Source organism: Paenilisteria riparia FSL S10-1204, from assembly GCF_000525995.1.
GTDB classification, from domain to species: domain Bacteria; phylum Bacillota; class Bacilli; order Lactobacillales; family Listeriaceae; genus Listeria_A; species Listeria_A riparia.
The window spans coordinates 57,672-115,342 of the sequence record NZ_AODL01000007.1; the positions used below are offsets into that span (position 1 = coordinate 57,672).

56 protein-coding genes, 5 pseudogenes and 1 riboswitch (2 of these 62 cut by a window edge) are annotated in these 57,671 nt (G+C 41.0%); of the genes and pseudogenes, 16 read left to right on the plus strand and 45 right to left on the minus strand.

Going from position 1 to position 57,671, the window contains the following annotated elements; all coding sequences use genetic code 11:
* The 13 genes and pseudogenes from tsaD to PRIP_RS17335 all read right to left on the minus strand — a co-directional run.
* On the minus strand, positions 1 to 675 hold the 5' portion of the coding sequence (gene tsaD, locus PRIP_RS05035) for a tRNA (adenosine(37)-N6)-threonylcarbamoyltransferase complex transferase subunit TsaD (RefSeq protein ID WP_036099904.1). Its footprint begins 357 nt before the window's first position; only the first 675 of its 1,032 coding nucleotides appear in the window; its start codon is at positions 673 to 675; its stop codon lies off the left edge, out of view.
* Positions 672 to 1,118 carry a ribosomal protein S18-alanine N-acetyltransferase gene (rimI, locus tag PRIP_RS05040; RefSeq protein ID WP_036099906.1) on the minus strand — a complete coding sequence of 149 codons (447 nt, stop codon included), beginning with the start codon at positions 1,116 to 1,118 and terminating at the stop codon, positions 672 to 674. Before rimI ends, tsaD begins: the two co-directional genes overlap by 4 nt.
* Positions 1,111 to 1,803, minus strand: coding sequence for a tRNA (adenosine(37)-N6)-threonylcarbamoyltransferase complex dimerization subunit type 1 TsaB (tsaB, locus tag PRIP_RS05045; protein ID WP_036100477.1), 693 nt, complete (start codon positions 1,801 to 1,803; stop codon positions 1,111 to 1,113). The genes rimI and tsaB overlap by 8 nt, the downstream gene beginning before the upstream one ends.
* Positions 1,803 to 2,261, minus strand: a complete 459-nt coding sequence (gene tsaE / locus PRIP_RS05050) for a tRNA (adenosine(37)-N6)-threonylcarbamoyltransferase complex ATPase subunit type 1 TsaE (RefSeq protein WP_036099907.1) — start codon at positions 2,259 to 2,261, stop codon at positions 1,803 to 1,805. Before tsaE ends, tsaB begins: the two co-directional genes overlap by 1 nt.
* Before the next feature lie 88 nt (positions 2,262 to 2,349).
* Positions 2,350 to 2,856 carry a VanZ family protein gene (locus tag PRIP_RS05055; protein ID WP_149023761.1) on the minus strand — a complete coding sequence of 169 codons (507 nt, stop codon included), beginning with the start codon at positions 2,854 to 2,856 and terminating at the stop codon, positions 2,350 to 2,352.
* A gap of 64 nt (positions 2,857 to 2,920) precedes the next feature.
* A complete protein-coding gene (locus PRIP_RS05060) occupies positions 2,921 to 3,433 on the minus strand; it encodes an SMI1/KNR4 family protein (protein ID WP_052008725.1) in 513 nt (170 codons plus the stop codon).
* Between the two features lie 359 nt (positions 3,434 to 3,792).
* Positions 3,793 to 3,876, minus strand: a pseudogene (locus PRIP_RS18200) (hypothetical protein); the annotation flags it as partial.
* Between the two features lie 440 nt (positions 3,877 to 4,316).
* A complete protein-coding gene (locus tag PRIP_RS05065; protein WP_149023762.1) occupies positions 4,317 to 4,637 on the minus strand; it encodes a hypothetical protein in 321 nt (106 codons plus the stop codon).
* 56 nt (positions 4,638 to 4,693) lie between these two features.
* Positions 4,694 to 5,635, minus strand: a complete 942-nt coding sequence (locus PRIP_RS05070) for a trypsin-like serine peptidase (RefSeq protein ID WP_052008726.1) — start codon at positions 5,633 to 5,635, stop codon at positions 4,694 to 4,696.
* A 373-nt stretch (positions 5,636 to 6,008) separates the two neighbouring features.
* Positions 6,009 to 6,332, minus strand: coding sequence for a hypothetical protein (locus tag PRIP_RS16150; RefSeq protein WP_052008727.1), 324 nt, complete (start codon positions 6,330 to 6,332; stop codon positions 6,009 to 6,011).
* Between the two features lie 76 nt (positions 6,333 to 6,408).
* Entirely contained in the window at positions 6,409 to 6,567 is a 159-nt protein-coding gene (locus PRIP_RS17115) for a hypothetical protein (RefSeq protein ID WP_159101516.1), read from the minus strand.
* A 19-nt stretch (positions 6,568 to 6,586) separates the two neighbouring features.
* Positions 6,587 to 7,318, minus strand: a complete 732-nt coding sequence (locus PRIP_RS17550; RefSeq protein WP_241434088.1) for an N-acetylmuramoyl-L-alanine amidase — start codon at positions 7,316 to 7,318, stop codon at positions 6,587 to 6,589.
* A gap of 93 nt (positions 7,319 to 7,411) precedes the next feature.
* Positions 7,412 to 8,272, minus strand: coding sequence for a hypothetical protein (locus PRIP_RS17335; RefSeq protein ID WP_036099911.1), 861 nt, complete (start codon positions 8,270 to 8,272; stop codon positions 7,412 to 7,414).
* 376 nt (positions 8,273 to 8,648) lie between these two features.
* Between PRIP_RS17335 and PRIP_RS05095 the strand changes: the two genes are divergently transcribed.
* From PRIP_RS05095 to PRIP_RS05105, 3 genes are read left to right on the plus strand one after another with little or no spacing between them, the layout of a single operon-like run.
* Positions 8,649 to 9,050, plus strand: a complete 402-nt coding sequence (locus PRIP_RS05095) for a hypothetical protein (RefSeq protein ID WP_036099912.1) — start codon at positions 8,649 to 8,651, stop codon at positions 9,048 to 9,050.
* Between the two features lie 49 nt (positions 9,051 to 9,099).
* Positions 9,100 to 9,810 carry a hypothetical protein gene (locus PRIP_RS05100; RefSeq protein WP_052008728.1) on the plus strand — a complete coding sequence of 237 codons (711 nt, stop codon included), beginning with the start codon at positions 9,100 to 9,102 and terminating at the stop codon, positions 9,808 to 9,810.
* A 57-nt stretch (positions 9,811 to 9,867) separates the two neighbouring features.
* Complete coding sequence (locus PRIP_RS05105; protein ID WP_036099913.1) at positions 9,868 to 11,091, plus strand: site-specific integrase; 1,224 nt, start codon at positions 9,868 to 9,870, stop codon at positions 11,089 to 11,091.
* Positions 11,092 to 11,194: 103 nt separating this feature from the next.
* Here the strand turns inward: PRIP_RS05105 and PRIP_RS05110 are convergent, their stop codons facing one another.
* The 3 genes from PRIP_RS05110 to PRIP_RS05120 all read right to left on the minus strand — a co-directional run bounded on the left by PRIP_RS05110 (position 11,195) and on the right by PRIP_RS05120 (position 14,325).
* Complete coding sequence (locus PRIP_RS05110) at positions 11,195 to 12,532, minus strand: TrkH family potassium uptake protein (protein WP_149023782.1); 1,338 nt, start codon at positions 12,530 to 12,532, stop codon at positions 11,195 to 11,197.
* A gap of 32 nt (positions 12,533 to 12,564) precedes the next feature.
* Positions 12,565 to 13,344, minus strand: coding sequence for a TerC family protein (locus PRIP_RS05115; RefSeq protein WP_036099915.1), 780 nt, complete (start codon positions 13,342 to 13,344; stop codon positions 12,565 to 12,567).
* A 210-nt stretch (positions 13,345 to 13,554) separates the two neighbouring features.
* Entirely contained in the window at positions 13,555 to 14,325 is a 771-nt protein-coding gene (locus PRIP_RS05120; protein ID WP_036099917.1) for a TerC family protein, read from the minus strand.
* Positions 14,326 to 14,352: 27 nt separating this feature from the next.
* A riboswitch (yybP-ykoY riboswitch) is annotated at positions 14,353 to 14,520 on the minus strand.
* A 167-nt stretch (positions 14,521 to 14,687) separates the two neighbouring features.
* On the opposite strand from PRIP_RS05120, the gene PRIP_RS05125 reads away from it, so the two are divergent.
* Complete coding sequence (locus PRIP_RS05125) at positions 14,688 to 15,659, plus strand: membrane lipoprotein lipid attachment site-containing protein (protein WP_036099919.1); 972 nt, start codon at positions 14,688 to 14,690, stop codon at positions 15,657 to 15,659.
* A 42-nt stretch (positions 15,660 to 15,701) separates the two neighbouring features.
* Here the strand turns inward: PRIP_RS05125 and PRIP_RS05130 are convergent.
* Together PRIP_RS05130 and pulA are read right to left on the minus strand one after the other, a co-directional pair.
* Positions 15,702 to 17,269, minus strand: a pseudogene (locus PRIP_RS05130) (peptide chain release factor 3).
* A 90-nt stretch (positions 17,270 to 17,359) separates the two neighbouring features.
* Positions 17,360 to 21,202 carry a type I pullulanase gene (pulA, locus tag PRIP_RS05135; protein WP_241434109.1) on the minus strand — a complete coding sequence of 1,281 codons (3,843 nt, stop codon included), beginning with the start codon at positions 21,200 to 21,202 and terminating at the stop codon, positions 17,360 to 17,362.
* Positions 21,203 to 21,466: 264 nt separating this feature from the next.
* Here pulA and PRIP_RS16155 point away from each other — a divergent pair, with 264 nt between their 5' ends.
* On the plus strand, positions 21,467 to 21,937 hold the full coding sequence (locus tag PRIP_RS16155; protein ID WP_052008730.1) for an ATP-binding cassette domain-containing protein: 471 nt from the start codon (positions 21,467 to 21,469) through the stop codon (positions 21,935 to 21,937).
* Between the two features lie 105 nt (positions 21,938 to 22,042).
* Here PRIP_RS16155 and PRIP_RS16160 read toward each other — a convergent pair whose 3' ends face one another.
* The 6 genes from PRIP_RS16160 to PRIP_RS05170 form a co-directional block, all read right to left on the minus strand.
* Positions 22,043 to 23,128, minus strand: a complete 1,086-nt coding sequence (locus tag PRIP_RS16160; RefSeq protein ID WP_052008731.1) for a S8 family serine peptidase — start codon at positions 23,126 to 23,128, stop codon at positions 22,043 to 22,045.
* A gap of 39 nt (positions 23,129 to 23,167) precedes the next feature.
* The gene (locus PRIP_RS05150) at positions 23,168 to 23,782 is read right to left on the minus strand and encodes a hypothetical protein (protein ID WP_036099920.1); all 615 of its coding nucleotides are present in this window, start codon (positions 23,780 to 23,782) and stop codon (positions 23,168 to 23,170) included.
* A gap of 287 nt (positions 23,783 to 24,069) precedes the next feature.
* The gene (locus PRIP_RS05155; RefSeq protein WP_036099923.1) at positions 24,070 to 25,644 is read right to left on the minus strand and encodes a flotillin family protein; all 1,575 of its coding nucleotides are present in this window, start codon (positions 25,642 to 25,644) and stop codon (positions 24,070 to 24,072) included.
* A gap of 47 nt (positions 25,645 to 25,691) precedes the next feature.
* Complete coding sequence (locus PRIP_RS05160) at positions 25,692 to 26,234, minus strand: NfeD family membrane protein (RefSeq protein WP_036083282.1); 543 nt, start codon at positions 26,232 to 26,234, stop codon at positions 25,692 to 25,694.
* A 132-nt stretch (positions 26,235 to 26,366) separates the two neighbouring features.
* Entirely contained in the window at positions 26,367 to 26,840 is a 474-nt protein-coding gene (locus tag PRIP_RS05165) for a glutathione peroxidase (RefSeq protein WP_036099925.1), read from the minus strand.
* A 16-nt stretch (positions 26,841 to 26,856) separates the two neighbouring features.
* On the minus strand, positions 26,857 to 27,909 hold the full coding sequence (locus PRIP_RS05170; protein WP_036099926.1) for a M42 family metallopeptidase: 1,053 nt from the start codon (positions 27,907 to 27,909) through the stop codon (positions 26,857 to 26,859).
* Between the two features lie 220 nt (positions 27,910 to 28,129).
* Here PRIP_RS05170 and PRIP_RS05175 point away from each other — a divergent pair.
* Positions 28,130 to 29,510, plus strand: a pseudogene (locus PRIP_RS05175) (LM6179_1298 family efflux MFS transporter).
* 297 nt (positions 29,511 to 29,807) lie between these two features.
* Here PRIP_RS05175 and PRIP_RS05180 read toward each other — a convergent pair.
* Positions 29,808 to 30,830 (minus strand): branched-chain amino acid aminotransferase, encoded by a 1,023-nt coding sequence (locus PRIP_RS05180; protein ID WP_036099929.1) that lies wholly within the window; start codon positions 30,828 to 30,830, stop codon positions 29,808 to 29,810.
* Between the two features lie 258 nt (positions 30,831 to 31,088).
* Between PRIP_RS05180 and PRIP_RS05185 the strand changes: the two genes are divergently transcribed.
* Both PRIP_RS05185 and PRIP_RS05190 read left to right on the plus strand, forming a co-directional pair.
* Positions 31,089 to 31,823, plus strand: coding sequence for an alpha/beta hydrolase (locus tag PRIP_RS05185; RefSeq protein WP_036099931.1), 735 nt, complete (start codon positions 31,089 to 31,091; stop codon positions 31,821 to 31,823).
* 16 nt (positions 31,824 to 31,839) lie between these two features.
* Complete coding sequence (locus tag PRIP_RS05190) at positions 31,840 to 32,274, plus strand: GNAT family N-acetyltransferase (protein WP_036099933.1); 435 nt, start codon at positions 31,840 to 31,842, stop codon at positions 32,272 to 32,274.
* 43 nt (positions 32,275 to 32,317) lie between these two features.
* On the opposite strand, the gene rpiA is transcribed toward PRIP_RS05190, so the two are convergent.
* A complete protein-coding gene (rpiA, locus tag PRIP_RS05195; protein ID WP_036099935.1) occupies positions 32,318 to 32,989 on the minus strand; it encodes a ribose-5-phosphate isomerase RpiA in 672 nt (223 codons plus the stop codon).
* Positions 32,990 to 33,414: 425 nt separating this feature from the next.
* Here rpiA and PRIP_RS05200 point away from each other — a divergent pair, with 425 nt between their 5' ends.
* From PRIP_RS05200 to dltD, 5 genes and pseudogenes are all read left to right on the plus strand, one after another.
* Positions 33,415 to 33,561, plus strand: coding sequence for a teichoic acid D-Ala incorporation-associated protein DltX (locus tag PRIP_RS05200; protein WP_036099937.1), 147 nt, complete (start codon positions 33,415 to 33,417; stop codon positions 33,559 to 33,561).
* Between the two features lie 21 nt (positions 33,562 to 33,582).
* A complete protein-coding gene (gene dltA / locus PRIP_RS05205) occupies positions 33,583 to 35,121 on the plus strand; it encodes a D-alanine--poly(phosphoribitol) ligase subunit DltA (protein WP_036099938.1) in 1,539 nt (512 codons plus the stop codon).
* Positions 35,118 to 36,295, plus strand: a pseudogene (dltB, locus tag PRIP_RS05210) (D-alanyl-lipoteichoic acid biosynthesis protein DltB). Before dltA ends, dltB begins: the two are co-directional and overlap by 4 nt.
* Before the next feature lie 26 nt (positions 36,296 to 36,321).
* Entirely contained in the window at positions 36,322 to 36,558 is a 237-nt protein-coding gene (gene dltC / locus PRIP_RS05215) for a D-alanine--poly(phosphoribitol) ligase subunit DltC (protein ID WP_036083260.1), read from the plus strand.
* Positions 36,555 to 37,826, plus strand: coding sequence for a D-alanyl-lipoteichoic acid biosynthesis protein DltD (gene dltD / locus PRIP_RS05220; RefSeq protein ID WP_036099939.1), 1,272 nt, complete (start codon positions 36,555 to 36,557; stop codon positions 37,824 to 37,826). Before dltC ends, dltD begins: the two co-directional genes overlap by 4 nt.
* A gap of 51 nt (positions 37,827 to 37,877) precedes the next feature.
* Here dltD and glmS read toward each other — a convergent pair.
* Positions 37,878 to 39,687, minus strand: a pseudogene (gene glmS / locus PRIP_RS05225) (glutamine--fructose-6-phosphate transaminase (isomerizing)).
* A gap of 494 nt (positions 39,688 to 40,181) precedes the next feature.
* Here glmS and PRIP_RS05230 point away from each other — a divergent pair.
* Positions 40,182 to 40,391, plus strand: a complete 210-nt coding sequence (locus tag PRIP_RS05230; protein ID WP_036099940.1) for an LPXTG cell wall anchor domain-containing protein — start codon at positions 40,182 to 40,184, stop codon at positions 40,389 to 40,391.
* Between the two features lie 21 nt (positions 40,392 to 40,412).
* Here the strand turns inward: PRIP_RS05230 and PRIP_RS05235 are convergent, their stop codons facing one another.
* The 3 genes from PRIP_RS05235 to PRIP_RS05245 are packed head-to-tail and all read right to left on the minus strand — an operon-like array spanning position 40,413 to position 42,201.
* Positions 40,413 to 41,219 (minus strand): hypothetical protein, encoded by an 807-nt coding sequence (locus PRIP_RS05235; RefSeq protein WP_036099942.1) that lies wholly within the window; start codon positions 41,217 to 41,219, stop codon positions 40,413 to 40,415.
* A gap of 46 nt (positions 41,220 to 41,265) precedes the next feature.
* On the minus strand, positions 41,266 to 41,754 hold the full coding sequence (locus PRIP_RS05240; protein ID WP_036099944.1) for a hypothetical protein: 489 nt from the start codon (positions 41,752 to 41,754) through the stop codon (positions 41,266 to 41,268).
* 48 nt (positions 41,755 to 41,802) lie between these two features.
* Positions 41,803 to 42,201 carry a hypothetical protein gene (locus PRIP_RS05245; protein WP_036099946.1) on the minus strand — a complete coding sequence of 133 codons (399 nt, stop codon included), beginning with the start codon at positions 42,199 to 42,201 and terminating at the stop codon, positions 41,803 to 41,805.
* Positions 42,202 to 42,401: 200 nt separating this feature from the next.
* Between PRIP_RS05245 and PRIP_RS05250 the strand changes: the two genes are divergently transcribed.
* Positions 42,402 to 42,857 (plus strand): GNAT family N-acetyltransferase, encoded by a 456-nt coding sequence (locus PRIP_RS05250; RefSeq protein WP_036099948.1) that lies wholly within the window; start codon positions 42,402 to 42,404, stop codon positions 42,855 to 42,857.
* 200 nt (positions 42,858 to 43,057) lie between these two features.
* Positions 43,058 to 43,750, plus strand: coding sequence for a Crp/Fnr family transcriptional regulator (locus tag PRIP_RS05255; RefSeq protein ID WP_036099950.1), 693 nt, complete (start codon positions 43,058 to 43,060; stop codon positions 43,748 to 43,750).
* A gap of 51 nt (positions 43,751 to 43,801) precedes the next feature.
* On the opposite strand, the gene PRIP_RS05260 is transcribed toward PRIP_RS05255, so the two are convergent.
* The 15 genes from PRIP_RS05260 to PRIP_RS05325 all read right to left on the minus strand — a co-directional run.
* Complete coding sequence (locus PRIP_RS05260; protein WP_149023763.1) at positions 43,802 to 44,089, minus strand: thioredoxin family protein; 288 nt, start codon at positions 44,087 to 44,089, stop codon at positions 43,802 to 43,804.
* 241 nt (positions 44,090 to 44,330) lie between these two features.
* On the minus strand, positions 44,331 to 45,677 hold the full coding sequence (gene glmM, locus PRIP_RS05265; RefSeq protein ID WP_036099954.1) for a phosphoglucosamine mutase: 1,347 nt from the start codon (positions 45,675 to 45,677) through the stop codon (positions 44,331 to 44,333).
* Between the two features lie 199 nt (positions 45,678 to 45,876).
* Complete coding sequence (locus PRIP_RS05270) at positions 45,877 to 46,989, minus strand: CdaR family protein (RefSeq protein ID WP_077912907.1); 1,113 nt, start codon at positions 46,987 to 46,989, stop codon at positions 45,877 to 45,879.
* The gene (locus PRIP_RS16165; protein WP_052008733.1) at positions 46,922 to 47,302 is read right to left on the minus strand and encodes a CdaR family protein; all 381 of its coding nucleotides are present in this window, start codon (positions 47,300 to 47,302) and stop codon (positions 46,922 to 46,924) included. Before PRIP_RS16165 ends, PRIP_RS05270 begins: the two co-directional genes overlap by 68 nt.
* The gene (gene cdaA, locus PRIP_RS05275) at positions 47,299 to 48,120 is read right to left on the minus strand and encodes a diadenylate cyclase CdaA (RefSeq protein ID WP_036099956.1); all 822 of its coding nucleotides are present in this window, start codon (positions 48,118 to 48,120) and stop codon (positions 47,299 to 47,301) included. Before cdaA ends, PRIP_RS16165 begins: the two co-directional genes overlap by 4 nt.
* A 207-nt stretch (positions 48,121 to 48,327) precedes the next feature.
* Complete coding sequence (locus tag PRIP_RS05280; RefSeq protein ID WP_036099958.1) at positions 48,328 to 48,531, minus strand: hypothetical protein; 204 nt, start codon at positions 48,529 to 48,531, stop codon at positions 48,328 to 48,330.
* Between the two features lie 6 nt (positions 48,532 to 48,537).
* Complete coding sequence (locus PRIP_RS05285) at positions 48,538 to 49,188, minus strand: class II aldolase/adducin family protein (RefSeq protein ID WP_036099960.1); 651 nt, start codon at positions 49,186 to 49,188, stop codon at positions 48,538 to 48,540.
* 4 nt (positions 49,189 to 49,192) lie between these two features.
* Entirely contained in the window at positions 49,193 to 50,116 is a 924-nt protein-coding gene (locus tag PRIP_RS05290) for a 1-phosphofructokinase family hexose kinase (RefSeq protein ID WP_036099962.1), read from the minus strand.
* A complete protein-coding gene (locus tag PRIP_RS05295; RefSeq protein ID WP_036099963.1) occupies positions 50,113 to 51,459 on the minus strand; it encodes a PTS galactitol transporter subunit IIC in 1,347 nt (448 codons plus the stop codon). Before PRIP_RS05295 ends, PRIP_RS05290 begins: the two co-directional genes overlap by 4 nt.
* 29 nt (positions 51,460 to 51,488) lie before the next feature.
* Complete coding sequence (locus PRIP_RS05300) at positions 51,489 to 51,764, minus strand: PTS sugar transporter subunit IIB (RefSeq protein ID WP_036100485.1); 276 nt, start codon at positions 51,762 to 51,764, stop codon at positions 51,489 to 51,491.
* A complete protein-coding gene (locus PRIP_RS05305; RefSeq protein ID WP_241434089.1) occupies positions 51,764 to 52,204 on the minus strand; it encodes a PTS sugar transporter subunit IIA in 441 nt (146 codons plus the stop codon). Before PRIP_RS05305 ends, PRIP_RS05300 begins: the two co-directional genes overlap by 1 nt.
* Before the next feature lie 41 nt (positions 52,205 to 52,245).
* Positions 52,246 to 54,264, minus strand: a complete 2,019-nt coding sequence (locus PRIP_RS05310; RefSeq protein WP_036099965.1) for a BglG family transcription antiterminator — start codon at positions 54,262 to 54,264, stop codon at positions 52,246 to 52,248.
* 176 nt (positions 54,265 to 54,440) lie between these two features.
* The gene (locus tag PRIP_RS05315; RefSeq protein ID WP_036099966.1) at positions 54,441 to 56,723 is read right to left on the minus strand and encodes a glycoside hydrolase family 65 protein; all 2,283 of its coding nucleotides are present in this window, start codon (positions 56,721 to 56,723) and stop codon (positions 54,441 to 54,443) included.
* A complete protein-coding gene (locus tag PRIP_RS05320; RefSeq protein ID WP_241434090.1) occupies positions 56,720 to 57,538 on the minus strand; it encodes a DUF1189 family protein in 819 nt (272 codons plus the stop codon). Before PRIP_RS05320 ends, PRIP_RS05315 begins: the two co-directional genes overlap by 4 nt.
* Positions 57,539 to 57,597: 59 nt before the next feature.
* A protein-coding gene (locus PRIP_RS05325; RefSeq protein ID WP_036100487.1) for a sugar ABC transporter permease crosses the window boundary here: on the minus strand, positions 57,598 to 57,671 show its 3' portion. The gene runs 736 nt beyond the window's last position; 74 of the gene's 810 nt are visible here — the last part of the coding sequence; its start codon lies beyond the right edge, outside the window; its stop codon occupies positions 57,598 to 57,600.

Genomic DNA, 57,671 nt, shown 5'->3' on the forward strand with positions numbered 1-57,671 from the left:
GTGTACAGTGTTGATAAACGAGGACTTCAATCCGCTAAAACTAAAATCGTAACTCGCATCATCCAGCATTGCGCGCGGGAAATGGAAACTGTCTTCGCCTGTTGCCGCCAATTTGTCGATTTGAACGCCGCCTGGATACGTGAGGCCAAGTGTTCGCGCTACTTTATCGTAAGCCTCGCCGGCTGCGTCATCACGCGTTTCGCCAATAATGTCAAAACGGCCATGTTCTCGCATGACGACAAGTTCGGTATGACCGCCGCTCACGACGAGGGACAATAACGGAAACTGCATTTCTGTTTCAAAGCGATTCGCATAAATGTGACCCGCAATATGATGCACACCGATTAATGGCTTATTATGAATGAATGCTAATGTTTTCGCTGCATTGACGCCGATTAATAATGCGCCTACGAGCCCTGGTCCTTCTGTTACTGCGATAGCATCGATATCTGCCATCGTGACGCCAGCTTGTTCGAGTGCTTCTTCTAATACGATTGTGATTTGTTCGACGTGATGACGCGACGCGATTTCTGGCACGACACCGCCAAACCGTTTATGACTCTCGATTTGTGATGCTACCACATTGGATAACATCTCTTTGCCACTTCGTACGACAGAAACCGCCGTTTCATCACAGCTCGACTCGATGCCGAGTATTAATGTTTCTTTTTTCATAGCTCCACCCACATCACCAGCGCGTCCTCGCCATTATCCGGATAATATTTTTTCCGAATCGCGCCGTCCTTAAATCCAAATTTTTTGTACATTTGTTGTGCCCGATTGTTCGTCACTCGGACTTCTAACGTTAACCGCCGCACTGCCTTTTCTTCGGCGATGCGCAGTAATTCTTGCATCATTGCTTTGCCGTAACCATGCCCTTGCTCGTCTGGGTAAATCGCGATGTTTGTAATATGTCCTTCATCAAGAATCATCCAAACACCCGCATAGCCAATGACTTCGCCAGCTTTTTCAGCCACAATATAATACGCGTAGGCATTCGTGTAAAATTCACTGCGAAACGCCTCTTCACTCCACGGGGATGTGAAAACAGCGGTCTCGATTCGCAACAATTGCTTAATATCCGCACCATTCGCTTGTCTAAACGTGATGTCACACATCTCGATTCGCCTCAAGCCACTTGCTTTCTGCTTCCGCCAATTTCAAATACTTCGGTACAAAACTATGTGCCTCAACACCATGCGCCTCACTGGCTAGCTCACCAAGAAAAGCTGGTCGTGGATAACGCAACGCTTCTTTCGCAAAAATAGCCCGATCCCCAAGAATCCCCTTCGCTTCTGTTGCAAAAGCTGTGACAGCGTCTCCGATGAATAAAATTCGTTCATTTAGCGGCGCCAATGTTTGAAGCAAATCGGCAAAAGCATGATGCCCATCCGCCTTTTTCGCGACCATCGTCTCGCCCTGCGCCTCATACACACCCGCATATACATTTCCACGACGCGCATCCATTATCGGCACCACAAGCCCGTCAAAAAAGCGCCCGTTCTGCGCCATCAGCTCTAAACTCGATACGCCGACTAACGGAATTTTTAAATCCCACGCCATTGTTTTAGCGACAGTAACACCGATTCGCAAGCCCGTGTACGACCCTGGACCTTCTGCCACAGCGATTTTCGCCAAATCTTGCGGTGTGATATCACACGTTTTCATCAGGTCCGCAATCGCCGGCAAGAGTCGTATGCTATGATTTTTTTTCAAGTTCGTGATGAATTCACCAACGACCACCTGATCGCGCCACAAACTAACGCCCAACGTGTCATTAGACGTATCAATACCAAGAATTATCATTTCCCAAAAACCTCCGAACACATTGTTTCATAACGCTTGCCAACAGGCTCCACTTCCATTTCCCGAACATGTTCCGATACATGTTTCAACGTCACACGTATGTATTCTTTCGGCAAATCCGCAGCAATAAAATGCGCCCATTCCACAACTGATACACCACTGCCTTGAAAATATTCCTCCAAGCCCAAATCATCGTCCGCATCTTCCAACCGGTACACATCCATATGATACAGCGGCAAACGGCCTTTCGTATACTCACGAACAATCGTAAACGTCGGACTTTTCACCATCTGCGGAATTTCAAGCCCTTCTGCCAGCCCTTTTGTAAAAGTTGTTTTTCCTGCGCCTAAATCGCCTTCTAAAAGAATCACATCGCGAGCCACCAAACGCTTCCCAATCTGCCGAGCAATCGCGCGCGTCTGTTCTTCACTATCCGTTTTTATCTTATAATTCATAACGTCACCTTTATCATTTTTATGTACATATCATACCATAAAAAAACGAGTAAAGTTAGTGTCTTGTTTAGCAAAAAAAGAAGATGCCTCAGATGACATCTCGTTTTCGTATGTTGTTCATAATAAAATAGGCAATTCCTAAACCGACTAACGCGCCTGTAAAATCAAGCATCACATCTTGCACAAGTGGCGTTCTACCACCCGTTAACATTTGGTGAAACTCGTCAAACGAAGCATAAAATAACGGAATCCCCGCACTAAGCGCCAAAGTAAGCCATTTTCTTTTTAACCAAGCACTTAAACCTACGAATAAACTAAATCCGAGCACCGCGTAAGAAAAGAAATGCGCGCCTTTTCGAATAAAGAACTCCACAAAAGAGCTATAACCCTTCGCTGCAATACTTATTTCAGAACCCGCATAGTAAAAGGAAATCGCGGATAACTGCTTTTCAAATGGCTTTCCGGCCAATATTTTATCTAAATTCGATACTAACGATTGCTGTTCATATGTCTGCGATGAGGAAAAAAATAGCACAATAATGATGATCAATGAAATGCCAATAAAAACCCACGATAATTCCCTTCGCAAAAACACCACTTCCCTACATTTTTTCGCAATTTTAACATAAGAAGATTAAAATTAAATGAAAAAACACAGTTTAATTGTTCGCATCTATGATTTCCGTCCAAAATGGAATAGCCTTTATATTCTCGAAATCCATACGTTCATAAGGCTTCCAATCCAATTCTATTTGAAAATATTCCAAAAGCGTTGTCCCATAAAAAATAATATCCGTTTGATACACTGACAGCACTTGCTCGCTTCCTTCTGGCATGTAGCGATGCGAATAAATAGGCACAAGCTTTGGCGCAACGTCATACTTCTCTTTCGCAATACGAATCCGCTCCGCCACTAAATCAGGCTTCACACCCCAGTTTTGCACCCAGAAATCATTTTCTTCTATATCAAAAATAATACCTTTCCATGGCCAATCTAGGCGTTTCTTGATTTGCAAAACGTTTCTTTTACTGTGATCCCGCCAATTAATGAATTCTTTGGAAATAGGCAATACTTCTTTTAGCAAATTTTTGAGTGTTGGTGGGAATTTGATATCAAAAACCTCCTCACATTTCCGTATTTCATCCTCCGTCAGCCCTGGCGCAAGCTTCACTTTTTTTCTTTTTTTAAAATCGCAATGATTGATTCAATAGAAAACACATCCTTAGCTTTAAGAACTCGGTTATTATAAATAACTTCTTTAAATACAACTAACATATGCAATAAAATCCTCAGCTCTGTCATCCAAAGGATATGATACTTAGATTGCTTCAATAATTTTATACAGCAAGCAATAAAAAAGCCTTAATTGCTCTTCTCCACACCAAATAAAAACACCTACCACAACGGATAGGTGTAAAAAGCGGAGGCTTGTTATCCATGTAAACAAAAAACTTTATGAAAAAGAAGCATTCGAAACCTCTTAAAAATATATGCATTTTTGTATTACTGATATACTCACTATAAAATTTGTCACCCCGTAATAATCTTCTCTTTTGGCAATCTAATAGCATTCTTCGGCTCATTTTTACGTCGGAGAGATAACATCATGTACATGTTAGTTTGAAAAATAAATAGGAGTAAATAGCATAAAATAATGATTTGTATCCATATTTTCATTACTTTACTTATAGAAGGAACACGATATAGATGTAAATAGGAGTAACTTTGTGTAAGTCACGGGCGAGGTCGCAGAAAATGTAAGTCATATGTATCAAAAACACCGATCAGCACACAATCGGTGTTTTTTGTCTCATTGTCAGCAGATGCTTTTGGGATGAGAACAGTCGTATTACATCAAAATTTGACAAAATAAAAAAGCCCTCGAAATTAATCGAAGGCTTTGATCACTAATTTTTCTTTACTGCTTTTCTGATTATCACTGCAAGTATGGCAATTGCAACCACAGCTACAGCAACCATCGTAATCGGAATATATTGTCCCATAAGCACCTTTCCTTGCATCATTTATATGGTTGTGAAGTTTTAAAATATAAATCATTGTTTAACCACTTTACTGATGCATTTAGATTCAATTTTACCCGGATAAGTTTCCAGGACAGCGATATCAGAAGTAAAGTAGATTTTCACCTTATCTCCAATTTTCAAATCTCCCACTTCTATTTTATTGCCTTTCAGATTAAATATTTTCTCTTCGGTTTGTAATTCGTATTTTGAATCACCAAAATTATACTTTTCGCCACTTATCCAGGTCATTTGATTTACTCTAAGGTTCTTGTCATAAATGACAGCACTATATACCGGATTTTTTTGTATCGGTGCCCTTCTTTGGTGTGGATGAGGCATTATTGCAAGCACTTAACAAAACCAACAACAATATTAGACTACATAAAACCTTTTTCATCAAATCCTCCTTACTTTATGCCAGTAATCCAGTTATAGAATGTAGGCGTGATTCGAACACCATCATTCGCCTGCCCTTGCAATCCGCGAGTGTGAACTCCTGCTATAGAGTTGCCATTTAAAATTGGGGCCCCACTTTGACCACCTGTGGTATCAACTGAATATGAAATTTTTTCGTTTCCAACAATGGCCTTGCCTGAATGATACCATTGCGATCCCGGTTTATCAACAGGATATCCAGATATCAAAACGTCATATGATGCATTTAGCGGCGGAACTTTATAAGGCAGAAATCCTGTACTTCCCGCAGAAGAAGCCAATTTCACAATCCCTATATCAAAATTTATATCAGCTTTAGCTGTATAACCAAGCATAGAGTATAATTTTTTAGAAGCTATGGCTTTAGGTGCGGCGTAATTATTCATTCCTGGTTGAAAAATTACAACCTCTGCCCAGCGCTTAACCCCGTGATCATACACATTATGACCCGCAGTAAGTACTGTATCTCCACTTACAAGCGTACCAGTACCACCGTACCAGACCATTTTTCCTTTCTCAATGAACCCCATTTCCAAATAACCTATTTGTTTAAATGGCGACAAGCTAGTATTAGCTTTTATCCTGTTATCAGCGCCCACAATCTTTCTTGGTTGTATCAAGGGGTTCGCAGTTTTTGGTTCCACATTAACCACTTGCTCCTCAGGGTGTTCTTCGTTGTAAGCTTGGACAGCTGCTTCTCGCGCCTCTTTAGCACTATCGTACTCTGAATCCATTGGTGATTCTACAGTATCAGATGAAATCTCTGTTTCACTAGAGTCACTCTGACTAGATATTTCTACAACTGAATCCTGTCCATACTCCTGAGCACTTACCAATGGTGCGTTTACTCCTAATAAACCAACGCTAAGCAGACTTACTACTAAAACAGATAACCCTTTTCCCTTCATTTTCATACCTCAAAACCCTCTTTTCTTTATATTTTTAACCAAGCTTAAAGGTACCATAAAATTGCGTGCAAAAACCAAATTCGTCGTAAACGTAGTCATTTTGGTCGTGAACGCTAAAAAAGAGGTTGTTTTTGTTTATGTATGTAACAATAAAATGGATTATAGACAAATAAAAAGCCCACGCTCGATTAAGAACGTGGGTCTTATCTTACTTATAAAGTTGTCAACCATGCTGTAGAATTAACTGCAAACCCATCTACTCGGATGACATTCGCTTTCTTAACCCAAAAAGTCCATTCCCAACCGTCATTTAAAACGGCCATCTTGATCCAGCCGCTCTTTTCCGAAGATGGACATACACGCACAACCTCATTTTGCGCTACGCTAATAGCGCCATGCTTTCTGGCGCTCTAAAATTATACTTTGATACCGCTGCGTACCAACCACTTGAGGCAGTAGATGCAAAATCATAGGTTAAAGCGGAGTAGCCAGTAATCCCTTTCCAAGTGAGCTTGCCTGCACCATGATAGGTGAATATTGCATTTTTAGGCAACCATCCCAGCGTCCTACTCCCTGACTTGTTCATTATCGGTAGATTTCGACCTCCTGCGTTAATTTCTTTCTGTGCTGCCTGAGCTTGCGTTGTAGCTGGCACTGCAAAAAATAGTACACTTGCTAATAGAACTAACATGATTTTTTTCATTTTATAAACTCCCTTTTAATGTTTTTATTTTTGAATGAACACTATTTGGCCCTCTTCAAGAACCATTGTTGACAGCTCATTTAAAGCTATTAAGTGACCAATTTGTGACGTTATTATCCGTCGCAATCTTACTTAACTTCTCCCCTAATCTAACCGTGTGCTTAATTTCTGTTGACGTTGCCATTACTTGTTCCGCTTCTTTAAACTCTTCTTTTTTCTTCGCTTTTTCTGCCATGCTCTAGCACCTCCATCGTTTATTTTTTCTTTAAATACAAATTATTAACCGGAATATAACCAACAACACCATTTGATAACACGACTTTGTACCACTTATTCACTTGACCGATGACACGCACCACATCACCCTTCTTGCGCGATTGAACTACTTTTGTATTCCAATCCTGTCCAGCTCTAAAGTTAAGGCCGGTTTGGCAAATGTATTCCGTGCAGGGGTCTTTGTCGAACCAATATGCATCAAATGCGGCAGAGAACCAACCTTCTTTATCGCCCCAAATAACCTTAACGAATCCGTTTTTAGTTTGGTCGTAGTCGATAATAGCTGTATAAGTGTAAGGCAAATTAAAAGCGACCTTGGTATCCCAACTGCCGCCTGTTCGAATATTTAACCCCTTAGGCTCTTTCACCCACACACGCTTTTTGCCTTTTGCAGCTGGCTCAGGTTTCTTTGTGATACGTGCATATTCGGCGATGATTGCTTGTTGTACTGCTGGCCAACGTTTCTCATCAAGAATCCGGTGAGGACAATGTTTTCCGCTCCAGTCTTCGTGTTTTTTGATTGTATCTTTTGTTGCTACGATACCTAACTCTACACATAATCCCGCCGCGTATTTAATAGCATTTTGCTCCGATTTAAGATACTGGCTAGCATTACCTGTGCTGTAACAAATCTCAAGCCCTACTGTATTTCGGTTACCGTACCCGTTGCCACCATCTCCACAATGCCACGCATTTCGGTTAAACGGCACAACTTGAATCGCTCCATTATCATCGATTGCAACATGGAACTAACTTCATTATCGTTGTTTTTACAGTAATCCGTTTCGTTTTTCGCTTTCGTTTTATTGTAAGTGTTGTGTATAGTTAGTGTATGATTTTGAATTCGATTCTGCCACATTTGCTTTTGTCTGCGCATTGGCTGGAGTCTCTTTTGCGTTCCAACTGTTTCTTTCTGATGCAGTAATGTGCTTTACTACATCATTTGCGTGATTTGCTAAGCTGGTATCCGTATATGATTGACTACTAGAAAGTGTCGTATTAGCTTTTGTTTGCGCTCCTTTTGTTGTTTCCGCTTCTTCGTCAAAAATAAATACTTTCTTCGTTGCATTTTCAACCACCAAGCCATTTGTCCTACTCCAAGGTACTGCCCCAAACCCTAGGTAAATACTATTTGCAGTTTTTCCAGTACCAGACATACCAATTTCCGCAGTTCTTGTTGTCCCATTTCTACTACTTATACCGCGGTTCCAGCTTTGATCGGAGGCAGTATTGCTTAAATCAAAAAACGGTGTAGCTGAAGTATTGGCTACATCAAATGTCAGGGCACCATCAAAATTAGCATTTCCTCTAATATAAGGAGCCTCTCCATTGCGTCCAAACTCAAGTAGATTTTTCAAATTGACGGTATTTGACGCCAGTTTTTCAACGCCATTTATTACTGACTTGGTCCAAGTCGTACCTATTGGTGCAATCCCTGTAGCATACGTAGTGGTTGGTGAAATCGGATAAATCCGTAAATCGCCATCTACTACTACCTCTGTCCCGCCGGCTGTAACATCAACGTATCTACCCCAATTATTGTTCGCTGTACCAATCTGGATTCTAACTACTGTACCTGCAGGTTGTGCCCCAATATAGTGTTTTAAATACCCACAGGAAATGTTGTAAGCCGATTCGGCTGTATTGTTGATTGTCCCTATCATTGTTCCCACCTGCCAAAAGCAGAACCTCATCCTTAATCGCAACCTCTTGACCGTTGAAGCGTAGATATGCTTGAACAAAATTAATGCCAGCGCCAATCGTCCCACCTATTCCTGAAAAATCTAGAGGAGCCCCGAATCGCAGATAATTCTTGCTACCATCATCACTTCTCCCAATCAGGCACTCATTCACTGGTGGTGCGGGTATCGTATCCTTAGTAACTGGTTTTGGCGATACACCTCTTTTAGACATGTGGTAAGTGATGTCTATTCGAAAATATCATCTAATGGAACCTATGACATTGAAAGTCCTGAATCCATATACATCTGGAAAAAGTTAGAAAAAAGAAAACAGTGGACCTATCAAGAAGTTTTCATAATGTCGAAGCTGTTTTTCGTTTTTCCTCTCGATGACGGTTTGGAAATCGTAGAACGTATTGAACGAGAGATGAAGAAATACCTTAACTTTCATAAAGACATTCACTTTGACCTCACTTTTTACGCAAATACGGGAAAATTCTATACGCATAAGAACAAGTTAAAACTAGCTAGGAAGTTTTTCATCCGAGCACTCCCTTTATGTAAAAAATATGATAAGGTACCCGTAGAAAATGATGTGTATGCTCACTTAGCTATAATTGATTACCTTGAGGGGAATTTAGATGCCGAAGCAGAAGTTTTAGACTGTGTTAATAGATTTCATGCCATGCGAAAGCCTGCCCTCGCTGAGGACTTAGAAAACGACTGGAACACTTTCTTTAAAGAGAAAGTATTAAGCTAGTATTTACGCATTGCGTTTATATAAAAAACATAATAAGGGAGAAGATGAAATGAAGAAACTATTTTTATTGTTGCTAATTGGGATAATGGCAACATTGGTTGCGTGCGGTAATAAAGATAACAGCGGAGCTGAAAAAGAGAAAAAAACGGTCGCTCAGGACACTGAGACTAAGAAAGCTCCTACTGAATCGTCAAATGAAGTAAAAGAATCTACAACAGATGAAGAATTCGTTAAGGATGGAACACCGCTTTCCAAAGCGGGCCAGTATAATATAGACAAAACTTACGGCACAAAGATAATTCTTAAAAAAATTACCTCTCCAAATTTAAGCATGGATTTAGGTAGCCTTAATTTAGTAATTAACGACGTGAAAATTTTCGAAAGAAAAGGAGCTCCTCAAGAAGAGCTGGACACAGTTTTCAGTAATTCTAGTATTCCACCATCTGATCCTTATTACACGATTCAAGTACGATATAGCTTAGAAAACAAAGGCAGCGAATCCTTATCCTATAACGGCTTTGAATATCTAGTAACGGACCAAAAGCAACAAATCAACGTACTTAATGAGCTTCAAGGTGGTAATGGGGTTCATGAAATCCAAAGTGGTGCCCTTCTGGAGAACGAGTATATCATCTGTGTCCTAAAACCTGAAAATGTCGAGAATATTAATAAAATAACACTCAAAACATCAATTGTATATGATACTGCTTCATACGACTCTGTAGCTGATTCGAAAAATATAGATATCCAATTTAAATAATTAGAATCGCCCTATGGGGCTTTTCTTTATACCAAAAAACAGAAGGGGGTACAATACATGGCATCTATTCAGCAATACACCACTAAGGACGGTCAAAAACTTTGGCTTTTCAAATTATATCTTGGAATTGATCCAGGAACAGGAAAAAGAAAAGGAACTACAAAACGCGGCTTTAGAACGGAGAAGGAGGCTAATGAAGCGGCTGCAGATTTAGAATATAAGCTTAGAAATAACGAAGTCACCTATTCTAAAACAATGCTGTTTAAAGACCTTGCGGACGAATGGCTCGAATACTATAGCACTATGAATAAAAAAGCAAGTTCCGTGCGTGTGAGACGGCATTGTATAAACAATTTAAACAAGTATTTTGGTTATCTCCAGACTCGTGCGATTACAAAAAAGAAATATCAAGACATGCTTGAGGATCTTCATACTCAAGAATACAAATACAATTCAATTAACAGCATACATTCAACTGGTAAGATGATATTTCAATACGCAAAAAATCATGGAATCGCGTTAGAAGATGTATCTTTAGGAACAATTATCCCACGTTCATCCCTAACCGTTGAAGAAATAGAAAATAAAATGCGTGAGGCTGATTTATCAGGTGAATTTTATGAGAAAGCCGAGCTTGCTACATTCTTAAACGCAGCGAAGAAATTCGGAGAATGGCAAGACTTCACCATTTTTACTTTGCTAGTGTACTCTGGAATGCGTCCAGGAGAATTGTGCGCATTGAATAAAGATAAGGACCTCGATTTTGAAAAAAATCAGATTACAATCACAAAAACAATTTATCAGGATGGGCCAATATCTACTATTATGGTAACACCACCAAAAACGGAAGAATCTATACGTGTCATTGACATGGACCCTGCGATAATGACACTTCTAAAACAACACATTGAGTGGCATCAAAGCTACCATATCAAAGCTCCACATCAAACATATAACGAGCAAGGATTTTTATTCGCGAGAACGAACAGTAAGACATACCGTGGCTATCCTTTTGCTGTTGGCGACATAGATAACAAAATGGAGCGTATACTAAAAAAAGTGCCAGACCTGAAGAGCCTGACACCTCATAAATTAAGGCACACCCATACTTCCCTGCTTGCTGAAAGTGAAGGCGCTAATATTGAAGCCATTATGTCGAGACTTGGTCACAAAGACGATAGGACAACTCGACTCATTTATATGCATGTAACAAATCACCGAAAAGAGCGACTATCGAAAAACTTCTCGGAAGTCATGAAGGATTTTCTAACAATATCTTAAGCAATAATTTAGTGTAAGTCACGAAAAATATTGAAAGTGATTTTACACCATATTATTGCTTAGATAGCTCTTTTTAGACATCGTGTAAGTCATGACAGTTTTTTTACCCCGTAATAATCTTCTCTTTTGGCAATCTAATAGCATTCTTCGGCTCATTTTTACGTCGGAGAGATAACATCATGTACATAATACCCACACGGCCTATAAACATCAACAAGATAATAATAATCTTCCCGATACTACTCAAATCGCCCGTCAATCCCATAGACAATCCCGACGTTCCAAACGCTGAAAATACTTCAAAAATAACCGCCATGAGACTAGCGTTTTCCGTATAGCCAAGCGTCACAATCGCGCCGACACACAGTACCGAAGCAAAAATTCCCACGGCTAGTGCTTTACGCACATCTTCCTGATGCAACTCACGTCCAAAAATATAAATGTGATTACGACCGCGAACGACCGAATACAGAAACAACATCATAATCGCAAATGTTGTCGTTCGAATACCGCCACCAACCGAACTTGGTGATGCTCCGATGAACATAAGCAACGAAACAACTAATAAGGTTGGGTCTGTCAAAGAAGATATATCAATCGTTGACAAGCCCGCACTTCTTGAAGTTGCCGACAAGAACATCGAGTTAAAGAAGCCCTCACTTAGCGACGCCCCTTTGAAATAATAATTGTTCTCCATCGCCCAAATCAACAATCCCCCAACAACTAGCAACGCAAAATAAGTGAGTGTCGTTACTTTTACAAAAAGAGAAAAGCGAAATGGAATCAATGTATTTTTTTCAAACAAGAAGCGGCGTACTTCGATTAGCACGGGAAAACCAATTCCGCCTGCAATAATAAGCAAAATTGTAATGAACTGGACAAAATAATCGTTTACAAATGGTGTCAACGAATAGCCAGTAATATCAACCCCCGCATTCGTCACAGCAGAAACCGAGTTATACAAGCCTTGAAACATCGCCTCACCAATATCTCCATTATAAAATGGGATAAAATAAATACCTAGAATTAATCCCCCAACAATTTGAATACTGAAAATAAGCAGCAAAATTTCGCGGAGCATTCGAACCATCCCACTCATTGTAAACTGATTCGTATCCGTCATAATTAACTGCCGTTGTTTAAGGCCGATACGCCGTTTCAATACTAAATAAAAGAACGTACTCAGCATCATAACACCCAGTCCACCGACTTGAAAAATCCCCATCAATACCCAAATACCTGCACGACTATATGATTCGCCGATATCCACAGAAGCTAGACCGGTAACACTCACAGAACTCGCCGCAGTGAACAGCGTATCAATAAACGGTATTTTCACACCTGGTTTTTGTGTAAATGGCATGCTAAGTAACGCTGTAGCAAGAGTAACCGATAAAAAATAAAAGGCAATAATAACTTGAATTGCCGTCATTCGCGATATCCTTGTACGCATTCTGCCACGCCAAGTTGCTCCTACAGCCTTGTAATTATCCCTTTTGTTGCTTCTTCTTTTTTTCTAGCAATAATATAACCACCTAAACCAATTGTAATCATGACCGCCCAAAAGGTAATCTCCCAGCCTGGCGAATCAGGAAAACTTTCTGGTAAAATGCCTACTTGTGGGTGCGCAAGCGTTATAACTGCCATTTTCACACCAACCCAGCCGACAATTAAGAAAGCCGCTGTTTCTAAAGTAGGGTAACGCTCTAATAATTTAACAACTTGTGTCGCTGCAAAACGAATCACGATAAGCCCTGCTAAACCACCGAGGAACATCACGATAAACTGACCAGCACTCATACCACCAATTTCATATGTTCCAAGCTTTGGCAACGTCACAACAAGTGCTGCTGCAGCCAACATCGAATCCAACGCAAAAGCAATATCTGTTAATTCGACACGGGCGACCGTACCCCAAAACGATGTTGTTTTCGGTTCTTTGCCTGGTTTGGTCTCTTTCCCTATGCCTTTTTTCTTATCCCAAATATGTTTGACTGCTAAGTATAATAAGTAAATTGCTCCAATTGCTTGTATTTCCCAAAAATTAACTAAGTACGAGATGATTAACATCGCAATAAGTCTGAAAACAAAGGCACCAACTAAACCATAAAATAGGGCTTTGCGCTGTTGCTCATGTGGTAACTTCTTGACAATAACGGCCATAACAACAGCATTATCCGCAGATAACACCCCTTCTAGTACGACCAAAATCAAGAAGACCCATATATACTCTCCCCATACAGAAATATCCATATTCACCCCACCATTTCTTTACACTCCACTTTACCACATTTGGCGAGCATTTGGTACTATCTATAACGCAAACAAGTTTGGATTATAACCCAAACAAGCTTTCGATTTGTGTAAAGCAGAAATCACGTCCTATCCGAAGAGAAGAGGATTCGTGATTCCTACTTGTTTTGCGTAAAATTAATTTCATTCCATGGTCTTTTATTATATTTGCTAAGCCTTACTTTCAGGGTTCTTCTTGGCCGCGCGAACGGATACTAACCAGCCCCAAATGATAATGCCAATCATGACTGCCCAGAATGTTAATTTCCAAACGGTTGAATGTGGGAAATGTTCTGGGATGATGCCTAGTTCAGGGTGCGCTAATGTGTAGACAACTAGCTTCACGCCTACCCAGCCAACAATCAAGAAAGCTGCAGTTTCCAATGATGGGTATTTTTTTAGTAGTTTGACGAATTGAGTTGCGGCAAAACGGATACAAATCAGTCCGATTAAACCACCGATGAACATGACCGCGAATTGTCCTGCATCAAGTCCACCAATTGTACCCCAACCTGTTGCTGGTAATGTGATTGCCAATGCTACGGCTGCTAACATCGAATCAATAGCAAATGCAATGTCCGCAATTTCCACTTTTAGAACGGTCATCCAGAAGCTTGAACCTTTGCCTTCTTTGACTTTGTGACCGTCATCCTTGCCTTTCGCGTGTTTCCACATGTGGCTAATACAGATATACAGTAGGTAGGCTGCGCCTAGTGCTTGCACTTGCCAAACCTCTGCCAAAAATGAAATTAAGAACAGCGCTGCAAATCGGAATACAAAAGCCCCAATCAAGCCGTAAAATAATGCTTTTTTCTGTTGTTGGTCTGGTAGATGTTTCACCATAACCGCCATAACAACCGCGTTATCTGCTGCTAAAATCCCTTCCAATCCAATGAGTACGAGTAGCACCCATCCATATTCTAAAATCATCGCTGTATCCAATAGAATTCCTCCTTCTTTCTTTCAATCGTCACAAGCGCCTAGTTTCAAACAACAAAAAACGAGACCCCAGCCCAAATTGGCAAAGGTCTCGCTGACATTGTATAAAATGTTAATAAAGCCGATGAACGAATTCATGTAATGACGACTTTATCTTAGCCTCCAAAAAGGCTAACGCTACTCCCCCTTGACGAATGTCAAAAGTGATATTTAATTGATAGAGAAATCATAGCATATATTTTAATACGATGTCAATACGTGTCGCTCTATTTTTTCCAGTAAATCACGAATTTATCTTTTTTTCATCTTTCGTTTATGGTGGGTTTATTTTTATTTGCGATACTGAGAAGTGAGGGGGAATTGCCATGAAAAGACTAATTTTAGGACTGCTTGCAGCGCTTGTGCTTATTGGTTGTTCGAATGAAAATAGTAAAGCGGAACCTACCAATGAACCAAAAGCCAAGAAAGCGATTGTTCAGAAGGATGGCCATGATTACCAATATGATGTGGTGACTTCTGCGACGACATCGACATTTGGGACGAATCCTGATGCAAAATTAACACCGGAGCAAAAAGAAAAGCAGATGTATTGGTCTGTCCAGCCGCCGATTGGTATTGTGAAGGGGCATTATTATAAAAATGAAGGCTTGTTTGACGGTGGGAATAAAGGGATTTTGGAGTTAGTGACGAATGATAACGGAAAACTGATTCATGTCGAATTTAACGAATTTGCTTCGGAAAATTACTATGAACCAAAATACGTCAATGCTTCTAAACGTTTGTCGGATTACGCGTTTTTTCAAGCAACAAATACACGAACGGATAATACGCTTGTGACTTGGGTGAACGGAATTACGTTTTTGGAAGATCAGATGTTGCAGGAGAACCGTTTGGACGGAAATTTTGAGACGGTGAAAGGATCTTCGAATAGCGCTAGAAACGGAATGATGCCACTTGCTGCTGCGATGAAAGACTGGGTGAAGAAGCCGTTAGGATTTTATTATTACGGAATCGCTGAACCGCTTGGAAATGGTATTACCGCGCGATTGCAAGTCGTGACGAAGGATGGCAAAATGACGCAAGTCGCGTATGACGAGATTTTTGCCGATACAAAAGCGGATATTGCGGATGCTTCGTTGCAGAATTTTTACCGCCAGTCGAAGTATTATTCACTGGATTATGAACGTGAAACTGGGGATCATTTTGTAGAAACAGTAGATAAAATAACACATAACGCTTTAAAATCACAGGATTTACTTCATATTGAAAAACAAGATAGCGAGGCTTACAAGAACTATATACACCTAGCGGAGAAGTTACAAACTGAAATGAAATAAGATACAAAAAACACGAGCCCAATCACGGACTCGTGTTTCGTTTTATAATAGAGATGTTAATTCGATATCTGGATTCTTATCGTGGAACCAGTTTAAAGCAAACTCGTTTTCAAATAAGAACAATGGCTTGTCAAAACGATCTTTTACAAGCATGCTGCGTTGTGTGGATAGTTTCTCATCGACGTCTTCCTCTTTAATCCAACGCGCAATCTTCGAACCGATTGGCTCCATGCGGATTTCGGAGTTATATTCGTTGTTCATCCGATGCTCGAAAACCTCGAATTGCAGTTGCCCAACCGCACCAATAATATAATCATCCATACGCCATGTTTTGAAAAGCTGAATCGCGCCTTCTTGTACTAACTGCTCGACTCCTTTATGGAAATGCTTTTGCTTCATGACATTTTTTGCGGAAACTTTCATGAATAATTCTGGCGTAAATTGCGGTAATTTCTCATATTGGAGCGTTTTGTTGAGATCAGTAATGGTGTCGCCGATTTGGTAGTTACCCGTGTCGTACAAACCGATTATATCCCCCGCCACGGCCGTGTTTACCGTCTCACGGTCATCTGCCATGAATTGCGTTGAATTGCTCAGCTTAATCGACTTGCCTGTACGCGTTAAGTTCACGGCCATCCCACGATCAAATTCCCCCGAACAGATGCGGACAAATGCGATACGATCACGATGTGCTGGATTCATATTCGCTTGGATTTTAAAAATAAAACCAGAGAACTTGTTCATATAAGGATCAATTTCACCCTCATTCGACGTACGCGGTTGTGGCGCTGGCGCAAAATTCACATATGTTTTCAAAAACGTCTCGACACCAAAATTGGTCAAGGCACTTCCGAAAAATACTGGCGTCAACTCACCATCTGCGATTTTTTGCTCGCTGAAATCATTGCCTGCTTCATCTAGCAACATGATTTCTTCTAACGCTTGCTCGTAATAACTTGAATTCTGAATCGCATGCGGCTCAGCCAAGTCACCATCTTCCCCTAGAGGCAAGAAGCGCTCGTCGCCATCTACGCGATATTGTTCCACCTGGCGATGATAACGGTCGTACAGACCACCCAGTTCTTTTCCCATTCCGATTGGCCAGTTCATCGGATAAGACTCAATTCCTAGCACTTCTTCTAGTTCCGCTAATAATTCCAGCGGCGCTTTCCCTTGACGGTCCATTTTATTAATAAATGTAAAAATCGGAATCCCCCGCATACGACAAACTTTGAAAAGCTTCAATGTCTGCGCTTCAATCCCTTTTGCGCTATCAATAACCATCACAGCGCTATCCACAGCCATTAATGTCCGATACGTGTCTTCACTGAAATCCGAGTGACCCGGTGTATCCAAAATATTAATCCGTGAATCTTCATAATCAAATTGCATCACCGAACTTGTTACCGAGATACCACGTTGTTTCTCGATTTCCATCCAGTCACTCGTCGCAAATTTGCTGATTTCTTCCCTTTAACCGTACCGGCTGAACGAATCGCGCCACCAAAAAGCAATAGTTGCTCGGTAATCGTTGTTTTCCCCGCATCCGGGTGAGATATAATTGCAAAAGTTTTGCGCGAAGCAACTTCTTTTTGTAAATCTTGACCCATTTTAAAATTCCTCCTAGACTAACTCACATTTCACTAGTATATCATATTTGGATGTTTTTGAGATAGTGTTTGGTGAAAAATAATGGTATCTTAATTGCTTCGTTTTCTGCGGGCAATAACAAGATATGTTCCGCTGATTAAGATCAAGAATGCACCTAACGCTAACCATTGTAGGGAAATCGTTTCGTCTCCCGTTGCTGGTAGACTTTGCTCTTTCGGTGCCTTTTCTCCATCACCTGATTGAATATCTTGGTTGTTACTTGGTGTGACAATGGTTGTACCGCCATTTGTACCACCGTTTGTGCCATTATCCGTACCGTTTTCTGTCGGATTTGGGTTCGTTCCTGGTACGTTTGGCTCTTCTGGTACTGGTTGTGGCGCCGCTTTTGTCAAGGTGATTTGTACTTGTTTAGTCGTTGCCGCTCTAGCTGCCATATCGCCTGCTAAGCTCAACGTTCCTTCGTATACACCAGCTTTTGGCGCGTCCCAATGGAAGTTCGCTAATGCGAGCGCTACGTCTAAATCATGCATTTTTGTATCGCCTTCATATTGATAGTAGCCGTGCGCTTTTAGTTTTTGAAGTAGATAGGCTGTTTTTTCTGCTTTCGTTTTTTTTGCTTGTAAGTCGGCTAATGGCAATGTTATTTTGTCCAAGCTCTCGATGTGATTGGTTTTCGCCAAGCTTTCGAATTGCACTTCGATAGTGTGTCCAGCAGATAACGCCGCAAAAGTATATTGGTTTTCTGTGATAGACACCGCAGTGCCATCTACTAGGACTTGGGCCACGCGGTAACCTGTGTCTGCTTGGAAAGTATAGCTTGGTTTTGCGCCAGCATCGTAACTTGTGCTACCGCTAGGTGTTATGGTACCGCCTTTTCCAGCCGTTGCATTGATGGTGAAACGACTCGCCTCACCATTTTTCAAAACGAGCGTGGATAGCGCTGGTACTTCGACGTTGCTTACTTGTGCCGCTAGATTCGTTGTTGTTTCGCCGATTTCTACATGGTATTGGTTTGCTGGAATCGCAACTTCTTTTGCCGTTTTATTCGCATTGAAAAGTACAACATACGACTTGTCGCTGTCCTTTAATTCGTAGCCTACAACATCATCGTCTTGCTTGATAATCTTCATTTTTTGATTGATGTCAGCATAATTCGTCAATCTGAAAAGTGGCTCCGTATTGCGAAGTTTCATAACCGCTTCTGTGTTTTTCACAGCGTCTATGTTTTCTGCATACCGTTCCCAATCGAGCTTATTAATCGCGTCACTGGATTGGTAACTATTCTCGTCCTGATCTTTCGTACGGAAAAATTCTTGTCCCGCATGAATGAAAGGCACACCTTGTGACAGCAAAACAATATCCGTTGCTAGTTGCTGCATTTTCTTCTTGTCTTGGTCCGTGTCGTTAGGATTTGAATACGATAATTTATCCCAAAGCGTCAGGTTATCATGGGCTTCTGCGTACTGCACAACTTGACCAGGATTAGAAAAATCGTAAATGCCTTGGCCTTGATCGCGCAAGCTGCCGGCTAGTATATTTTTAGCGAGAAGTGTTTCTTTACCTTGTGCTCCATTGACAAAACCAGGTTCTGCTTCTTGTCCGCCCCATGTACTACCTTTGATAGCATCACGAATGGAGTCATTAAAGTGCGCGATGTTTGGCATTTTGGACGCGTTTTTCTGATTCGCTTTTTTATCAGCATCTAGTGGTGTATTTAAGTCCCAGCCTTCGCCAAGCACAATAATCGATGGATCGATTTTGTTCAGTTCTGCTTTGATAGCATTCATCGTATCGACATCATGAATCCCCATTAAATCAAAACGGAAGCCGTCCATATGATATTCTTTCGCCCAATACGCAACACTGTCAACCATGTATTTACGCATCATCTGGCGCTCCGAAGCCGTGTCATTTCCTACACCTGTCCCATTCGAAAGTTTGCCATCACTGCCATAGCGGAAATAATAGCCCGGAACCGTTTTCTCAAACGAATGCGCCCCTGCGTCAAAAACGTGGTTGTAAACAACATCCATAATCACACGCAAACCGTTGCTATGCAATCCTTGTATCATCTGCTTTGCCTCTTGTATACGCGTTGCCGGATTGTATGGATTCGTACTATAACTACCCTCTGGAACATTGTAATTCTTCGGATCATAGCCCCAATTATAAGGCAATGCCCCCAACTGCTCCGACGTGCTTTGATGATTTTCTTCATTTAAAGAAGCATAATCAAACATCGGCAAAATTTGAACATGGGTAATGCCTAGTGCTTTCAAATAATCAATTCCTGTTGGATCACCATTTGCTGTCTTCGTTCCTTCTTGAATGACACCTAAATATTTCCCTTTATTCACCGTATCTTTATTAGCAATCGAAAAATCACGAATATGCATTTCATAAATAATTGCATCCGTTGGGTTCGTAAATGCTGGCATGCGACTCGTTTCCCAATTCGCTGGCACCATTTCCGCCGGATCTAAAATGACAGAACGATTTCCATTCGCCGTTGCAGCTTTAGCATACGGATCTTGCGACACCGTTTTCTTCCCGTCTGCAAAAACTAAATCATACGTGTACGCCGTCCCAGATGGCACTTTTGCGCTAAATTCCCAAATACCTTGCGCTTTTGGCGTCATATCGTAGCTTTGCGCCACAGGACTGTTCGGCATACTATCTTGATACACCGTCAACTTCACTTGCGCAGCCGTCGGAGCCCACAGTCGCCAAACACTTTGTTCAGCCTGATAAGTCGCACCTAACGGTTCCGATCCCGTATACGCATATTTCGCATCAAACGCCGGATTCCGCACGATGCTCGTCGTATCAATCAATTTCTCACCGAAGCCATCCACATTCACCGTCAAAGCCGTCTGAATCGGCAAGTCCTGACTCGTCTCTATATAAAACACATGCCCGTTCTCCGAATCCTTCCGTATCCCCGAAATCGCAACAGGCTCCCCGTCCTCATCAAGTGTCACCGCATCCGTCAAGTCTAAATCCGTCACCTCACGATTCAGCGTCACCTTAATTTTCCTAAAACTTGCCAAACTCGCCGTTTTTATTTGTTTCGTCGCATCCGCAAAATTTGGATTCCGATAATTCGTCTTATCCCCACTTACAATCCAAACTTCCGCCTTGCCATCGTCCGTAAACAAATAAATCATTCGGTCGTCATCTGTCCCGTCCTTCTTCCAATCCCCGTCCGCATTATTCGCAATAATAAAACCGAGATCAGACAAACTAGCACCCGCTCCAGCATCAAACGTCGCCTTCACCGACTGCCAATCTCCGTCCGTTTCCCCATCCGTAAAATTCACCGTCTGAGTCCCCGTCGCACCATCCGCCCAAGCATGCACAAACCAGTTGTTGTAATCATTATCATCCCGGTGATAGTAAAAAGTCACATCCAGTGCATCATGCTTCGGCAAATCCGCTACATTCGCAGGTTTCGTCGCAATATCCGCATTTCCGTACTCCAGCCAAACTTCCGTAATACCTTCCTTCGTAGAAATGTAGCGATCACTTGGAATATCACGGTCGCCGCCCCATCCAGAGCCATTTTTAATCAAGAAACCAAGTTCATTTTGAATCCCGTCGGCGTCAAGAACAGCGATTTTTGAGTACTCCCCATAACCATTCGTATCCTCAAAAGCCACCTCATGACCTGCAACTCCGTCATTATTCCACACCCACATTTGCCAATCTTTGCTGGCCTGATCTTTCGGATTGTAGTGAACAATGACCTTCGTTTTACTCGCACGATTCTCCGCTAAAACATCATCATTAACCGAACCCGCAAGCGTTGTAACCTGCTGATTCACATCTCTTTTCGGTACATTATTTTCCTCGGCAAATCCCTGTATGCCAACCCCAAAACTCTGCACACCAAATAAAACGACTAAAATGGCGACAAGATACTTACGCAACATTTTCTTCAAGTTTCTAACCCCTTTTCTATTTTGTAGAAAGCGCTTACTCATGTTAGATTATAGGCAGGCATATCTTTTAAAATCAACCTAAATTAACCTGTTAACGATAACAGATTGTGACTTCACATCATATTTCTGAATTTTCTTAGTGGCGTAAAACACGAAAAAACATCAACCGGCTGTAATTCACCCCCGTACAAATGCAACTCATCCACAGCTATCTGGCTCCTTGCTATACTAACTCTAAAAAAGGAGCCAAAAACCATGCAAATACAATGCAATCATATCAGCAAAAACTACCAATCCTTCCAAGCATTAAAAGACGTCAACTTCCATGTCGATTCTGGCGCTTTCTTCGCTATGACTGGTGCAAATGGTGCTGGAAAATCAACCTTGCTCGATATTTTAATAAAACGGATTCCCGCAAACCAAGGTACCGTTCTCATTAATCATCAAGACATTTCCAAAACCGACGCCAACTATTTCCGCGATATTAGGATTGTTTTCCAAGAATATGTTACTAAACCAAGGCCTGTATTTTTGGATTGGCTTGTTCTGCGGGATTTCGTTCGTGTTTATCTATATCGATTTCCAGAAAGAATATGTTCGATTTTTGCTGATTTATGTGTGTTATTTGCTCTCTATCAACATTCCATACTTGATTGCAGTTGCCTTTTATCAAATCGACTTAGCACCGCTTTGGTTTATTCATATTTTCTCCATTTATTTCTATAAAAATTAGAACTGAAATGGAATAATCAGAAGCTCACAAAGATGAATAAAGAATAGCCCCAAAAAAAGAGTCCAGCGATGTAGGAAACATAGCTAGACTCTTTTTGATTAGGAACTTAAAATGTACACCATGACGCGTCCAATAACGTTTATGAAAACAAGGCTCGCAATCACTATCCAGATGGTTTTTGTCGGCCATTTTTTTGGAAGTGTTTTGCGGCGATACACAAGGCTGTAGATGACTAAGCCAAGTAACGCGCAGACAGTAACGATATTTAGAACAAGTCCAGTATATACGTACCACGGTGTTCCATCAATGCCTTGATTCAAATCTGCTTTCATTGTTTTAAGCAGGCTCTCTCGGCTTATTGACTCGCCGTGCGATAGCTTGTCTTCCATCACTAGTGCCGCGTAACCTGACGCGTATGCCGTCGCATAGGAAACGCCTGTATCAAGCGTCATTTTGTTATCGAAATAGGTGCTTGTTAAATCTTCACCTGGTGCATAAACATCTACTTTCTTTTCTTTAAATTCATCGGCATAAATCTGACCTTGCACGTTCAACATGCCGACAGAAATAACATCAGAATACGCGCCAGGGTAAGCTTTAAATGTATCTCCTTCTGCTCGAATGTTTCCCGCCGAGGCAACGACGATGATATCATGTTCGACCGCGTTATCAATGGCCTCTTTTAGCGCTTCGTTCCCTTTTCCGAACTCGAGGCTAATATTAATAATATCAACTTTCTGCTGGACAGCCCAATTCAAACCTTTAATAACTTCTGCAAAAGCTACCTTTCCACTGTCATTGGCGACTTTTGCAATATATAGTTCGGAATTAGGCGCGATTCCGATAAGTCCTTCACCATTTTTACGAGCGCCAATAATGCCAGCAATCTTCGTTCCGTGCCCATTTCGGTCGTTGAAATCAGCGCTATTGGCAGACGTGAAATTAATCGCTTTTTTGAATATCAAATCACGATTGGTCGTATCGATACCCGTGTCCAGAATCGCAATTTTGATATTCTTACCGTTAATATTGTTGTCATGGTATTTGGCAAGGCTTCCTGCTTCATCGAGTTGATTGACTTCTCGATTGGATTCGACGATTTTTGAAGCGTGCACTGGTTGAAATGCGAAACTTCCCGCAAATAGGATTCCTGCTAGAGCAATAAGAAGTAGTTTTTTTATCATGGTATACGTTGCCACCAAGCATGAGAATGTTTGTATTTGCTATGTCCAATCAACGGCGAACAATTTTTTTTTATAGGCTTTACAATATCTGAGATGCGGCCACTTCTTGCCTGCTGTCGAATCCAGCATGCACACAAGGACAAAAGCAAGCGCCTTATAACAATCCGAAGTAATAAAATTCCTGTATCCATAGCCATTGTCGTCCAAGCAATATGGCCAGCCACCACCAGATATCACGCCATCTTTATCATCTTGCTCATGATCTACGTAGACAAGAGATAGCGGAATCTTAAATTCTTCCTGCTCGTCTACAATTTGCGTTACAATTGGATGTTCGGCTTCTCCTGCTTCTTCAAATGCCTGCTTAATCTTCGCCAATTCCTCTTGTTCTTGCAAAATGGAAGCTTTAACTTGTTTCATATCTGCTTCAGAAATACCAATTTTTTTAGCGCTCAGCTCTAAAATTTCTTCTTGTGTATATAATTTCTCACCACGATTTTTGGCTTCTTCAATCCTTTCTTCAATCTCGCCCATCGTTTCTTCTTGTTTTAGTACCATATCATTCACATATCTGCTGTCAGTGTCTTCTTCTGACACAATCGCTTCTTGCTTATCATAGTTTTCAATAAGTTGCTCAACTTGCTCTTCACTCATTGTTTCCGAATCACCATGACCTCCCTCATGCTCACTAGCAAACACAGTGGCCGAAAAAAGAAAAAACTTGCGTAAACAATACAGCGACTAAAGCTAACTTCACAAAAAACCTTTGCTTTCATTTTCATTAGATGCACTCCTTATTTTTGATATAAAATTCATCGTAACTTTACCAAATATAAAACGAAAGTGCAACTATTAGCCTATTTAAATAGTATTTTACACAAACAATGTAAGAAAAAAGCCTAGAAATTAGTTGAGAACCAAAATTTTCTAGGCCTAAACGATTATTCTTCTACTGATTCTTCTTTATCCGCTGTATCTACTGCCACAACTTCCACTGGTTTTTGCGATTTTACAGCATTTGTTAAATCTTCAATGCTGTTCTTCACGTTTCCTTTTCCAGAGAAATTCTCCAGGAGTTCACGAATGTCCAAGCCAGTCGTTGCTTTCAGGCTTTCTTGTGCTGTTGCCATCAAGTTCGTCGCGTAACCACTGACTTTGTTAGCTCCGCCGTTTGATTCACTACTACCTGTATCCACAACTGTAATCGAATCGATGTTACCCATTGGTGCAGCAACTTGTTTCGCGTATTCAGGAAGCATGCTGACAATCATATCGAGCATCGCTGCTTGGCCGTATAGATCGTAAGCTTCGGCAATTTTGCGTTTGGCTTCGGCTTCGGCAAGACCTTGAAGTTTGATAACTTCAGCTGTTGCTGTACCTTGTGCGCGTTCTGAATCAGCTTTGGCGATACCTTGTACGCGAACTTGTTCTGCTTCGGCTTTAGCCAGCGTTTCAATGCGATATTGATTCGCTTCGGCTTCGGCAAACTCTTGGCTTTTTTGTGCTGCAGCCGCTTGTTCAATCGCATAACGATCTGCATCTGCTTTCTTCTTCACTTCTGCATCGTATTGGCGTTCACGACGTTTAATTTCGCGTTCTTCCAGTTCGATTTGTTTCTCACGTTCGATGATTTGTACTTGCATTTGTTGCTCAATAACTTCTTGTTTAGCACGTGCTGATTCCAAATCATACGCCTGATCGGCTACGGCCTTGGCAGTTTCCTGCTCGCTGCGATATTCCGCAACCTTCAATTGATTTTGTTTCTCTGCTTCAGCAATTTCTGTTTTGCGCTCTAGCTCCGCACGCGTCGCTTCTTTTTCCGCTTCCGCACGTTTCATCCGCGTTTCCTTCGTTGCTTCGGCTTCCGCCACATCAGCATCCCGTTTTACTTGCGCAATCCGCGGTTTACCTAATGCATCCAAATAACCGTTGTTATCGCGAACTTCTTTCAGTGTAAACGATACAATCACAAGTCCCATTTTTGACAAGTCTTGCGTCGCCACACCTTGCACTTCCTGTGAAAACTTATCGCGGTTTTTGTAAATTTCTTCGACTGTCATCGAGCCAAGAATCGCACGCAAATGTCCTTCCACAACTTCAATCGCTTCATTTTCGCGCTCTTGCGTTGTCTTTCCTAGGAACTGTTCGGCAGCTGTTGCAATTTCGGAAATGGAACCACCAATTTTGATGATTGCCGTTCCGTCCGCCGTTACTGGAACACCTTGCTCTGTATAGATTTCTGGCGTTCTAACTTCCAATTTACTCGATAGCAAGCTAAGTGGAGAAGACTGCTGGAAAACCGGCATAACAAACGTACCGCCACCACGCACAATCTTCACTTTTTTGCCGCCTTCATCTGTAAATACATTCTTTCTACCTAAATAACTCCCTGAAACAATCAACGCCTCGTCCGGTCCCACTGTCTTATATTTCGTAATAAAAACAATTAAAAACAAAACTATAACAGCCACCGCAACAATCAAAATCAACGTTATTCCATTTGATAGTAAATCCATCTTCGTAATTCCTCCCTGTCTTCTCCGTTTTTAAAACTAAGCTCTCATCATTTCAAAAATGGCTCATATGGCACAACCGTCACAAACGAATCCGTTGCATCTAACACGAGCACCGTCTCATTTTGCGCAATTGGTACATTTTCATCACTTTTGGCAGCTTTCGAAATATTACCAGCATTCATTTCGATAATCACTTCGCCAAAACCATCTTTTGGAATCGACGTAATGACTGTTGCTGTCTTGCCTTCCAAATCCTTCGTCGCATACGCAATCGAATCACTCGTCCGCGAAAGTGGCAGAAAAATGCCAAAATAAAGAATGGAAGAGAATATAATCCCAATAATAATTGCCGCAATTAGAATTGTCACGCTAGAAAAAGACGTATACCTTTCTCCCAAATACCCCGTAACCGATGCAAAGCCAAGGAAATAAAGCAAAACCGAGCCTGGAATCGGCAATAAATCCAATACAAAACTGATAATTCCAACAGAAAAAATAAGCGCTGTCAAAACATCGATTAAAATAATAATACCGACAACAAGCATCACCGTGAAATAAACCGTCTCGATTGGGTAGCCAAATAGTGTCACACGTCATACCTCCATTCCAAATACGAGAACAATAGCCTCATTACTATTTTACCAAATATTATACAAATGAACAATACCTTTCCCATAAAACACTGCTAAAAAAGCCGAATCATGAAGATTCGGCTTTGCCATCTATAGTAACTTTTCAATTGCTTCTTTCATCGAAAATGGCGTGTCTTTTGGGGCAAACCGTTCAACAACATTACCATCACGGTCCAATAAGAACTTGGTGAAATTCCATTTAACACCGCCGCCAAGCAAACCTTTTTTCTGCTTCGTCAAATACTCAAAAACAGGATTAATATCCGAGCCACGCACTTTCGATTTCGCAAACAACGGGAAAGTCACGCCATAATTGATTTTGCAAAATTCCTCAATCTCATTGGAAGAATCCAGTTCTTGATTCATAAAACTGTCCGACGGGAAACCTAACACCGTAAATCCGCGATCCTTATAATCCTGATACAGCGTTTCTAACTCCTCATACTGTGGTGTAAATCCACATTTACTCGCTGTGTTCACCACGATTAGTACATCACCTTTATATTTCTCCAATGAAACCTTTTCACCATGTAACGTTTCTTGTTCTAATTCAAATAAAGACATATCGCATTTCCTCCTTTTATTTCACCATTTCAGAAAATAAATAAGCATAAACCAATCTTTCTGTATGATATAAAGAATCTCGATGTGTGCGTTCATAAGCATGACTCGCGTCAATTCCAGGACCAATCAAGCCGTGCACGATATCAAACCCAGCCTTAATCGCCGCGCTCGCATCTGAACTATAAAACGGATAAATATCCACTTTATAATCAATGTCATTATCTACGCAAAGCTGCACCAGGTTTTTACGCAGACCATAATGATACGGACCACTACCATCCTTGGCACAAATCGAAACCGTGTACTCATCTGATGTTTGCCCATCACCAAGCGCACCCATATCCACCGCCAAATACTCCACCGTTTCAGCCGGAATGTTCGAATTTCCACCGTAACCAATCTCTTCATTATTTGAAATCAAGAAATTCGTCGTATATGGTAGCTGCTCCCCATCTTGCTGCAACTTTTTCAAAAGCGATAGTAAAATAGCAACACTCGCCTTATCATCTAAATGACGCGATTTAATGAAGGCATCATCAATTATTTCCACACGCGGATCAAGCGATACAAAATCACCGACCGCAATACCAAGTTTTGCGACATCTTCCGGATTAAACACTTTTGCGTCCAGTCTAATCTCGATATTTTTCGCATCCCGCGGCGCCGTTCCAGCATCTTGGTACACATGAACCGACGTTTGGTGCATCAAAATCGTCCCCGTATACGTTTTGCCGTCACTCGTTTCAATCGTACAATACTCGCCCTCAATCGCGTTAAAACGATAACCACCAATCAAGTTTATCGCAAGCCGACCATCACTTTTCACTTGCTTCACCATTGCCCCAAGCGTATCTACATGCGCCGTCAACATCCGCTGTTTCGAATCATCCTTCCCAGGAATACGAACAAATAGCGCACCTTTATTATTACGCGTACTTTCAATACCCGCATCTTTCAAATACTTCTCCACAAAAGCAAGTACCGCCTCTGTATTTCCTGTTGGACTTGGAATCGACGTCAATTCCTTAATCAATTGCATCGTTTCCAACGTGTTCGGTTCAAAACCCATTCTTCCATTCCTCCTCGCACAATTCTTCCTCCTATCCATTATACCTCTTTTTAAAAATAATGCCGCCAATCCTGCTTTTTGTATGTTATAATCGGTTTGGTATGTGAAAGGAGTTTTTATCAAAATGGAACAAACGAATACAAAGAGAACAGCAGTTACTATCGCGGTTTTCGTCGCAACTTTCATGGCCGCCATCGAAGGAACCATCGTCAGCACGGCCATGCCAACAATCGTTAGTTCGCTGAACGGAATCGAGCTGATGAACTGGATTTTCTCTATCTATTTACTTACTTCTGCCGTTACTGTCCCAATTTACGGAAAATTATCCGATTTGTTCGGCCGAAAAAAAAATATTTATCATTGCAACCGTTATTTTCATCATCGGTTCTTCGCTTTGTGGTTTCGCACAAACAATGGAACAGTTAATTATTTTTAGAGCGTTACAAGGTATCGGAGCTGGTGGGATTTTGCCAACAACGATGACGATTATTGCCGATGTCTACCCTTTTGAAAAACGAGCAAAAGTGCTTGGATTCATGGGTTCTGCCTGGGGAATTGCTGGAGTTTTCGGACCGCTACTCGGTGGTTTTTTAGTGGATCAATTGTCGTGGCACTGGATTTTCTTTATTAATGTACCTGTTGGCATCCTTACGATTGTGTTGATTTCGATGTACCTGAAGGAACATATCGTGCGAGTCAAGCTGCCCATTGATTACTTAGGGACCACGCTTTTCACTATTGCTTTACTCGGCTTGCTATTTGCCCTGCAACGCGCTGGTGAAACACTAAACTGGTTGGAGCCGCTTGTCGTCGTATTACTTATTGGCTCAATTGCCTTATTCGTCGGCTTTTATTTCGCCGAAAGACGCGCGCAAGACCCCATTATGCCGTTTGTCTTATTTAAAAATCCGGTCGTGTTAATCGGGAACTTAATTGGTTTCTTAGTGAGCGCCTTCTTGATTGGGATTAATGTGTACATTCCGATGTGGGCGCAGGGCATGATGGGGCATGGCGCAATGATTGCCGGCCTGATGATTGCACCGCTTTCGGTGAGCTGGATTATTGGTTCGTTTATCGGCGGGCGCTTGTTAATGTCTATCGGAAACCGACATACTGTTGGAATCGGTATTATTATCGCGACGGTCAGTGGCTTGTTTTTAGCCTTATTCCCGAGCACAACGCCTGATTTGTACTTCTATCTCGACAGTGCCTTGATGGGTTTTGGTTTCGGAATTATTTTTACAACAACAACAGTAACTGTACAGGACGCTGTGCCAAAAGAACAAACGGGCATCGCGACGGCTTCCAATACGCTTTTTAGAACCGTTGGCCAAACCATCGGCGTTGCTGTATTCGGAACGATTTTCAACTCTGTTCTAGCCGGTCAATTCAAAAACGCTGCAACCGGTGTGGACCGTCATAACTTAAATCAACTCATTAGCCCGCAGACATCAGCAAATGTGGACGCATCCCTTGTCGAACCATTACGCGACATCCTATACAGCGGCCTCCATATCGTTTTCTGGGCCATGTTCGCCTGCTGTTTACTAAGTTACGCGATTCATTTTATTTTACCGAAGAAACATATTTCAGGAAATTAACTACAACAACATACAAAATAAGCAGAAAACCACGGGCCCCCTTTTTCGGGTGAGACGTGTTTTCTGCTATACACAAATCGAGCGAAAGCGTTTGTATTCAGGGGATTTGGAAAGGAATAACCTTTCACGTTGTTCACGCTTATATTGGGACTGTAACTCAATACTTCGAACAGCCGGAAAGGATTAACCGTTCACTGTGTTCACGCTTATATTGGGACTGTAACTCAATACTTCGAACAGTCCCAACAATACGAGCGCTTGTCGCCGATTTATTTGGCTTATGTTCGATTTCCTTTTTTATTTCACTTTATAAATCCAGCCTTCAGGTGCTTCTTTATCACCGAATTGAATGCCACAAAGTTCATCATAGAGTTGTTTCGTCACCGGTCCAACTTCGCTCTCACTATAAAACACATGGAAGTCGTCGCCGTTTTGAATACCGCCAATTGGAGAAATAACAGCTGCCGTACCACAAGCTCCAGCCTCTTTAAATTCATCCAATTTATCGATATACACATCGCTCTCCTCCGCTTTCAACCCAAGACGATGCTCCGCCAAATAAAGTAGCGAATATTTCGTAATACTAGGCAAAATCGACGGTGAGAGCGGTGTTACAAAACGATCATCTTTTGTAATGCCAAAGAAATTCGCTGCACCAACTTCTTCTATCTTTGTATGCGTCGCAGGATCTAAGTAAATACAATCGCTAAACTCGCGGTCTTTCGCAATTTTACCTGGATAAAGACTAGCCGCGTAGTTCCCGCCGACTTTTGACGCACCAGTACCATTTGGCGCCGCGCGGTCATATTCCGAAATCACGAAATTCGTTGGCGTCAAGCCACCTTTGAAATATGGCCCCACCGGACAACAAAATACGGAGAACATAAATTTCGGCGCGGTGCGAACACCCAGATTGTCGCCAATACCAATCAAATACGGACGCAAATACATCGTTCCACCAGAACCATATGGCGGCATGTACGCTTCGTTCGCCGCAACCACTTGTTTACACGCATCAATAAATCGCTCTTCTGGGAATTCTGGCATCAATAAACGATCACAACTTGCCCTCATTCGTTTCGCATTTTGGTCTGGACGGAATAAATTAATCGAACCATCCTTGCAACGATATGCTTTCAATCCTTCAAAACATTGTTGCCCATAGTGAATCGCTGTTGAGCCCTCTGCGATATGAACGACATTATCTTCTGTTAATGTCCCTTCATCCCACTTGCCATTTTCCCAAATAGACACATAACGCAAATCGGTTTTAATATATTCAAAACCTAGCGTGCTCCAATCAATATCCTTACTGCTCATGCGATTCCCACCTTTTTCTTCTATTATTTGATTTGTTCATTATATCATAATTCCTACGTATTTTGAAAAAGACATACCGCCTTTCAAAAAAAAAACTGATTATTTAAGCAAAACTTATCCCATTTCCTATCATTTTATGTTAAAATGTTAATACGTTACATGAAATCAACGCGAATTGGTTTGTTTACAAGATATTATCTAAAAATTTAGATAATAATAATTATAGAAGGGGGATTATAAAAATGAACAGAAACAAAAATGTTGGAGAAAAAAATCTGGAGTAATGTTTTAAATGAGGAATTGGACTTATTAATTTATTTACCACCAACGTTTTCACCCCTTTCGAAATATCCGTTTTTCTTAGTGCAAGACGGCAAGGATTATTTCCAATTTGGTAAACTGGCGCGCTTCGCTGACGAACTGGTGGATGACAAAACCATTCAGGAAGCCATTTTTGTAGGTATCCCCTATAAAACTGTGGAAGATCGGCGTGAGAAGTATCATCCAGATGGCCCGCAAAACGAGGCGTATATTCGCTTTTTAGCACATGAATTAGTGCCTTATATCGAGGACAACTTCCCGACATACCATATGGGCGCAAGCCGTTTCTTAATGGGTGATTCCCTTGGCGCTAGCGTTTCTTTGAAAGCCGCGTTGAAATACCCGCACGCGTTTGGTAATGTCATTTTACATTCGCCACTTGTGACGGACGCATTGTTGGAATTAGCCGAGAAAGCAGATCCAGCGCTAACGAAAATTTTTCATGTCATTGGTAATGGCGAAACCGAAGTCGAGACGACAGATAACAAGGTCGCCAACTTTTTAGAACCGAATTTAGAACTTCACGAGCTCTTTCAAAACCGCGGTTTTGATTATTATTTCCAGGAATTTGAAGGCGGACATCGTTGGAAATATTGGCAACCATTTGTCAAAGAAGCATTGCAATTCATGCTCGATAAAGAGCAGTTTGCAACAGAGAACATGAGTGTTTAAGGAGGAATAAGAAAGTATGACCGTACAACAAGTCACCGATAAAAAAGGCAAACAAGACGCGTTTGACATTCGCAATGAAGTCTTCGTCGTCGAACAAAAAGTAGCGCCAGATTTAGAATGGGACGAATTCGACAAACTAGATTCCACAATCATGTTCGTCGATTACGATAAAGATGGCACAGCACTAGCCACAGGAAGGTTCCGTGTCCTACCTGAATACGGCAAAGTAGAACGCATCTGCGCCCGCAAAATCGCTCGTAAAAAAGGCAGTGGCCGTCGCATCATGGAAGCCATCGAAAAAGAAGCCGTCGCGCAAAACGTCTCCCTTCTAAAACTAGGCGCCCAAACAACAGCGATCCCCTTCTACGAAAAATTAGGCTACGAAGTATGTTCTGATATTTTCCTAGACGCAGGCATCGAACACAAAAATATGCAAAAAAAATTAAGCTAATCAATACATGAGGCTCCGAGCACAACGCTTGGAACCTCATTTTTTATTTTTCTCGAACCTCGGCATGTCCGTCAGAATAACCGATAACAATAGAAGAAGCGTAATTTAAGAATAAGCCATTCTCCACAACACCTGGCAAGTTATTCAGCCAATCATTCAATTCTTCCGGATTTTCAATCGCTTGTATATGTAAATCTAAAATATAGTTTTGGCTATCCGTTGTATAAATGCTTCCGTCTTCGAAATAACGTAATTCTGGTTTGTAGCCACGTTCTGCTAGCTGACGCTCCACTTGTTTGTAGCCAAACGGCACAACTTCAACTGGTAAAGGAAAAGCACCTAACGTCTCCACGACTTTGTCTTCCCCAACAACCCAAATACTTTTTTTGGACGCATGAGCTACTAATTTCTCAAATAATAACGCACCACCTCCGCCTTTTATTCCACGGTAGACCCCATCTACCTCATCCGCGCCATCAATGGTTATATCGATTTCACCAACATCATTTAAGTCCATCAACGGAATATTGCGTTCTTTCGCTAATTTCTCGGTTGCTTTCGAAGTTACAACACCAGTAACTTGTAGCCCTTCTGCAACACGATCGCCCAGTTTTTGAATCATATAATATGCCGTAGATCCGGTTCCTAATCCCACAACCATACCATCTTCAATAAACTCACACGCCTTTTCACCAGCAATCTGCTTACTATTCATTTATTCTCGCTCCCCTCAAGAAATATACTACTCTCTCTATTATATAGAACTTTCAACGATTCGCCTAGCAACATCCTCAAATTCATGTCATAGATCGATATAAGATAGCTTTTTTAGATTTTCATCACTCAAAAAAGTTCACAAAAAGTTCATATTTTCCCGCTTATAATACATAAGTACACTATAAATTTTTGCTGTTTACTTTCAAAATATTATTTTATTGCGCGAAATCATTCAAAAATATGTTTTTTTTCACAAAAATTATACCGTGAAAACAGCCTAACTTACCTATTATCGCTTGCCTTACATAACCTTACAAAAATGTAATTGGACTTTTTATCGCAAATGGATTACATTATATAAATACAAGAAACTTTTCTTTAACATTCGTAACAATAAAGAAATATACGAGGTGAGGCTTGAATATGAAAAAACTAAAAACAGCAATGTTTCATCCCACAGCGGTTTTTATCTGGAAGACATTATTTTACTTAGTTATTTTACTCGGATTGCTATGGTTTTATGGCTTTAAGAATCCGAATGACACGACATTTATTTACAACGAATTTTAGAAAGAAAAGAGGCGATTATGAATGAGTGTATCTTTTTTTACAACTTCTATCAATGAACGAATTGATGAATGGGCGGCCAAGACACCAAATAACCCCTGCTATGAGTACCATGGTGAATCACTATCCTATAAAGAATTGAAAGAACAATCGGACGCATTAGCCACTTTTTTAATGAAAGAATTAGAGAGTGACGCCCCTGTTTTAGTTTATGGTCATATGCAAGCACAGCAAATCGTTGTCTTCTTAGCGTGCTCCAAAGCTGGGCGTGCCTATGTTCCAGTTGATGTTTCGATGCCAGTAGACCGGATTAAGCAGATTACGGAAGTTGCACAAGCCGAGCTCATGATTTGCACCGAAATTCTTGAAGAAGGTGCTAAGACAGCTGGTGTGGGTGTTCTTACACCAAAAGAGCTGCAGGTTGTGATTGATAGCTACCGTGGATATGAACCAGCACCATCCCAATGTGTTACAGCGGATCAGAATTACTATATTATTTTCACATCTGGAAGTACTGGCGTGCCAAAGGGAGTGCAGATTAGTCATAATAACTTAGTTAGCTTTACGAACTGGATTTTACAAGATTTCGGAATTCATGAGGGCGCACGTTTCTTGAACCAAGCACCGTATTCGTTTGATTTATCCGTGATGGATCTTTATCCTTGTTTGCTTGCTGGTGGGACGCTTGTACCGCTTGATAAGACGGTGAGCGCGAACTTGAAGAGCTTGTATGAATCAATCCCGACACTTGGTATCAATGTTTGGGTTTCGACGCCTTCTTTTGTAGACATTTGCTTGATGGATGCGAACTTTAATGGAGAGACAAACCCGAGCATTACGCATTTCTTGTTCTGTGGTGAAGTTTTGACAAAAGAAACAGCTCGTGCGCTTACGAAAAGGTTTCCGAATGCTACGGTTTATAATACCTATGGCCCCACTGAGGCAACGGTCGCTGTGACGAATGTTGTGATTGATGACACAATCATCGATACGTATCCAAGTCTGCCACTCGGCCGAATTAAGCCTGACACGAAGCTTGCAATTATGGACGAGGATGGCCTGCTCCTTCCTGAGGGCGAGAAAGGCGAAATCGTTTTAATTGGACCTAGTGTTTCTAAAGGCTATCTGAATGAATCTGAAAAAACAGCGGCTGTGTTTTACGCTGATGACTTGTTCCAAGCTTACAAAACCGGAGATTGCGGTGTTATCATCGATGGAATGCTGTTCTTCCAAGGAAGAATCGATTTCCAAATCAAACTCCACGGCTACCGAATAGAGCTTGAAGATATTGAGAATAACTTGAAAGAAGTAAGCTATATCCGCTCTTGCATTGTCGTTCCCAAGACACGCGAAGGAAAAGTTGATAGTTTAGTAGCCTTCGTCGTCCCTTCTGATCATGATTTTGAAAAAGAGTACAAACTAAGTGCCGCTATCAAAAAAGAGTTAGCAGAATCGATGCCAAGCTACATGATTCCACGCAAATGGGTATACAAAACGGAATTCCCACTAACAATGAATGGCAAAATTGACCGCAAGCAGCTTTCCAGTGAGGTGAACACATGACAACGCCATACGGATCAATACTCTATTTTGCAGTATTGTTCGCCTTTTTAATACCGATTGTAATTGCGGGTTTACTTGGTAAAAGATTACCTGTTTACAATGCTTTTGTAACACTAGTCTTTATTTACATGATGTTTGCCAGCAGTCCAGTCCAAGCAATTGCCCTCATTGTTTTCGTATTTTGGCAATTAGCGCTTGTCAGACTGTACTTTAATTATCGTCAGAAACATAACCATGGTGGTATTTTCGTACTTGCCGTTATACTTTCCATTCTTCCGCTATTTATCGTTAAGGTACAACCGCTACTAGCTGAACACACAACAATGCTTGGTTTTCTCGGTATTTCGTATCTAACTTTTAAAGCAACACAAATGATTATGGAAACACGTGATGGCCTCATTAAAGAGTTAAATTCTTGGGATTTCATTAATTTCTTGCTATTCTTCCCAACCCTTTCTTCGGTCCAATCGATCGCTTCCGTCGCTTTAAAAAAGATACAGACACCCCGCTTGATCCTGACAAATATGCAACCTTACTGAATCGTGGTATTTTCCTGATTTTCCTAGGGTTTCTATATAAATTCATCATTGCTTATCTCGTTCAAAATAACGTGATTACTGAGCTTACGTATAATTTAGAACATCATGTGCAATTTGGCTGGAGTCTGGTTGGTTATATGTATGCATACAGTATGTATTTATTCTTTGACTTTGCGGGCTATAGTGCTTTTGCGGTTGGAGTTAGTTATTTGATGGGTGTGCAAACGCCGATGAACTTTAACAAACCATTCGCAAGCCGTAACATTAAAGAGTTCTGGAATCGTTGGCACATGACATTATCTTTCTGGTTCCGCGATTTCATCTTTATGCGTCTAGTTTTCTGGATGACAAAGAAAAAGTTTTTCAAAAGTAAGTTTACCGTTGCTTACATCGCCTATTTTGTGAATTTTATTATTATGGGAATGTGGCATGGACTTCATTGGTATTACATCGTTTACGGAATTTATCAAGCGACACTCATCGTCGGTTTTGACCTGTTTGAACGTTGGAATAAGAAAAAGAAATTTTATCCTAAAAATAAAGTCACAAACGTGATTGGTATCGTTATTACATTCCAATTCGTCTGCTTTGGCTTCCTGATTTTCTCAGGTATTTTAGACAAAATTAGTTTTTAAATAATATGATAAGGTGGTAACTAAAAATGGCATTTCGTGACGAGGTATTAGAAATTTTAGAAGAGATTACAGAATCTGAGGAAGTTGTGGAAAACACTTCTGTTCAACTATTTGATGAAGGACTTTTAGATTCGATGGCAACCGTGCAATTATTAATAGAAGTAGAATCACGCTTAGGCATTACAGTGCCTGTATCTGAATTTGATCGCGATGACTGGGCAACCCCAGAGCAAATCATCGCACAACTTGAGGCATTAAAATGAAAAAGAAACTTTGGATGACATTTGGGCCTTTGCTTATTGCAGGGGCTGTGTTCTTATTCATCCTTTTTGGCCCAAGCAGCCTTTTTGGCGGTGTTTCAAATAGCACAGTCAAAAAAAGCGCTACTTCTATGAGTCCAACTGTCGTTCAAGGTGTTGCCATTCAACAAAAGATGTTGACGACAGACAAAACGTACTTGCCTATTTTCGGGTCATCTGAACTTTCTCGTGTTGATCCGTTTCATCCAAATGTTTTTGCAGAGAAATACAAGCGTGGCTATACGCCATTTCTGATTGGTCGTCCTGGAACGCAATCATTGTCGCATTACTTAGATATTAAAGCGATGGGCAATGAGTTAAAAGGTAAGAAAGTCGTCTTCGTACTGTCACCGCAATGGTTCCAACCGGCTGGTGTTGATGACGGGCATTTCGGTGGGAACTTCTCACCTCTACAAGCTTACAAATTCGCAATGGCTGATGAACCGCCAACACCTGAAAGGCGCTACGCAGCCAAACGTTTGCTAAGTTATAAAGTCGTACAAAACAATACAACTTTAACGACATTATTAGAAAATATTGCATCTCCTGGTCCTAGAACAAGTGTCAGTATGTTGACGCGACTTGCCGCTGAAGCCGAGATGAAAGTTTTACAAAGAAAAGATGATTTGGAATCCAAACTGATTAAAGATTCACGTCAAGACAAAGTTGATAAACAGCAAAAAGATTTGCCGAACACATTGAACTACACTGATTTGGATAGTTTGGCAACAGAATACGGTGAATCAAGAGTTGGCGACAATCCATTTTTCATTAGCGATTCTTACTATAAGAAGAAAATTGAGCCTACAATCAATCAGTTAAAAAATAGTCGTACAAATTTAAGTTACGACGAATCACCTGAATATGATGATTTGCAACTTGTAATGGACGCTTTTAAATCTGTTGGGGCAGATGTATTATTCATTAACCCCCCTGTCAATGGCGCTTGGTATGACTACATTGGAGCATCGAGAGAGAAGTTGCAACTTTACTATGATAAATCTGCGGAACAAGTGAACAAGCAAGGCTTCCACTACTATGATATGTCGCAATACAGCGACACACCATACTTCTTAGAAGATACCATTCACTTATCTTGGCGTGGTTGGGTAGCAATTGATAAAGAAATTGATGACTTCATGAAAGACAAAACGAAACCATCTTATCACAAAACGCCAAAGCAGTATTACATGAAAAAAGTGCTCCCTTCCAAGAAGGAAGCAGACAAATAAAATAAGGATGTAGAGTTTGTATTTTGATACAGTCTCTACATCCTTGTTTTTTTATTCCACGGTCACACTTTTTGCTAAGTTACGTGGCTTATCAACATCACAACCACGGTGAAGCGCTGCGTAATAAGCTAATAATTGACATGGTACGACACTGGCTAGTGGTGTTAGCAGCTCATGCACTTTCGGGATCACGAACTGATCTCCTGGCTGGTTTACGCCTTCCATCGCTAGAATACACGCATTAGCACCCCGGGCTAGGACTTCTTTGACATTTCCACGGATATTCCAGTTGATGTTCTCTTGCGTAATCAAAGCCAGAACTGGTGTACCTTCTTCGATTAGCGCAATCGTTCCATGTTTCAGTTCCCCACTTGCAAAACCTTCTGCTTGGATGTAGGAAATTTCTTTTAGTTTCAGTGCAGCTTCCATCGCTACGAAATAATCGATATGACGACCTAAGAAGAAAGCATTGCGTGTTGTTGCTAAATATTCGCCAGCAATATGTTCGATGATTTCTTTGCTATCTACAAGTGTTTCCATCGCATTGGCGACGATACCTAGTTCTACAGCTAAGTCGAATTGTTTTGCTGTTTCTATGCCTTTAGCGCGACCTACAACGGTCGCTAGGATAGATAGTGCAGCAATTTGAGCAGTGTAGGCTTTTGTTGATGCTACAGCTATTTCTGGACCTGCATGCAAATGCATCGTGTGTTCTGCTTCGCGATCAAGCGTTGAGCCTGGTACGTTTGTGATAGTTAATGAGCGGTAGCCCAGTTCTTTTACTTTCACCAAAACTTGACGGCTATCTGCTGTTTCCCCACTTTGCGTAATGAAGATGAACAACGGTTTTTCAGAAAGAAGTGGCATGTTGTAGCCAAATTCGCTAGAAACATGAACTTCTACTGGAATCTGGGCTAGTTTTTCGATAAGGTTCTTACCGACAAGACCAGCGTGATAGCTTGTACCGCATGCAACGATGTGGATTCGATCAGAGGCCAATACTTCGTTAACAATCGTTCCGTCAACTGTAATTTCGCCTTCTTCGTTTTGATAGGCTTGAATAATTTTACGGATAACGGCTGGTTGTTCGTCGGTTTCTTTTAACATGTAGTGAGGGTATGTGCCCTTTTCGATATCTGATGCATCTAGTGTCGCTGTGTAAGCCTCACGCGTTACTTCTTCGCCGTCTAGTGTTTCAATGGTTACACCCTCGCGTTTTACGATAATAAGTTCTTCATCCATGATTTCGATGAACTGATTTGTTTCGCGAATAACAGCCATTGCATCACTAGCAATAACGTTGAAATCTTTACCAGTTCCGATAAGAAGTGGACTTTTATTTTTCGCTGCATAAAGCGTTTCGTTGTCTTGATTATCAATCAGGCAGATTGCATAAGAGCCATGAAGTAAGCTTAGCGTTTTTGTGAAGGCTTCTTTTGTTGTTAAGCCTTGGCTAGCAAATAATTCGATAAGCAAAACGATAACTTCTGTATCTGTATCGCTGGCAAAACCTACATCCGCCAAATACTCATCTGTTAATAAAGAATAGTTCTCAATGACGCCATTATGAACAATCGTGTAACGACCTGATTTGCTTTGATGTGGATGCGCGTTGGCGTGACTTGGTTTACCATGCGTCGCCCAACGTGTATGTCCAATACCAATTTCTCCAAAGGCATCAGCTGGTACTTCTTCGCGTAAGTCGGCAATTCGACCTTTTTCTTTAGCAACAAGTACGCTATCCTGAGACTTAAGGGCAAGTCCCTGCTGAGTCATAGCCACGATATTCTAATTTCTCTAATCCATTTAATAAAATTTCTTTCGCATTCTTCGTTCCAATAAATCCTACAATTCCACACATAAATATACATCCTCCATTGGTTATGAGGGCAGACTTCTATTGTACAAGCCCTCTTTTTCTTGAAAAAGGACAGACTATCCCGTTGCCTGTATTTCCCTTTCACGTTTCCATGGGGGTTAAAAACATGTTCCTTTCCACTCTGTTCACTAGGTCACCCTAATGGTTTGTAGCAAAGGCATCACGATTGCATGCACAACCGAGGGACTCCCGCCGAATTTTCGATTAATCCCTTCCTCGTCAACTAAGCAATTCTTAGTTCTGGCGCTTCTATTCAGTTGTTGCTATCCTCCTTCCATACTTTTTTCTAGGAAACAAAATTATCATACATCATAGTTGTATAGTTCGTCAAGCCCTATATATAATACCAATTCCGAAATTGGTATACCCGTTGACAAATAAGTTGTTATACTTGATAATGAATGAGAGAAGTTCATCCCTTGTGCCGTAGGGATTTTAAGGATCATTTAGAATGATGAGTAAAGGGAGGATACACAATGAGTTTTTTTCAGAAAATACTTCTTGGATTTACAGTGCTTTTTGTAGCATGGGCTGTTTTTTGGAAATTCGGTTCGTTACACATGGTTAATGCGGTAGATATGAATACACTACCAAGCGCTGGTGATACGTTTCCAATTTGGACGATTATTATTGGCGGAATCCTGATTATCGTGGCAATTGTGCTGTTATTACGGAAAAAATGGTAAAAAAAGAAATTCGACCTTATTTCAGGATTCGAATTTCTTTTTTTGTGTAGCGATGATTAAAAATAGACTAGCAAAAATGCCGAGTGTTCCAATGATGAGTTTCAACGCGACAACTGTTGTCTCGTCCTGCCCTAGTTGCGAACCGATTTGCGTGCCGATTTTTCTAAGGATTTGGTCGAGCCATAAATATTCGGTAAGGAAATTGAATGATAAACCGAGTAATGGTGCGGTGATGAAAGCATTTGGGCGTTTAAAGCCAAAAATGATAGCGAGCAAGAAGAAGAACGCAATGCCAATACCTAAATAGGCGTCGAACGTTGTGGTCAGGAAGAATTCTTTGCCTGATAAAACAATGACAGCTAGTGTAATCGCCGTTCCAAGGCCTAACAATGCAAAAAATACACCTGCCCAGCGCCATTTCTTTTGCCAGTCTTTTGTATTGATGGCAACCGCTGTCTCTTGTTTATTGACAAATAAGGACGCAATGCCTGCCAGTGAAACGATGAATGTCACTATTCGTGAATAGTCCAGAATATCTAATTTGCCAGAATCAATCCATGGACTTAGCTGATTTTGCCAAAGCATCCAGCCTTGAAAAACAGCAAAGCCTAGCAAAATAACCAAATCAACAATAAGTATCGATTTTCCGACTAATCGTAATACCCCAAAAAACACTAAAAGTACTGTCAAAGCAATCGTTATCCACAATATCCAACTCTGCTTGAATTCTGAGCCGTCTTGCGCCCATGTGTATAAAAAACTGCCTAAATTGGGCAACAATGTCGCGCCTAAAAATAACATAATAAAGCCACTTACTTGTTTTTTCATTGTACAACTCCTCATTCTTCTCTCCATTTGGAGCTGTATTTTTGTTTTATAGCGGATGCATTTTCTTGCCGTCTACAATGTACTCAAGCTCCGACAATCGCCAGCGCGTCTCTTCTTTATAGACATAGCGATACGTTGCATTGAAAACATAGTCATCCGTTGTTCCCGTGCGAAATCCTGGGTTATCAAATGTAAAACGCTGAATAATCCCTGCTTCCGGCTCAATCATGCCGATATCATCTTTCCCCGCATCAAAATAAGCCGTACCAAGTGATCTGCCACCAACAGTGATATTAAATGTAAACACAATTTGCTGCACTTGCACATCCAAGAAATTAGCCAGAATAATATTAAAATGAATATAATCCTCCGTAATCTCCAGTCCAAACGGAAAAAGTTCCATTTGCCAGCGTGAATCAACGTTTTCTTGCAACTGCTCCGTGATACGTTCGCTCATTGAAATATCTTCCATCGTTGGAAAAGTGCTTACCATTTCTCTTTTCTGTAAATCGTAGAGTGACCAAGTTAGTTCCATAGTAGTTACCTCCATAAAAAATACCCTTTTGTCCATTCTACCAGAAAATCAGTTTTTCAACGACGAAAAGATGTTTTTATCAAAAAGAAATTGCAAAGTTTCCGTATGCCATGCTCTCGCAAACACTCTTTTACTAACAAAATATTGAGCGCGCTCAACATCTCCCTCTTCATTTTCAGCTTCCATCGAAAGTTTGTGAACAAAATGTTTTTTATCGAGACGAATTGCCCGAATTTTCTCTTTTGGCAAGAAGAACATTTGTGTCTCCGATTTGCTAACGATGGAAAAAGAGAATGTTATAAGTCCTACTTCTGTGAAGACAAGCACAAGATTGTGACGGGTTCGCATTGATGGCCCCGCATACAATAAGCGTTGGAAACTCGTGCGCATGTTATTGTCTGCTAAATATTGATTTACTTCGTTTTCGATTTGCTCTTTCATTGCCATTGCTACTTCACCTCGTTTTTTATTGTAACATAGAGTAACGCAAATAAAAATGCTTCTCCTTTTTGCGATATATTTTTATTACAACAATAAAATTCCACATATTGCAAAATATTGTGCGTGACTGGTGAAAATTGTATTTACATGTCGTATTCTTTGTATTCAATCGGTATAATTGCTATCATGGATTGAGAGGTGATGCTATGCAAATTGTTCGATGGACAGAAAATGATGTGATTCCTTATGATCTTCTATTTTTGGCGGACCCAGATAAAGATATAATCGACAGCTATTTCTTTCAATCTGATGTTTTTTTGCTAAAATTAGATAAAGACATTATTGGGATTGTTTGTATACAAAGTCGGATGAATACATCTGAAATTAGAAATATCTCCATATCTCCTGCTTATCAAGGTGCTCAATATGGAACAAGCTTAATAAAATATACTATGCAACACGCGAAAAAGATGCACGCAGACGTATTATTAGTTAAAACGGCTAATTCTAGTTTTCAAGCACTCGCTTTTTATAAAAAGATTGGCTTTGAAATTATTGGCAGTATACCTAATTATTTCGTCGAAAATTATACCCAACCCATTTGGGAAAATGGAATTCAAGCGCAAGATCAGATTATTTTAGCGTTAAATATGCATGAGTAGAGATTCTTATTTTTAGGATAATCTTTTAGCAAGAGATAAAAAACTTTTTAATATATAGTGTTTTTTTAACATTTTCATCAATCTGTAACATATTACACTTATTTTTCTTGCCTAAAGTATACTATATGACTTTTTTTTTATTCTGAAACATCTTTATAATAGAGATAAGAACAATCGTTAAAGAGAAGGGGAATAAAAATATGTATGTTGCCGATTTAGTAAAAAATTTTAATGGGGAGAAATTAATCGAGAAAATTACGGAGTTAGACATTCCGTACAAAACAGCTAGCTATAAGAAAAATGAACTCATTGTTGAGGAAGGAAAGATTGATACACATTTTTATATTATTGATTCTGGACTTGTCTCTTTTAGTGTGACGAATTCTGATAAGTTGCAGGTGATTACGCGCTTTTTAAACAGTAATTCTTGGTTTGGTAGTGCGAATTACCTTTTAGATTCTCCTTTTCAGTTTAATGTGACAGCTTTACGAGATACAAAAATCAGAATTTATAACCGAAATGATATTCTTCGCCTTTTCCAGTCAGATTCTGATGGGTTCTGGTTCTTGTATTTTGATGGCTATACACAAATGCATGAACGTAATGCTTTGATAGAGATTGCACATCATAATCCGCGTCGCCGTTTAATTTCAGCACTGCTGTATATTGCGAATACGGTAGGTATTAAGACAGATGATGGTATTAGTTTTCCACGTGGCATTACGCAGAACCATTTGGCCTTAGTATCTCAAGTGCCTAGAACACGAGCTAATGTGGAATTACAGAAATTACGCGAGCAAGGGATTATTCGATTAAAGCCTAAGCCAACTGTTATTCTTGATATTTTAAAACTACGTGAGCAGTTAGAAATACATCGTACGCCTCGCCCATAAACAAAAAATAGAGAATCAAGTGTTCGATATTGAAAATCGATACTTTGTTCTCTATTTTTGTTTCTGTAGCCATTCTTTTATTTGTGTGGTGTCATCTAAGTCCCCTTTATAGCGATCGGTTTCAAGGCCTCTTGTGTAGTAAATCAAAGTCGGGACTACATGGACATTCATTTGTTTGATGATTTCTGTATAATTCTTGTCGGCTTTACGAGCGGAGTCGGTGTTGTAATAGTAGCCTTGGCGCTTGGTTGCTTCCAAGGCTTTGCGCAATTTCTTTTGAAATGGGTCACAATCTGGGCAAGTGGGACGTCCAACATATACATAGCCAGTTTTTTTTATCTGATAAGATTTGTCTCATTTGGATGTTAGTAATTTCACGCAATGCTTGCTGATTTGCTTCTGCTTTCGTGGCAGCTAAATTTTTGGCATGGGTATCTACAATTAACTGGATACCTATAATAAACAGAGCCAAAGTGACGATGGTAAGTAAGATGACTTTATATTTCTTAATTTCTAATATACCTCCTCTTTTGCAAAATAAAAACGAGCAGTGAGACAAGTTGCTCGTTTTTATTCGTTTTTATAGGCCCATTTCGTCGATAACGACTTTTGCGATGTTGTCACAGAAACGTTCTGTGTCTTCAGCTGAAGCGGCCTCTACCATTACACGAACAAGGGGCTCTGTTCCTGATGGACGAACCAAAACACGACCGTTACCGTTCATTTCTGCCTCTACTTCTGAGATAGCGGCATGAACCTTGGTATTTTCGGTAACGTGATTTTTATCGGTAACGCGAATGTTTACTAATTTTTGGGGGAAAGTTTGCATTTCTGATGCTAGTTCAGATAATTTCTTCCCTGATTCTTTCATAACGTTGACTAGTTGGATACCTGTTAGAAGACCATCGCCAGTAGTGATATGGTCTAAAAATACGATGTGACCAGATTGTTCCCCACCGAGGCTGTATTGGCCTTCGCGCATTGCTTCCACAACGTAACGGTCGCCTACTGCTGTTTGGATTGTTTTAATTCCTAGTTCTTCAAGGCCTTTGTAGAAGCCTAGATTACTCATAACTGTAGATACGAGCGTGTTGTTTGTTAAGCGCCCTTGTGCTTTTAGATGTTTCGCACAGATGAACATGATTTTGTCACCATCTACGATTTCGCCGTTCTCATCCACTGCGATAACACGGTCACCGTCACCATCAAATGCAAGACCTACATCGGCGTTCTTCTCTTTTACAAATTCGGCCAATTTCTCTGGATGTGTAGAACCCACGCCAGCATTGATATTTAAACCGTTCGGAGATGAACCCATCGAACTCGTATCAGCATCTAGGTCGGCAAATAAGTGTGTTGCGAGTGAGGAAGTGGCTCCGTTTGCGCAATCTAGGGCTACATGTAGGCCAGTGAAACCATTGTCTACTGTTTGTTTTAGATACTGTAGGTATTTCTGTTTGCCTTCGAAATAATCGCTGACTGTTCCAAGTCCGTCGTCACTTGGGCGTGGTAATTCGTCTGCGCCACCGTCAAGAAGTGCTTCGATCTCTAATTCTTGATCATCGGAAAGCTTAAAGCCATCCGAACCAAAGAATTTGATACCATTATCTTCTACTGGATTATGTGAAGCAGAAATCATAACACTTGCTGCCGCGCCTTGCGCTTTTGTTAAGTAAGCCACTCCTGGTGTAGAGATAACGCCTAAACGCATCACTTCGATTCCTACTGAAACAAGACCTGCGATTAATGCTGATTCTAGCATTTCACCGGAGATTCGTGTATCTCTAGCAACTAAAACTTTTGGATGTTCACCAACGTGTTTTGTTAGTATATAACCTCCAAATCTGCCTAAACGAAAAGCTAATTCTGGAGATAATTCTTTATTTGCGACGCCTCTAACACCATCAGTACCAAAATATTTTCCCATTTTATAATTCGCTCCTTCTTTCATTGCAGGGCCAGTTTTTTCACTTTCGTGCGGTTACATGGTAGTGACCAGCCTTCTTATGTCATTGCTTTTTTCTTGTGTATCTTTATTATACCTGTTTTTAATGTAATTTACACGTAATCTTATGTAAATGCCCGATGAAAGATCTAGTTTCCTAGGAAAATCACCGGGCTTTTGTCTAGCTGTGATCTTGTTTTGAAGCATCTGCAACCTTTTTCACAACTTGAATTTCTGCTTTCGATTGTGTCAAGGTAAAAGTGAAGCTAGACGCTAAACCGTGAACAGCAAGTGGAACTGTGTGTATTCCTTCTTGCAAATTGGTTAAATCCGCTACGATATTAAAATCGCTACGCTCCACAGTATCGATTTCTTTTTGAGAGCCATTAATGGTGATATTGACTTTCCCGCTTGCGGGGTCAATGAATGTTGTATTGAATGATTCTGAGTTACTAAGTCCAGTAATAGTAATTGGTACATCTCGAAATTCGGTAGATGCTTGCTTGTCTTCGGTATCAGATTTGTCATCGTCCGTTGCGTCTTTGTCGTCTTTTGCCGGTGGTGTAGTGTTGTCTGTTTTTGGAGTTTTGTCTGCTGGTGCTTCCGGTGTTTGACCAGAGCTCTTATTGACATCGTTGTTTGAACTCTGGTCATTCTGCTTTTTTGTGGTTTTTATTTTTACTTTGACAAATGTTGGGTTCACCGATGTTGCACCTGTCGGAACTGGTACTTTTACTTCTATGGTTTTATCGCCAGTGATTTGTGTTACATCAATTGGAATAGTTATTTGTTCAATATCATCGGTTACACTTTCTGGTGCAATAACGGTGACTTTGTTGTCTTCTGATGTAAGGCTTGAGATTGCGACAGTTTTGTCGGCTGGATTGCCACTTTGTTGGAATCGTAGTGGTACCGTTTTTCCTATTTTGGAAACTGGCACGCTCACATCGACTTGACCAGGTTCTATTTCTACATCTAGTTTATTGAGGCTTGCGTCAAAAGCACTAACGGTCGCCGTTGTATCGAAGTCACTTTTCTGATCCTTCTCATCTGAAATGGTTGCTTTAACATATGCAATTTGGTCTAGCACTTCTTGAGAACCTGTGATGGATACTTTTTTCGGATTAACTTTGGCCGTTCCAGCTTGATAGCCCTCAGCAATGACTGATTTATTGAGCTCAGCCTCCACGGAATATCTCTTCGTTACTTTTTCCGCAATGGTTACTTTAGCAGTTGCTGGATTGATAGTTGCTTTCAAACGATCTGAGAGGCCTTTCAGTTTGGATTTTAACATTTTGTGTCCCAGTTTTAGCTTTTTTCAAATCGATGTAAGCTATTAAGTTCGACTGCGACTTGGCAAGTTGTACAAGACCTTTGGAACCTGTTACAGTAACATCTACGGTATCTGGAACACCCGAAACGGTCATCTCGTCTTTGTCATAGTAAACTTCAACGGGTACATTGTTGATAACATCTACATAAGTACCACTTTCTCCTATGTTAATCGCTTTATCGCTGGATGATGTGATGTAGGTGAAAAGGACAGCCGCAAAAATAAGCGAAATAATACGAACAGACCATTTGTTGGATAATATGCGGTCCATCATTGCTTACGACCCCCTTTCCATTTTGTGAAGACTGAGGGTTTCTTTTGAGTAGGTACAACTAGTTCTTGCTCCAAAATTTCATGCAAACGTTCTGGTGTTACTTCGCGGAATAGTTCTCCGCCCTTTGTTATCGAAATGCCACCTGTCTCTTCGGAAACAATGACTGTTAAAGAATCAGTGACTTCACTAATTCCTAGTGCCGCACGATGTCTTGTCCCAAGTTCTTTGGAAAGAAACGGACTATCTGATAGTGGTAAATAACCAGCGGCTGCAGCGATTTTATTGTTTTTAATAATTACTGCGCCATCATGGAGTGGTGTGTTTGGAATGAAAATATTAATAAGCAATTGGGATGAAATATCAGCATCCAGTGAGATTCCTGTCTCGATGTAATCGTCAAGCCCAGTGCCACGCTCAATAGATATTAACGCACCAATACGGCGTTTTCCCATATAGCTCACTGACTTCTCAATGGAATCGATTAAGAACATTTGCTCTTTCTCACGCTTAGAACCAGCTTTCGAGATGAAACTACCGCGTCCAAGCGTTTCTAACGCACGACGTAATTCGGGTTGGAAAATAATAATAATAGCTAAAAATCCCCAAGTCAATATTTGATCGGTAATCCATCCTACTGTTTGGAGGTTTAACACAATACTTAGTAATTTGACAATGATAATGATAAAAATGCCTTTTAAAAGTTGCACTGCTTTCGTGCCACGAATTAACATAATTAATTTATAAATTACAAACCATACTACCAAAATGTCAATTACATTCGATAAATAATGAAAAATTGATCCGTCTGGAAAGGACATATATTCGCCTCCAATTTCAAAAAGCAAGTCTACATTCCGTTACTGCTTTACATAGTTAAGCTAAAGAAAATGCTTATACCTGCCATTATAGCATAGATTATGTAGGGGGAAAAAGATTTGAGTCACACAAATTAGGGAAAGATTTTCTAAAGAAATGTTAAAGTAAAAAGTCGTAGAAACACTTCATTGCTTCTACGACTTCCAAAATCATTTTTGTTTTAATGCTTCTCGCTCTTCTAGTAGTTCTTTAAAACTCCGATTGCGTTTCGGATATTTCTTGCGATAGAAATGTTGGGCAATGACTGCGAAGACAAGAGCAAATCCGATTAGCAGAAACTGACTTTGCAAGGAACCAACAATCAATAATGCCGCACTAATAAAAATACTTAAATTAAACAGCCATTTATCCATTGAAATCTACTCCTCTAAGTTGTAATGTAGCGCTTTATCATGCTCGATTTTTTGAATATTTAGAGCGTCAAAAACAAGTGCTTTTTCTGCGATGTATGCATTGTATTCGATTCGCTCTAGTAAATCATATGCTTTGTGTAAGCTTGTGTCCAGGACTACGATGCCATGTTTGTTAAGTAGACTTGCACTCGGAACTGCTTTGTCGCCAAGTGCAATCACGTGTGCGCGAACAATTTCAGCTAACTCTGGGCTTGTAGCTGGGGCAAAGTCAAGTGTTGGGATGACACCGAGCTTTTGTGTTGCTTCCGTCAGGTTTGGCAGTTCCATGCCGAGTGTTGCAAATAGCATCGATTCTTTCGGATGCGCGTGAAGTACACAGCCAACGTTCGGATTTTCCGTGTAGCAAGCTCGATGTAAATTAATTTCACGCGTTACCCGCCCGTCTCCTTCCACTACTTCGTTATTATTGTCCACAACAAGAATTTCATACGGTGACAAATCGCATAACCGTGCCTGACTCATCAATGTAGGTGTCATAATAATGTGTTCTTCGTTCATGCGAACCGATACGTTTCCTCCTGCTGCATTCGTTTCAAAGCGGTCAAACATTACCTTTACTATTTTTGCTAAATCGGCACGTTCTTTTTCATATAACATCTGCTTACATCTCCTTTATTTCTACTTGTTCTTGCAAAATTTCTGCTTCTACTAGGCTAAACGTCGAACTATCGGAGTGCATCACTTTACTAGCAGAGCATCCTGTAGCTCTTTTCAAAACTTCACTTAATGGCAATTGTTTGGCAAGACTTGCGATAAAAGCTCCGACAAAACAATCTCCAGCTCCGGTATCGCTTTTTTCTGTGACTTGGGGGGCAGTAACGCGATACAGTTTGCCATCATGCGCGCAGTAGGAACCATCTTTCCCCAGTGAAACGACTAAATAACGAATTTGTTTGGCAAGGTGTCTGATAGCCGATTCCATATCTTCCATCTCATTTACGAGCAATGCTTTGATTTCATCCTCATTCGGCTTGATAAAATCAACACCATACTCGGCGGCTAATTGTAAGAAATCTCCTGATACGTCACAACCAATGAAGCACCCCGTTTCCTGTAAAACCTTCAGGAGCTCCTCGAAGTCTGCCAGCGTAAAGCCAGGCGGTGGCGAACCCGCGATAATCGCCATATCATTTGGCGTCACCTTTCTTCGAATCTGCATCAGCATTGCTTGTTTATTCGCCATACTTACTTGAAAACCGCCTTCTGGCATCATAATGCTACCACTTGAAGCTTCACTAATAATGACAAAGCTAGTCCGTGTCGCCACACCTTCTTCCATCAGAAAATCATGCGAAATCCGCTTTTCAGCAAGAATCCGATATAGCTGTTCTTTATTTTGCGAGCCGATGAAACCGAGCGCTTCGTTTGGAACCCCAAATTTACTAAGAACACCAGAAACGTGAAGCCCCTTCCCGCCACAATCCCATGCTGTTTTTAAAATTCGATTCGTTTTCCGTTTTTGCACATCCTCTTTCACAAACAACAACTGGTCAATTGCAGGATTAAGCGTAATTGTATAAATCATCCCAGTTGCTCCAATTCCGCCGTTCGTTTGCGCATCACTTTAACATAGAAGACAAGCAATACGATCCAACCTGCGAGCATGAGTAATCCAATAATTGAGAAACGGCTTGCCTCTGCCATTACGTAACGGAAAACAGGATATTCAATCGTACTCCATGTAATTTCCTGACCAGTTTTTAAAGAGATTGCTTTTGTTGAATTGGCCAAATCTGTAATTGTTCCTGCGAAAAACGTGGCGACATATAGAAAAATAGGTGTTGTAATAACGCCTAAAATAATCATTCGCAATAAATTGCCACCCGTCACAACAAGCGCTGGGGCACAAAGAGAAATATTTAAAATTCCTGCAAAAGGTAATACACCGTTTCCTGGTAAAATAAGTGCAAAAATGAGCGTCACAGGAACCATCACGACAATCGCAACCCATACTTCACTACATCCTGCTAAAATCGGCCAATCAAGTCCAATAAACAGCTCCCGATTCTTAAAGCGTTTCTTCATAAATTCAGAAATGCCGTCCGATAAAGGTGATAAAGCTTGCATAAACAACTTAGCTACCATCGGGAATAGCGTCAACGCAGCCGCAGCCTGCATCGCAAGCATTAATGCCTTCGCAACATCGTATCCTGCTGCAATCCCAAGTAGCAAACCGACGATGAAACCCATCACATGATTCTCCGCAAAAATACCAATTTTATCTTTCAGTGCGTTGGCGTCCATGTTTTTCCGTAACGCTGGAATTTTCTTCAGCAACCAGTCAATCGGCATCAACACCACGCAGAAAATCATCATACTATGCGACACTGTAACACCCGGAATACCATTTAGCTCTTGAATTTGACGCTGGTTCGCATCACATAAAATCAGTTCCACAACAACCTGCACTGCTGCCACGATAAACGCCAAATACACATTATGCGTCACGCCAACAATCAATACCGCCGTCAAAATTTTGCCCCAAACATTCCATAAATCCACATTCAGCGTTTTCGTTGCATTAAACACTAACATCACCGCATTAATTCCAAGCTGTAGCGGGAACATCAAAAAAGCAAGTGGCCAAGCCCAAGCAAGCGTCGCCATCGAAGTCCAGCCACCATCTAAAATCGTTAACTGAATCCCTGTTCGTTCTGCCAAGCCTTGCGCAGCTGGGGTCAACGCCTCGATCATAAAACCAATAACAACATTCATTCCGAGGAAAGCAACCCCTAGAATTATCCCGGCACTAACCGCGTCTCTCACCTTCATCCGCACAATCAAACCAATAATAATCATTAAAGCCGGTACAAAAACAGCCGCACCTAAGTTCAATATAAATTCAACAACCGATTGCAATGATCCCATTTTGTCACAACTCCCTGTTTCTTATATTTTTATTGTAGTGCTTTAATTAGCTTCTCTGTCTCTTCGTCCATCCCCATGCCTGTCAAAAATGCAATGCCATTGAGTGTTGGTATATCATACTCCTTACTTGGCTTCGTAATGGCAACATATGCGTCACTTGTCCGAATATGTTGCTCTAACGATTTGATATCCACGGCCTCCACATTCACTTTTACGCCACGTTCTTTCAAAATTCGGTCTACCTTAGAAGCTACCGTTTGGCTTGTTGCCACTCCAGAACCACATGCTACGATTACTTTTTTCATCATTTCGTCACCCTTCCAAATTGTTTTTTCAAAAAAGTTACTAGTTCTTGCGGCTGCTCTTGTTGTCTTAGCGCCTCAACAAACGTCTCATCGGCAAACTTCTCCATCATCATCGCCAAAAGAGGCACTTGTCCTGCCGCATCTTTAATACCTAAAATAAAGATCATTTCCGCGTCCACCCATTTATCCGTCGTACCCATCTGAACGAACGAAAGTGGTTTTGCTAACTTGCTAACTGCCACAAACGGGCGCTTCACATGCATCGTGTCCGTATGTGGAATTGCAATGGTGATGCCATTCATCTCTAGCCCAGTCGGAAAAATACGTTCTCTTTCTATAATCGCTGTTTCAAAAGACGGTGCCACATAGCCATCGCGCGTTAAAATCTCAGCAAATTGCTCAAAGAAAGCCGTTTGACTATCACACACTACCTCCGTCAACGTAATCTCCTCCTGAAACAAATCGTCAAACACCAACTGTCTCAACCCCTCTCAATGATTTCATTAATTTCGGCTACATTTTGCGCCCCTAAAATACATTGCAGCTTCTCTGGATGCAAAAAGAGCTCGTTAATTTTTAAAAGTAGCGGAATATGGTGGTTTAATTCAGAAGGTGCTAATGCTACCACCATCCTTACTTGTTCACCATCTGGATTAAAGAGCGGCGACTGAATCACGTTTATTTGAATATCTGGTTGCAAAACGCCTTCTTGTGGCTTAGCGTGCGGTAAATAAATCGCTGGGCCAATTACCATTTGCTGATAGTTCTTATAAAAAATTCGTTTACACGCCGCTACATAATCAGACGTCACACTTCCTCGCTCCAATAAAGCTTGAAACCCTTGTTCCACCATGTCTCCCCAATCTATCACATCCTTCCATATCGAAATATTCGCCGTTCCGATTTGCACTACTTCATGTTCTATTTCTCTTGCCACTTGCTGCTCATCCACCTGCTCCCGCTCAAAAAAATGTTCCAATTGCGCCGTCACACGAGGAATATTCTCCATCGGAATTGCGTCACCAATCATCGCCAGAATTGCCTTTGTCTTCTTACGACTGTCCATATCAATCGCCTTCTCCACTTGTTCGCGAAGCAACTGCCTGCTTTCCTTATCCAAAATCGAAGGAATAATAAACACGACCGTATCCGTCTTAATTGGCACTGTCGTAAATAAAAAATCAACATCCTGCTCGACTTGCGCCAACTGTCTCACCGCAAATGCCCCGCGAAAATCAATCATCGGAAACATACCTTTCAAATTTTCCAAAAGCAGTTTTGAAATCGAAGTTCCACTTTGGCAAAGCACCGCGGCTTTAAACACCGTCTCCCCAGATTCTTCCGTCTGATACATCCACCCAAGCACAATCATGGATAGATAAACAACCTCTTCCTTAGACCAACTATGACCGACAAGCGTCGCGAATGGCGCCGATGCCTTCTCTACGATTCGAAAAGTCGTTGTATACTCTGCGATGAACTGTTCTGTCAATACATTATTAATTTGGAAACCTAATAAATTACGATAGATAGCTGGTCTAATATGCAAAATCAATTTCTCTTTAAACTCGGCCTTACGCACAATTTCCGTAGCAAAATAGTTCTCTAACCTCGCGATAAAGGCATCTACAGCAATGGCTATCTCCTCACCATCCGAAAATCGTAACGCCGACTCGACAAGATTGGATGCTAATACTTGCAAGGATAAGTACAGCAAATCCGTCTCTGTCAAAAAGTCATAACCCCAAAACATCTCTTTAATAATCGGGTATTCGCGGGTATTTTTAATATCGTATTTCTCAATTTTGAACGACCAATCAACGTGCGCTGTCTCGGCTCGTTTGATAATTGCATAAAGAATATACGGTAACTCTTCTAACTGCTCATCTGTGAAAGTAATCTGCAATTCCTGCTCGATTTTCTCCAGCCGCTTCTTGAGCAAGAAAACTTCGCTAACCGTGATTAATCGCTTCTCGTCCAATACAAATTTCCCATACGGCGTCTTTATCACATCGCGAATCAATTCTGCCAGCAAATTCCGAATTAAAAACTCGGAGCCAAAAATGGCATAGCCGTCCTTGCGCGAATAGTCGAGACGCATCTGTTGCCCATGCAAATAAGCTTTAATCTGCTTCACATCACTCAACATCGTATTCTTGCTGACAAACACATAATCCGCCAATACTTGTAGCGACGCGTAGCCTCCAGTCATCACAAGTTCAATCATAATTAACTGCCTTCTAAGACTCGCTTCATAATAAGAAAATAATTGCTGCTCTTTCTCCGTCAATAAACGATAACAATGCTCGCGACAACGCTCCGTCAAGGAAATCATCTGATGTTCCACCAAAATCGGCTCTGTTTTAAGCGATTGATTAATTTCCTGAATATGCGCCTCAATCTCATCTGGCGTTTGACGGAAATTCTTCGAAACATGGGCGACATCGACATGGTGATTCCATAGTAAGTACGTCAATAATTCCTTTGTGCCACGTTCCATTTTCCGATCCCCTCCTCACTTCTATCTTAAATGATAACCCTTACATTTTTTCGACACTTGGTCACAATTTGAAAAAGCAATGCATTTTGTGTTGTGATGATCTATTGGTCGATGCGGTATTGTACCATATTTAAACACAAAAAAATAGGAGCCCTAAAAAGGACCCCCATCATTATTTACTTGTGATAATCATGTTTTTCTAACTTATCCACTAGCTGTACAGCTTCACCGAATAGGTCAAGTTCAAGTGCGTTACCAGAAAGTAATGCAATGCTCACCGTTTTCGCAGTCACCGTCACTTCGATTAAGCGATCACGATAATTGATTTTAAACGCATATTTATCCCACGTTTTTGGTAGGAACGGTGCAAAAGAAAGGCGACCATTGAAAGTCCGCATGCCTGCAAAACCTTGCACAATCGCAATCCAGCTTCCTGCCATCGACGTAATATGCAAACCATCTTCGGTATCATTGTTGTAATTGTCCAAATCAAGACGCGCCGTCCGATTATACAATTCCACTGCTTTATCTTCGCGGCCAATCTCAGCCGCAAGTACCGTGTGCACAGCCGGTGAAAGGCTTGATTCATGCACAGTCAGTGGCTCGTAAAACTCGAAATTCCGCTGCTTCGTCTCGAAATCAAACTCATCGCCAAACGTATAAATCCCTTGCAACACATCGGCTTGCTTAATGAAACACGACCGCAAAATTTTATCCCAAGACCAGTTTTGATTAATCGGTTTATCCGCATCCGTCAACGTATCTGTAGAACGTAATTCCTTGTCCAAAAATGTGTCATGTTGCACAAATATTTGCCATTTTTCATCATAAGGGAAGTACATGTTGTCGATAATGTCTTGCCAATGGTCGATTTCTGCATCAGTAATTTGCAATGCTTCACGTTTTGCTGGAGCAATCTGTTGCAACGACTCGATTGTGTAACGAAGCGTCCATGTTGCAATATAGTTCGTATACCAGTTATTGCTAACATTATTATCGTACTCATTCGGTCCAGTCACACCATGAATCATGTATTTATCTAAGCGCTCCGACATATGCACTCGATCCGCCCAAAAACGGCTAATCTCAGTCAATACGTCGATACCATCATTTACTAAATACGTCGTGTCGCCTGTATAGTTCGTATAATTATAAATTGCATGTGCAATCGCGCCATTACGGTGAATTTCTTCAAACGTAATTTCCCACTCGTTATGACACTCAATCCCTGTAAATGTCACCATTGGGTAAAGCGCGCCTTTCATTCCAATTTTTCTAGCATTTACTTTCGCACCATCCAATTGGTCGTGGCGATATTGCAATAAATTCCGCGATACTTCTTTATCCGCCAGTGACAAATAAAGTGGTAATGCAAATGCTTCTGTATCCCAATATGTTGCGCCACCGTACTTCTCGCCTGTAAAACCTTTTGGTCCGATATTCAGACGTGCATCTTCGCCGTAGTATGTTGCGAATAGTTGAAATATGTTAAAGCGAATACCTTGTTGCGCAGAATCATCGCCGCTAATTAACACATCGGCCTTTTGCCAACGCGTTTGCCAAGCTTCGGCATGTTCTTTACGTAACGTTTCATAATCCAGTTCAGCCACATCCGTTAAAAATTGTTCCGAGGCCCCAGCCAGTTCATGTTCCGCGTAATCGCGAGATGTTGCGACTGCTATACGTTTCTCCAATTTCGCAGTCTCACCTTTTGCCACTTGAAAACGATACTTGTTTTCCACGTATAATTTCTTTGCTTCCGCAGTAGCTTCCTTCGCGTTTTCCGTACGGTTTTCCATCGAAGCCGCAATTGTAAAGCGTGGAATGTCAAAGTTATTCTCAATTGTTTTCGTCACGATAGTCGCCTTGTTCTCCGTCGCGTCCTGCGCCACTTCCAGCCAGAACATCTCGTCATAATTCGCGTCCTCATTCGTCACATTCCCATCCACATAAGGCGTCAACACAATTTCCGCCTCTGTATCAAGCGCCGTCACATGATAGCGAATGAGACACAGTTCCTGCTTCACAATACTCAAGAAACGCTCTGTTTCCACTAAAAACGATTTCCCGTTCTTCTTCACTTTGAAATTCCGACGCAAAATCCCCGTCTCCATATCCAACTCCAAAGCAAAGTCTGTCGTATCATCCACAAACAAATCCAACGTCTCACCGTCAATCACTACATCAATCCCAATAAAATTCAGCGCATTAATCACTTTCCCGAAATAATCAGGATATCCGTTCTTCCACCAGCCAACGCGCGTCTTATCAGGGTACCAAACACCAGCAATATACGTGCCTTGATGCGTGTCTCCCGAATAGCGTTCCTCAAAGTTACCACGCATCCCCATATAGCCATTTCCAAGTGAAGTTAAACTTTCCTGCAAACGCTTTGCATCCTTTTCCACTTGTTTCGACTTTAATTTCCATTCATCGATTTCAAATAAGCGTTGAATCATCCTGTTCGTCCCCCCAAATCCAAAATATCATTCGTCTGTCTAAAGCGTGTTTTAATGAAAGTAAATGCAATCAGAAGCACCATACCAAGTGATTGAATCGCCATCATGACGGTTATGTCAAAATAAATCGTACCAATCACTGCTGCAAAAATCGTCGGTAACCCGAGTGCAAGCAACGTAAGCGATAGCGCCTCCTTGTATGAAGCAATTTCCGACATCTGATTTCGTTTCGTGAACCAAATAAATAACGCAGCAAACAACGCCAACATCAGACTACTAGCAAAAAGCACCGAGCCAAGCATCGCAACCATTGTCAAAAAGACAAAAGCCTTATTTTGCACATACCACTGGCCACTAATAAACGCTTGCATATCGGCCATACTGGATACGTCCGTAAGCGTCGCGTCGTCCGTATACTTCACAGTGAATGCATACCCTGAGCTATCACGAAGCTCCATGCTATTTTTTCCTAATACTACCATGTTCTTCACATTCGGCAAAGCGGCACCATCTAAATTCACCATCGCCACTCCTGTTTTCGTTGCTACTTCCATGTTCCCTTGACCAGATAGTGTCCCGTTCTTCAACGTATAATTCGCTGTCAATTCATCGACAAACCCGTCACTCGCCTGATTCATCATATTGGGCATCAACGACTCCAAGTCAAATGAATCCTGTTTCGCAAAATTTAACGACACCGGAATCATCAAGCAAGCCGTCAAAAACACAAATATAATTACCAACTTGCCCCAGCTAAACAATTTTCGGCTAGCAAACATTCGCTTTGGTGAACACATACCCCAGAAAAAATCCATCGGAAATCCACGCTTCATCATTATCACATCACAATCTTCAAATCTAAACTTCTAAAAAATTAACCCTTCGTGCCTCCTGCAGTCAAACCAGATACGAAATTCTTTTGTAGGAAGAAGAACAGTAAACAAATCG

Coding starts and splice junctions, on each gene's coding strand:
- rimI (WP_036099906.1), bottom strand. CDS start 1,118: ATGTGTGACATCACGTTTAGACAAGCGAATGGTGCGGATATTAAGCAA.
- tsaE (WP_036099907.1), bottom strand. CDS start 2,261: ATGAATTATAAGATAAAAACGGATAGTGAAGAACAGACGCGCGCGATT.
- PRIP_RS05070 (WP_052008726.1), bottom strand. CDS start 5,635: ATGAAAATGAAGGGAAAAGGGTTATCTGTTTTAGTAGTAAGTCTGCTT.
- PRIP_RS16150 (WP_052008727.1), bottom strand. CDS start 6,332: ATGAAAAAAATCATGTTAGTTCTATTAGCAAGTGTACTATTTTTTGCA.
- PRIP_RS17115 (WP_159101516.1), bottom strand. CDS start 6,567: ATGGCAGAAAAAGCGAAGAAAAAAGAAGAGTTTAAAGAAGCGGAACAA.
- PRIP_RS17335 (WP_036099911.1), bottom strand. CDS start 8,272: ATGATAGGGACAATCAACAATACAGCCGAATCGGCTTACAACATTTCC.
- PRIP_RS05095 (WP_036099912.1), top strand. CDS start 8,649: ATGTCGAAGCTGTTTTTCGTTTTTCCTCTCGATGACGGTTTGGAAATC.
- PRIP_RS05100 (WP_052008728.1), top strand. CDS start 9,100: ATGAAGAAACTATTTTTATTGTTGCTAATTGGGATAATGGCAACATTG.
- PRIP_RS05105 (WP_036099913.1), top strand. CDS start 9,868: ATGGCATCTATTCAGCAATACACCACTAAGGACGGTCAAAAACTTTGG.
- PRIP_RS05115 (WP_036099915.1), bottom strand. CDS start 13,344: ATGGATATTTCTGTATGGGGAGAGTATATATGGGTCTTCTTGATTTTG.
- PRIP_RS05125 (WP_036099919.1), top strand. CDS start 14,688: ATGAAAAGACTAATTTTAGGACTGCTTGCAGCGCTTGTGCTTATTGGT.
- pulA (WP_241434109.1), bottom strand. CDS start 21,202: ATGTTGCGTAAGTATCTTGTCGCCATTTTAGTCGTTTTATTTGGTGTG.
- PRIP_RS16155 (WP_052008730.1), top strand. CDS start 21,467: ATGCAAATACAATGCAATCATATCAGCAAAAACTACCAATCCTTCCAA.
- PRIP_RS16160 (WP_052008731.1), bottom strand. CDS start 23,128: ATGATAAAAAAACTACTTCTTATTGCTCTAGCAGGAATCCTATTTGCG.
- PRIP_RS05150 (WP_036099920.1), bottom strand. CDS start 23,782: ATGAGTGAAGAGCAAGTTGAGCAACTTATTGAAAACTATGATAAGCAA.
- PRIP_RS05155 (WP_036099923.1), bottom strand. CDS start 25,644: ATGGATTTACTATCAAATGGAATAACGTTGATTTTGATTGTTGCGGTG.
- PRIP_RS05165 (WP_036099925.1), bottom strand. CDS start 26,840: ATGTCTTTATTTGAATTAGAACAAGAAACGTTACATGGTGAAAAGGTT.
- PRIP_RS05170 (WP_036099926.1), bottom strand. CDS start 27,909: ATGGGTTTTGAACCGAACACGTTGGAAACGATGCAATTGATTAAGGAA.
- PRIP_RS05180 (WP_036099929.1), bottom strand. CDS start 30,830: ATGAGCAGTAAGGATATTGATTGGAGCACGCTAGGTTTTGAATATATT.
- PRIP_RS05185 (WP_036099931.1), top strand. CDS start 31,089: ATGTTGGAGAAAAAAATCTGGAGTAATGTTTTAAATGAGGAATTGGAC.
- PRIP_RS05190 (WP_036099933.1), top strand. CDS start 31,840: ATGACCGTACAACAAGTCACCGATAAAAAAGGCAAACAAGACGCGTTT.
- rpiA (WP_036099935.1), bottom strand. CDS start 32,989: ATGAATAGTAAGCAGATTGCTGGTGAAAAGGCGTGTGAGTTTATTGAA.
- PRIP_RS05200 (WP_036099937.1), top strand. CDS start 33,415: ATGAAAAAACTAAAAACAGCAATGTTTCATCCCACAGCGGTTTTTATC.
- dltA (WP_036099938.1), top strand. CDS start 33,583: ATGAGTGTATCTTTTTTTACAACTTCTATCAATGAACGAATTGATGAA.
- dltC (WP_036083260.1), top strand. CDS start 36,322: ATGGCATTTCGTGACGAGGTATTAGAAATTTTAGAAGAGATTACAGAA.
- dltD (WP_036099939.1), top strand. CDS start 36,555: ATGAAAAAGAAACTTTGGATGACATTTGGGCCTTTGCTTATTGCAGGG.
- PRIP_RS05230 (WP_036099940.1), top strand. CDS start 40,182: ATGAGTTTTTTTCAGAAAATACTTCTTGGATTTACAGTGCTTTTTGTA.
- PRIP_RS05235 (WP_036099942.1), bottom strand. CDS start 41,219: ATGAAAAAACAAGTAAGTGGCTTTATTATGTTATTTTTAGGCGCGACA.
- PRIP_RS05240 (WP_036099944.1), bottom strand. CDS start 41,754: ATGGAACTAACTTGGTCACTCTACGATTTACAGAAAAGAGAAATGGTA.
- PRIP_RS05245 (WP_036099946.1), bottom strand. CDS start 42,201: ATGGCAATGAAAGAGCAAATCGAAAACGAAGTAAATCAATATTTAGCA.
- PRIP_RS05250 (WP_036099948.1), top strand. CDS start 42,402: ATGCAAATTGTTCGATGGACAGAAAATGATGTGATTCCTTATGATCTT.
- PRIP_RS05255 (WP_036099950.1), top strand. CDS start 43,058: ATGTATGTTGCCGATTTAGTAAAAAATTTTAATGGGGAGAAATTAATC.
- glmM (WP_036099954.1), bottom strand. CDS start 45,677: ATGGGAAAATATTTTGGTACTGATGGTGTTAGAGGCGTCGCAAATAAA.
- PRIP_RS05270 (WP_077912907.1), bottom strand. CDS start 46,989: ATGTTAAAATCCAAACTGAAAGGCCTCTCAGATCGTTTGAAAGCAACT.
- PRIP_RS16165 (WP_052008733.1), bottom strand. CDS start 47,302: ATGATGGACCGCATATTATCCAACAAATGGTCTGTTCGTATTATTTCG.
- cdaA (WP_036099956.1), bottom strand. CDS start 48,120: ATGTCCTTTCCAGACGGATCAATTTTTCATTATTTATCGAATGTAATT.
- PRIP_RS05280 (WP_036099958.1), bottom strand. CDS start 48,531: ATGGATAAATGGCTGTTTAATTTAAGTATTTTTATTAGTGCGGCATTA.
- PRIP_RS05285 (WP_036099960.1), bottom strand. CDS start 49,188: ATGTTATATGAAAAAGAACGTGCCGATTTAGCAAAAATAGTAAAGGTA.
- PRIP_RS05290 (WP_036099962.1), bottom strand. CDS start 50,116: ATGATTTATACAATTACGCTTAATCCTGCAATTGACCAGTTGTTGTTT.
- PRIP_RS05295 (WP_036099963.1), bottom strand. CDS start 51,459: ATGGGATCATTGCAATCGGTTGTTGAATTTATATTGAACTTAGGTGCG.
- PRIP_RS05300 (WP_036100485.1), bottom strand. CDS start 51,764: ATGAAAAAAGTAATCGTAGCATGTGGTTCTGGAGTGGCAACAAGCCAA.
- PRIP_RS05310 (WP_036099965.1), bottom strand. CDS start 54,264: ATGGAACGTGGCACAAAGGAATTATTGACGTACTTACTATGGAATCAC.
- PRIP_RS05315 (WP_036099966.1), bottom strand. CDS start 56,723: ATGATTCAACGCTTATTTGAAATCGATGAATGGAAATTAAAGTCGAAA.
- PRIP_RS05320 (WP_241434090.1), bottom strand. CDS start 57,538: ATGGATTTTTTCTGGGGTATGTGTTCACCAAAGCGAATGTTTGCTAGC.